The following is a 52,950-nucleotide window of genomic DNA, read 5'->3' on the forward strand; positions in this document are numbered from 1 at the left end:
GGAATAGCACAGATAACTAATAACGTGTGACGATTAACTATAACGGTAGCGTCTACCGCTTTACTCGTCATACTCCGTATCGTACACAAAGCGGAAATACATTTTCTCGAATGCATTTATAGTTGCTATGATCAATACACCAATGATGCTTACACAGAAAAATCCAAAACTCTCACCGAGGTAACTGATATAGGCACAGGCGATCAGCAATCGCGCGATTTCCAGGAAATAGATCCACTCCTGTTGTTCCAGCAAGGCACCGCAGTTTATCAGCGTAATGAGGATCAGAGCGATGATGAATGCACTTTCGATGGCATTCAGTTCGAAGAAATACAATGTAAAGGAGAATAAACCCAATGCACAGGCCAGCAGTTGTAGGTTCAGATATACTTTGAACCTAAATGTAGACCGGAAATTTCGCCTGGCCGGTAGCAGCGAGCGCTCCAGGTCTTCACGAATTGTCTGGTCGAGATCTTCGGGCCTTCCGAAAATAATCTTCAACGATTTTAAAAGGCTTCCACTTCTGCGGCAGGCTTCTGCCAGCTCGAAGTAATAATGAAAATGCTGCCACAGGAAGCTATGACTTTTTAATGGATGGGTAAGACCATATACTGGCTCATCTTCTTCTTTTTGAAAGGTGCCGAACAGTTTATCCCAGAAGATAAAGATATCGCCATAATTTTTGTTCAGGTATTTTTCATTGGAGGCATGGTGTACGCGATGATGGGAGGGCGTGATGAGTATATATTCCAGCCAGCCCAGTTTGCCGATCAGTTGTGTATGGGTAAAGAACGAGTACGTGCCGTGTACTACCAGTATGGCAATGACCATGGCAGGATGAAAGCCCAGGAAAGGCAGTATACACCAGAACAGGTTGCGGATAATGGCCTGCAGCGTGGTGATGCGTGCTGATACTGTATAATTAAATTCCTCGCTGTGATGATGCACAATGTGTGCACCCCACATCACGTTGATCTCATGGCCCAACCGGTGATACCAGTACCATATAAAATCAGTGGCCAGCAACAGCGCTATCCACACCGGCCATCGGTTGGGTATGATGAACAAAGCATAATGCTCATATATATAATAGAACAACCCGTAAAAACTTCCGGTAATGAGCAGGTTCAGCAGTCGCTCTGCTATACCTACAGAAATGTTGGCGATGGAATTTTCGTACGTAAAGAGCTTGCTTTTGCCACGCTTGCGGGCGATGGCATACTCCAGCCCCAGGAAAAGAAAGAATGCGGGAATAATAAACGCTACAAAATTGAGTTTATGGTCCATGATGGTATCAGAAATTATTTTCAGATCAACGAATCATGTCCTCCTGGTGGGTGAGTGATAAATCCGTACAGAGCAAAAATAAAAAACTTTAGTCTATAAAATCTATAGAGTTTGAATTTTTAAAGATTGTTTATACTTTTACAGCAGATTCTTGCGGAGATGGAAGGAAGCAATAAAACAAAACGTACCTGTATAGGCAAGGATGTTACGATAGGCATCCATCGTTGCAAGTGTTAAAGATTTGTTAACGATCTATCGTCCGTATTTTCCACCATGTATATTTGATCGGCCTGAAAGGTCGTCTGTATAATAAACAGGAAGATCGTCCTGTATATTTTGCAGCTGCCTGAAAAACATATTAATATTAACCATTGACCTAAATTTATCCACATGAAAAATGTAAACTTGCTGCGTGCAACACTGCTCGCCCTGTTGGTTGTGACACTGTTGTCGTTCACAAAACCCGCTCCTGTAAAATTCAAAGTTGATCCGAAAGCCAGCACATTGGTATGGACAGGCAAGAAAGTTACTGGCCAGCATACCGGTCATGTAACCGTTTCATCCGGCGAACTTACTGCAGAAGGTAAAGTTGTAAAGCAGGGATCGTTCGAGATCGATCTCACAGCATTGACCGTAACGGATATTAAAGATGCCGGCGGAAATGCCAAACTGGTGGGACACCTGAAGAATGAAGATTTCTTCAATGTAGCGAAATTTCCCAAAGCTACATTTACTATATCTTCAGTAACACCAAAAGCTGGCGATGAATATACCGTGAAAGGTAAACTTACCATTAAAGGTATTACGAACGATATTGAATTTCCTGCAACCATCAAACACGATGGCAAGAAGTTGACAGCGAAGGCAAAGATTGTAGTGGATCGCACGAAATATGATATCCGCTATGGTTCAGCCAGCTTCTTTGACAATCTCGGTGACAAAGCTATCGCTAATGATTTTGAACTGGATCTTGATCTGGTAGCCAATCTCCAGGCAGGCGTATAATTTTTTTTGATTTGGTTTGGTAGACTAAAGAGGGGCGGAGACGTCCCTTTTTTATTTTCAAAATTGTTTCCCACAGAATTCACAGAATTACACAGATAAGTAACTGCAAGTGTAAGGGCAGAGTATTGGTATATATTCTGTGTTATTCTGCGATTTCTGTGGGAAATAATTGTATTTAATCTGTGCGAAATTATACCGGTAAAGTAAAAGAGAAAACGGAGCCTTTTCCTTCATCGCTCTCTACACTGATCTTTCCGCCTTGCGACTCGATAAATTCCCTGGAGATAGACAATCCCAATCCGGTGCCTGACGGGGTGCCCGGCACCTGGAAAAATTTTTCAAATAATCGTCCTACAAACCTGGCATCTATACCCGGCCCGAAGTCTTGCACGGAGAATTGTACGACACCTGCCTGCCGGTGACATTGCAACACAATACGTCCATTCTCCGGGCTATAGCGAATAGCATTGGTTAAGAGATTTACCAATACCCATGTAGTTTTATCAACATCCGCCTGGATGGACGGTATATTTTGCTCAATCAGTATTTCAATGGCTACATGCTTGCGCTCTGCCTGAAATTTTACAGCCTCGCGCGCATATTGGATAATGTCTTTCGGATCGGTAAGCTGTATATTCAATCGTATATTACCGGTTTCCACCTGTGCAAGATCCAACAGCTCATGCGTTATTTTGGAGAGCCGCGTTACTTCATCGTTCATCGTTTTCACGATGCTGTCTTGTTCTGTGTTAAGTTCACCCACGCGCTTGTCGTGTAAAAGTTTGGTGCACATCTGCAGCGAAGCAATGGGTGTTTTCAATTCGTGCGAAACGGTTGCAATGAAATTTGTTTTCGCCAGATCAAGTTCCTTAAACGGCGTAACATTGCGCAGCAGCAATACCTGTCCGATCATCGCTATATTTTTCTCACCGGTAGGTGTATATTGGATGGTGATGTTCTCGCGCGAGAAGTAATTTTCTTTACCTGACAGCACTACCTTTACCAGGTTGCTTTCTTCTTTGGAATTTCCCTCGCGAATCAATGTGCGTAACAGATCATTTTCTACGGCTACATCCGGAGCGTAGCGGCCTACGAGTTGATCTTTGGTAACGTTTAAAAACGTAAGCGCCTGGTCATTGGCGAATACAATCTTCTTGCGTTCGTCAAGGCCAATCACCGGATCGCTCATGCGGTTAATGATGGTTTCAATGCGTTTCTTTTCAAAGATCACCCGCGATAGATTACTGTGTTCATATTCATCCAGCTTTTCGGCCATCTGGTTGAATGCCTGTGCGAGTTCTTCAAACTCATCCTTGCGGTCGAAATGCAGGCGCTCTTCATAATTTTTATTCGCGATCGATTTTATACTTGTGGTAAGCTGGATGATCGGGTTTGCTACATATCCGGGAAAATTTACGATGAATGTAAAAGCCAGTATAGCAAACACGGAGAGAATGATTACCACATACGTGGATGCACGTGAAGCGGTCTCCTGTGCTACATCATTCTTGCGGATAATGGCTTTCAGATTTACTTCTTGTATCGAGAGTGCGGTGGCACGGAGGTCTGCAAGTATAGTACTGTCACGATTACCTTTCTTATAGTTTTCAAATGCGGTGCGCAGTTTAATGGTAAGCTCGCGTTCGCCCGGCTCGGTAATGTTGGCTTCCTGGCGGATGAGGTTCGCCTCTATTGTATCGGCAATGGCGAGTATATCGTGGTTCGATGCTTCGAGGATGCGCTTGGTATATTGCAGCGTTTCATAATTATTCCGGATAATATTCTGCGTATCGCTCGATAGCTCGTGCAAATAATAGAGTCCTATACCACCGATGGCCAGGATCGCTGTAAACAGAAATACTACTCCGAGCGCTACTTTTGTTTTAATTCTCATGACAGAATAATCAGGTCGGCATCCGAATGCGAAAGTTTGTTCAGAAGCTGGTTAAAGGTATTTGTTTTCAGAATCAGTTGCCACAGATGGAAATGTGGCTTACCGATACATACAGTAGTGATCTGTTTTTCTTCCGCTACTTTAACCATCGTGGCCGGTACATTTTTACTTTTCACCTGCAATACTTCAGCACCAAGCTCAGTGGCCAGTTTAAAGTTGTTGATGAGGTGGCGCTGTACCGAGAGCTTGATGCGATTGGCATCTTCACGCGGAGTCTGCACATAAAGAACATACCATTTCGAGTTGTAGTAGCTGGCGAGGCGGGCCGTTTTGCGAATGATCATGCGGGCTACTTCCGGGTTGGTGCTGATGCAAGCCAGAAAGCGTTCGTGCCGAAGTCTTGTATCGATCGTTACCTCCGTATCAACTTTTCGCTCTACCTGTGACGCAACTTCCTTTAATGCCAGTTCGCGAAGCTGAAGAATTTTTTCCGGCTGAAAGAAATTGCGTAGCGCAATTTCCACTTTGTCAGGGTGGTATATTTTACCTTCCTTCAGGCGTGCAATCAGTTCATCGGCGGTGAGGTCTATATTTACTACTTCATCTGCCATCTGCAATACGCGGTCGGGCACACGTTCGCTCACTTCTATACCGGTAATGGTGCGCACATTTTCATTGATGCTTTCGATGTGCTGTATGTTGAGAGCGCTGATCACGTTGATGCCTGCTTCCAGTATATCGATCACGTCCTGCCAGCGCTTTTCATTTTTACCGCCCGGTATATTGGTGTGCGCCAGTTCATCTACCACCACTACTTCCGGATGCAGGTTTAGCACAGCCTGCAAGTCCATCTCTTCCAGTTCCTTTCCTTTGTAAAAAACTTTTTTGCGCTCCACAAACGGAAGCCCTGGCGTGAGAGCTTCGGTTTCTTTGCGATTATGCGTTTCGATATAACCGATGCGTACATCTACGCCATTCTTCAGGAGACTGTGCGCTTCCTGCAGCATGCGATAGGTTTTACCAACACCTGCGCTCATGCCGATGTATACCTTGAACTTACCGCGTTTTGACTTACGGATAAGATTCAGGAAATGCTCAACGGACTTTTCTTTCTCCTGTTCCTGCATGGCATTAAAAGCTAATGGCGAGTGAGGTGCCGACAAACGTATCGGTTTTCACGGCACGGTTATCTTTTACAAAGGTCGCATCTTTACCGGTAAAGTTCCGTATTTCGGTGCGCCACAAAACATTATCGACGATCAGGTAATCCATATTGAATGAAACACCGGTTGTTCTGAATCCGTGAGGCGTTGCCGTGTGGATGATCACGCCCGATTTGTCATTGTAATATTCACCGCGCAGCGCCGCGGTTACTTTCGCTGTGATGGTATACCGGGCGATCAGCACGGGAGAATACCAGCTGTTATAGTGGCTTGCTTCGGGCGCTTTCTGTTCTATACCATAATCGAAGCCAGCAGTGATTGCGAATTTTTCTGTTACTTGAAATATACCGTAGAAGTTGTGAAAGTAACGCATCTGCCGTGCGCTATCGGGTTTATCTGTTCCGATAAAGCTGCTGCTGTTCAGGGTTATTGCTGACGATGGTTTGAACGTTATCTGTGTGCCGAATGATGGCAGCGAATTGCCACGTACACGCTGCATGCGCTGCCAGCCATTCAGTACAAGTGCCGACAAAAACCATTTACCATTATCGGTTGTATAGGAGAGTTTGGCACCGGCTTCATAATACGGTGTGTTATCGGCCAGTATACTTCGGGTAAGGTTCCAGCAATCTTTACCAATGGCACTTTCAAAGCCAATGTGCGCGCTAAATATACCCGCATCGATCCAGAGATTTTTATTGGCTGATAACTTAACGCCTGTGTTGGCTTCATATATATTTTTCAGTACGCCCGGTTCCGATGCCAGGTTAGCGTTCGGGTATGTACCGGCCATCAACCCCAGGTTGGCACGCACCTTTTCAGTAGTGTAGGATGCCCTGATCATGCCGAGGTTGAGGTTTACTTCGTTGTGACGATTGAATGAATATATAAATGATGGACGTGTATTATCGGCAGGTTTATTAAAGTCGTAGATATAGTATGTTTCCAGGTAGCCGCTGATAGTAAGGGGAGAAGGCTTATCGCCTGCTTCCTGCGCAAACAGCGGAAACGACAAAGAAAATATAGCAATCGATAGACTAAAGTATTTCATGTTTTGGGTTATAGAGCAAGCTGTTTATTGCCAATGGAAATTGCTTGGTAAGAAGAAAATTTACTTCTCCACTGGCAAGGTGAATGGTTTATTTGAGCTGGTCAAGTGCGATGTTCAATTTTAGTACATTTATATATGAGGGGCCAAGCAGCGGTGATTCCGTGTGGGTTTCAACCAGTTCGGCCAATACCTTTTCATGTATATGGCGGACCTTTGCAATGCGGGCTATTTGTATGTTGGCCGCTTGTGGCGAAAGGTGCGGATCGAGGCCACTGCCGGAAGCTGTTACCAGTTCAGCCGGGATATGTTCTTTTGAAACAGTTGGATTGTGAACCAGGAATGTATCGATGCGTGCCTGCACTTGCGCCAGGTAGTCCGGGTTGGAAGGACCCTTGTTACTTCCGGCAGAACCAGCGGCATTATAGTTTACTGCCGAAGGTCTTGACCAGAAATATTTATCGTTTGTGAAAGATTGCCCAACGTTGGCAAATCCATAGTGCGATGTACTGTTTTGGTAGGCTATAATTTCTCCTTTGCCATGATTGGGTGCGAGCTGCGCTATGCTCCACACCACTGCGGTATAGATCACGTAGAAAAATACAATGCAGCAAAGCGTTAACAGGAAGGCGGACAAAATGTGATTTTTCATAATTCAATTTTTTTAATCGGCCGGAGGAAATATATATCTTCTTCGGCTGTGATGATTTTAGATAAGCGCTGCTACTACAATATCAATAAGTTTAATGCCGATGAAGGGTACTACAATGCCCCCCAATCCGTATACCAGCAGGTTTCTGCGCAACAACGCGGCAGCACCGATGGGTTTGTAAGCTACACCACGCAAGGCCAATGGTATCAGCAGCGGAATGATGATCGCGTTGAAGATCACTGCCGAAAGTATAGCGCTCTGCGGGCTCGCCAGGTTCATGATGTTGAGGCTTTGCAGTGCAGGTATAGAGGTGATGAACAACGCCGGTACAATAGCGAAATATTTAGCCACATCGTTCGCGATGCTGAAGGTTGTGAGTGTACCGCGCGTCATCAGCAATTGTTTACCGATCTCCACAACTTCAATCAGTTTGGTCGGGTCGTTATCAAGGTCAACCATGTTGCCGGCTTCCTTGGCTGCGGCTGTACCACTGTTCATGGCCACACCAACATCGGCTTGTGCCAGTGCAGGTGCATCGTTGGTACCATCGCCCATCATGGCTACTAATTTACCACTGCCTTGTTCCTTGCGTATATACTCCATCTTATCTTCCGGTTTGGCTTCTGCTATAAAATCATCTACACCGGCTTTCTGTGCTATATATTTTGCAGTAAGCGGATTATCGCCTGTTACCATTACCGTTTTTACACCCATTTTACGCAATCGCTCGAAACGTTCACGTATACCGGGTTTGATAATGTCTTGCAGTTCGATAGCACCGATCACGCAATTGTTTTGTGCTACTACCAGCGGCGTTCCGCCATTGGAAGAAATATGTTCAACTATACTTTTTGTTTCGCCCGGAAACGCGTTGCCTGCTCTTTCCACCAGTTTGCGTATTGCATCGTAGGCACCTTTGCGAATGCTACGGTCTTCGAAATCTATACCGGATGTACGGGTTTCAGCAGAGAAACGTACGATGCGCGATTGTGGCAAGCCCAACGTAAGATCGGCAGCGCTTCCAAGGGTAGCCGGATGTTTATATCCTTTTGTTGCTGCCAGCTCAACGATCGATTTACCTTCCGGAGTTTCATCGGCCAGGGATGCGATGGTTGCGCATTCGATCAGATCATCGTCTGATATACCTGGGGCAGGATAGAAGTTGGTTGCTTTGCGGTTACCGATAGTAATAGTACCAGTTTTGTCCAGCAATATAGTGTCAAGGTCTCCGGCCGTTTCAACTGCTTTACCGGATTTAGTGATCACGTTGGCACGCAGCGCGCGATCCATTCCCGCTATACCTATTGCTGACAGTAAGCCCCCAATGGTAGTGGGTATCAGGCAAACGAACAAAGCAATGAACGCCGCGATTGTGACTGGTGTATTTGCATAAAGCGAGAAGGGCTGCAGCGTAACGCATACAATGATAAAGATCAGCGTAAAGCCAGCGAGTAATATAGTAAGCGCGGTTTCATTTGGTGTTTTCTGGCGCGAAGCATTTTCCACCAGTGCAATCATCTTGTCAAGAAAACTTTCGCCAGGTTTGGAAGTAACCATTACCTTGATGCGATCGGATAATACTTTTGTACCACCCGTAACCGAAGACTTATCGCCACCGGCTTCGCGTATTACCGGAGCCGATTCACCGGTGATGGCACTTTCGTCGATGGTCGCTATACCTTCAATGATCTCGCCATCGGCTGGTATGATGTCGCCAGCCTGGCAAACAAACATATCACCTTTTCTCAACTTGCTCGATGCAACGGTAGTTATCACGCCATTGTCGGCAATAACTTTCGCAGGTGTTTCTTCGCGTGTTTTGCGCAGTGAATCGGCCTGTGCTTTACCACGCGCTTCTGCAATCGCCTCAGCAAAATTAGCGAACAGTACTGTGAGCAACAGCACCAGGAATACGGTAAAATTATAGGCAAAGCTGCCCTGTGTTTTTTCTCCCATCGCTACCCAGATGCATACCAGCAGCATCACCATGGTGCCAAGCTCCACGGTAAACATAACCGGGTTCCTGAACAGTATTCGGGGGTTGAGTTTTATGATCGACTGTTTCAGAGCTTCATGTATCAGCGCCTGTTGAAACAGGGGTGTCTTTCTTTCTCTTGCAGACATAATTGAAAATATTTATAGACTATAGATAGATCAAATTATCCGGGCATGCTGAAGTATTCTGCGATCGGGCCGAGCGCCAGCGCCGTAAAGAACGACAGCGCTACGAGAATCGCGATCACTGCGAAGATCATTACACCGAATGTACCGGTATCTGCTTTCAGTGTACCGGAGCTCTCCGGTATATATTTCTTGTTGGCCAGTATACCGGCAATGGCAATCGGGCCGATAATCGGTATAAAGCGGGCCAGCAGCATAATGATACCGCACGATATATTCCACCACGGTGTGTTGTCACCCAGACCTTCAAAGCCACTGCCGTTGTTGGCTGACGATGATGTATACTCATAGAGCATCTCTGAAAAACCATGATAGCCGGGGTTGTTCAGCCAGCCATAATCGGGATGCAGGTATAGTATATAAGACGACAGTGCTGTTCCGGCGAGTATCAACAGGGGATGCAACAGGAACACAAGCATGGCTATTTTCATTTCGCGCACTTCAATCTTCTTGCCGAGAAATTCAGGTGTACGACCCACCATCAATCCGGAAATGAAAACAGCTATGATTACGAAGATGTAGAAGTTGAGTAACCCCACACCTTTACCGCCATAGAAAGCATTGATCTGCATACCCAGCATGGTAAACATACCGGACATGGGTGTGAGACTATCGTGCATGGCATTTACAGAACCATTGGATGTACAGGTGGTAACAATGGCCCACAAGGCAGAGGCTGCACTACCGAAGCGCACTTCTTTACCTTCCATGCTGCCCAGCGATTGATCAATCCCTAGCCGCGTTATAGCTGTACTGCCGTGCATTTCAAAGTATATCGTTGGGATGAGGAACAGCAGGAAGCCGGCCGTCATAACACCGAAGATCATCCACGCAAGCTTTTTGCGTTTCAGATAATAGCCGAGCGCAAATACCAATGCGATGGAGACAAGCGGTATAGATATAGTCTCTACGATGTTGGTAAAGAAATTCGGATTCTCCAGCGGATGGGCAGAGTTCGCGCCGTAGAAACCACCACCGTTAGTACCTACCTGCTTAATGGCGATCATACCGGCAGCGGGCCCGCGTGACACTTGCACAGTATCACCTTGCAGCGAAGTAATGGTATCTTTCCCTTCGAACGTCATGGGCGTGCCATTGAATACAAGGATAATGGCTACAATAAGAGATATAGGCAACAGAATGCGTGTGCACGACTTTATAAAGTAATCGTAAAAATTACCGAGTTTGTCAGTAGTCCGTTCGCGGAGTGCATTGAACAATACAGCTGCCATAGCCATACCGACACCGGCACTTATAAACTGATAGAGCATCAACGTGAGCTGCCCTAAATAGGAAACGCCTGATTCACCGGAATAATGTTGCAGGTTGGTGTTGGAAACAAAACTGATTACGGTATTAAACGCCAGGTCAGCAGTCATCGAAGGGTTGCCATCCGGGTTCAACGGCAACCAGCCCTGGTTCAGCAGGATCAGCATACCATACATGAACCACACGATGTTGATAACGAGCAAAGCAACCAGGTGTTCCTTCCAGGTCATCTCCTGTGTTGCATCGATGCGGCTGATGCGGTAGAATAGTTTTTCGATCGGGTTGAATACAGGATCGAGCATAGTTTTCTCGCCGGCATATACCCTGGCAATATATTTTCCCAGCGGAATAGCCATGATTATGGTTAGCACGACTATGAAGATGACGCTGATAATTTCAGGATTCATACATTAGAATTTTTCGGGTTTAACGAGTACGTAGCACAGGTATATAAATACCAGCAGGGATAAAATGAACAGTGCGATCATATAGGTTATATTTTCTCGAAGTAATCAATTGCCTTGAAAAACAGACCGAAGCACAGCAGTGTGGAGGCGATTAAAATGAAAGTCATCATAGATATAGTGTTCAAGTTTTGGAAGTTATATCAAGGCGCACTGGCGTTGTGCTGTCGTGTATATTCGAGGCGCAGTTCTGCAGGCATGAAGGACTCGATCCATCGTTCAGGATTGTTGTGGCGCTCGAGGTTATGCGCCAATGTATAGAGGTATACATTGGCGATACCGTTCTTTACGGTGTCGTTACCTTCTTTAAAAAGTTTGTGTGCCACCTGCAGGTAGCGTTGCAGTTTCTGGTAGTGCTTCTGTTCACACAAAAGCAGCGAAGCGTTGGCGAAAGATTGAATGGCGTTGTAGAACCTTTTGGTGTAGTGAGGGTCGCCCTCACCCTCGGATATTTCGCCTTCCAGCATTACCAGGGCAATTCGTTCGTTGATAATCATTTTATTTTATGATTTGCCACGGTGTTGGCAATCGTTGTGCCCTTTATGGAAAGCGGTTATTATCAGGCCATTGGAAAAAGTCATAAACAAAAGACCCTTCGGATTCCGAAGGGTCTTGCAGAAATGGAAAGCGGCAATACCGTATTAAAGGTTGGTCTTGTGCTGTTATGAAAGATGATAGTCTTTAATTTTTTGATACAGCGTAGTGAGTCCGATGCCCAATAATTTTGCTGTCTGTGTTTTATTTCCTTTGGTATAGGCCAGTACTTTCTGAATATGTTTTTTTTCAGCAGAAGCCAGATCAAAGTTACCTTCTGCCAGGCCATCATCATGCAGGTTAAAATCATAGGGAAGTATATCGGCCCCGAGTACAGGCTGGTCGTTGAGAATGATGCAACGCTCAATCACATTCTTCAGCTCACGTATATTTCCTTTCCACGCATGGGCCTGTAATGATTTCAGAAATGCAGGCGACATGGTAGCTACAGGTTTATTCGTCTTTTGTGAGAATTGGCGAATGAAATGATTGGCCAGGGTTTCTATATCATCCTGTCGCTCACGCAACGGTGGAAGTTGTATGGTAAATACAGACAAGCGATAGAAGAGGTCTTTCCGGAAACGACCTTCTTCTGATTCTTTTTCAAGCTGTCGGTTGGTAGCTGCTATAAATCGTACCTGCACGCGTCTGGCTTTACTTTCGCCTACGTGGTAAAATTCTCCCGTCTCTAACACGCGAAGAAGCTTGGCTTGCAGATCAATATTCATTTCCCCGATCTCATCCAGGAACAATGTGCCTTCGTGTGCTTCTTCGAGATAACCTTTTTTTGATTTGGTGGCTCCGGTAAATGCACCTTCTGCATGGCCAAACAATTCACTCTCCAATAAGTCTTTCGGGAAGGCACCGCAGTTAACGGCAACAAATGATTTTGCCTTGCGGTTACTCTCATAATGTATAGCCTGTGCAAACACTTCTTTACCGGTTCCCGTCTCGCCCAGTAAGAGCACCGTTGTATCGGTGGGTGCTACTTTTCGCGCCAGCTCAATACTTTGTTGTAATTGTTTGTTGCGGCCCTGTATATTTACAAACCCGAATCGTTCCTGCAGTTTCGATTCAAGACTATATACCTTATGCTGAAGCAATGCTTTTTCCGATGCCTTGCTTAGCAACGGAAGTATCTTCTCCTGATGTTCGCCCTTGGTAACATAATCGAATGCCCCGTTCTTGATTGCTTTTACGCCATCTTCAATCGTGCCATAGGCGGTGAGTACTATGATTTCCGTAGCAGGAAATAACTGTTTGATTTTCGCGGTAAAGTCTACACCGTTTCCATCGGGTAACTTTACATCCGAGATTACAATGTGAATGGTTTCCCGCGCCAGTACTTTCAATGCTTCCTGAATGGTGGCCGCCTGGTATACCGGGTAGCCCTCCAGTTCTACAACACGCGATAGTAACTTTCGAAGATTCTCTTCATCATCCAGTATAAGAATGTTGACGTTGCTCACATGAACAGGTTTTATGCTGCACAAAGTAAAGCACTTTCCGGCTTACAATACAAAAGATTTAATGATGGCAGCGTGCGCCCTTTACCGGTCAAACGTATATACCCATAAATTAACGATTGCCGAAGGCTTCAAAGAAAGCATCTTCAAACGAAGCGCCGATGGGAATTTCCTGGTTTCGAAGGATAATGATCTTGTTGCGTACACGGGTAATGAGGCTGAACGGAATGATGAAAGACCGGTGCACACGGATAAACTCTTTTGGTGAGAGCTTGGACAGCATCGTTTTCATTGTCATGCGGGTGAGGATGGTTTTGCCGTTCAGCAAATGTATTTTCAGGTAATCGGCCAGTCCTTCAATGTAAAATATATCAGTCAACGCAATCTTTACCAGGCTATATTCTGCCCGTATAAAAAGATGTTTGGGTTCCTTCTCTTCCTTTTGATTCAGAAAATTATAATAGTCGTTTGCCTTGTTAACGGCCGTTTCAAATCGCTCGAATGAATAGGGCTTGAGCAGGTAATCTACTGCACTAAGATTAAATCCATCAATTGCATACTGACTGTGTGCGGTGGTAAAGATCACCATGGTATCCTGCTCTATACCTTTATAAAAATCTATACCCGATATAGCCGGCATGTGTATATCCAGAAACAACAGATTTACCGGGTGCTTCTGCAAATATTTCCTGGCTTCGCTGGTTTGTGTAAATGTTTTCTCCAGCGTAAGAAAGGGAATGTTGCTGCAGTAACTTTCCAGTATCTCCAGCGGAAGCGGTTCATCGTCTATCGCTATAGCAGTGATCATGTCAGGTCTAGGGTTAGCTGAACACGAAAATGATTCTCATCTTCACTTAAAATTAAGAAGTGCTTTCCAGGATACAAAAGTTGCAGGCGTGCTTTTGTGTTTTCTATGCCGTGTCCGCTTTTGGTGTGCGGATCTTGCGCCACTTTTACCTTGTTGTTCTCTACCGTTAGCTTCAGTTTTTTATCGCTGATGGTGATCAGAATATTGATAGACGATTCTTCATCCGGATTTACACCATGCTTGAAGGCATTTTCAATAAAGGGTATCAGCAATAGGGGGGATAGTTGTTGTTCACCAATGATGCCGGTTACAGAATAGGAAAGCTGCACACGTTTATCCAGCCGGATGCGTTGAAGCTCGATGTAGTCGTTGATATAGCTGATCTCTTTTTCGAGTGAAACAAAACCGTTGCTGGTCTCGGTCACTACATACCGCATGAGCCCCGACAGCTTGAGTATTGTGCTGGCTGTGGTCGGAGATTTTTCACGTACCGCGGTAGCATATATATTGTTGAGTGTGTTGAACAGGAAATGCGGGTTGATCTGTGTTTTGAGCGATACAATCTCCGCATAGTTGCGGGCCAGCTCAGTTTTGTATAACCGGTTTCGTACTCTTAACAATACAGAGAAAAGTATAACGGATACATATAGAAATATATGGTGCCTGATCTCTTCGATAAAGGTAAATCCTTCCGGCTTGGGCACATTGTGTTGAACGCCCTGCGTGGGTGGTATAGCAAATGCCAGGGGCTTGACAAACGGATTATGCCCCGTTAGAAAAGATGGAAGCAATGTAATGATCAGAAACCCCGCTACGATACAACCGGCATACAGTATATATTTCTTTTTGAAATATAATCGGGGAATGAATACGAAGAAGTTGAGGTAAAAGAGGAGCAGCATGATTACGTTGCCGATGAAATCGCGCTGCGTAGGAGGTGAGAAAATGAAATCTTTTTCCTCTGGTGGATGCGGGAAGAGAAAAATCGGCAAGGCAAGAAAGAGTATTGCCCCAGCAATATGCCACACCAGGTACTTTTTAGGGCTGGTCATGGCAGAATTGTTTATTACAAGTATTACAATGTAGCTGGATCATGATGGAAGTGATTGAGGATATAAACCGATATCCGCCTCAAACATAGTTGTGGTAAGATAGTATTTCGAAATAATTGCGACAATAGGTGCTTTTGTGTCGAAGTTGGTAGTTGGCGGGAATGGAAGCGTTTGCTTAAATTCTTCCGGTGAAGAAGGATGGCTGGCGCGGTACTGCTGTGAATTAATGCGGTACCCCCACAGCCTGCAATATTTCGAAAACGGATGTGTATTCGCCTTTGCCACGGAGTTTGATTTCGTCCAGATGATGCGTTGTGTAACCGGATGTATCATCGATCCAGACTGCAACCGAAGACGAAAGCAGAAGCTCTTTCTTAAAACGACTGCATAATTCAAGAATACGTGCACAGGTATTCAATACATCACCATGATATACCAGCTCGCGTCTTTGTCCCTGGGTTTCTGCTACAGATACAAATCCTGTGTGGATGGATGCCTTGAATTCAGGGACGATGCCAAACTTATCCATATATAGTTGTTGGTTCTGGATAAGACGTTGCTTAAAAGCGAAGAACAGTTTAATGCACTGCAGATTTCTTCTGCCTTCGCTTGTCTTCCAGGTAAGCACAGCTTCATCGCCTACAAACTGGTAAATTTCTGCCTGATAGAACTTCATAACCTCGGTGAGGTCATTAAAACACGTGTTGAGAAAGCGGCTATACTTTACATGTCCCAGCTGCTCGGCAATGGTGGTAGACGATTTGAGATCAATGAATAGAAATATGCGGTCTTCTTCTTTTGGAATCCTGTATTTGCCGGTAAGATAATTTATGAAAGTATTGGGGCCGATGTGATGGTGCACAACTTTCAGTACGTTCAATACGATGCTGAAGAGCATCAGGTATAGAAACAGCGACCAGAAGATTCCAGTCTTTAGAAAGTCCAGTGTCTCTATATAAGCCCTGCCCAATGACTGATCAAAGTATATAACGAAGAAGAACTGATGCACGAGGGCAATGCCTACAGTAACTACCGTGATAATAATAAAAAATCTAAGCCCTATGAACAAGACGGTGGGCAGATTTACCATTCGCGGAAATATTCTGAACTCGATGAAGGCCATGCCAGCACCTACAACAGTGCCGACAATAGCAATGGCCAGGTTGATAATGGGCGCTGGTAGCTTTTCTACCCAGGCTTCATTGCTTGTGCCGAGCAACATAAGATAGCGGAAAAACACAAGGCCAGCTATATATACCACGATGAGCAGGATGCGCTCGGATGCCTGAGTAGAAATTTTCATACTAAAAATTCTGTAAAGATTACGGGTAAATATAGGGCAAGGAATTTTATGAATAGCGAGAGATTAATGGGAGGAATCGCAGACTTGTAACGCACCCCTGAGCCACGTGGTCCGGACTCCTCTTACATTAATCAATATTGTTATGCCACTGAATTGGATTCAGCTATGTGAAGCCACTCCAGCGCACCGCGCTCGTGCAGGAAGTGTGCGTGCGTTACAGACACATCGAACGGTGCTTCTTTTTGAAGTTTGCCAAGCGATGCCTTTGCAAAAATATCTTCCGCGTCTACGATGGCTATCTTCTGTATACCATTTTGAGCGGTAGCATGCACAATCTTTGTCATTTGCTCCAGTACATCTTTGGACAATACTTTCAACTCGGTTTGATTTACCATCATGGCGGTGATGGAATGTTTCTTTATGAATGTTTCTATGAACCGCGATATATCGAGCAGGTGCTCAGCTTTCAGAAACCCGTTAAGCTTTACGGATATCGTATGATCATTAAGTTGCGCCACCACGCAATGTGCATGTTCAAAAACAAGTTTGGCGTTCATATACATACAGTTTTTGTTTTGGGTATATAGTTAGTTAAGGGCTTCTCTATAGGAGGATGAGTTCTCCAGTACATTTTCAGCTTCCTCGTGCAGCAGCTCAGTAGCGTTCTTTTTCTTCGCCTGGCGGTTGTCCCACTTTGCTTTGAGGCGATCTACCATATAGTATACCATCGGTACTACGAAGATGGTAAGTATGAGGGACGACAACAGACCACCGATCATTACAATGGCAAGACCATTTTTCCATTCGGCACCGGCACCTTTTGCCAATGCAATGGGCAACATACCAATCACCATGGCGATGGTAGTCATCAATATCGGGCGGAGGCGTGCGGCACCGGCAGCAATGAGTGCATTGTAGGTGGTATAGCCTTCTTCCTTCTTATGGTTGGCAAAGTCTACCAGCAGAATACCATTCTTTAACACCAGCCCGAGCAACATAATGATACCAAGCATGGTAAAGATGCTCATACTGCTCATGGCGAGATTCAGTGCGATGAATGCTCCAATCAGCGCAACCGGTATGGAGAACAATACTACGAATGGATACACAAAGCTGTCGTACAGTGCTACCATGACCAGGTATACCAGGAGTATAGCCGCACCGAGTGCCATGCCGAGTGCAGAGAAGGAGTCAGCCTGACGTTCAATATCACCGGTCCATTTCAACTCTACAGAAGAAGGCAGCGGATCTTTCTTCAGTGCTTCGTTAATATTGTTGGCAAGCGTACCAGATGTTATACCCAGCACATTGCTTTTTATAGTAACAGATGTTCTTCTGTTCTTACGCTCCAGCATGGAGGGGCCGCTGCTTTGTTTGATCGTGGCAAATTGTGTAAGCGGTATCAGGCTCCCGGTGTTGTTTACAAACGTGATCTTCTCGACATCGGCAGGATTACTTCTGTCAAATTCATCAAGCTGTACATTGATGTCATATTCATTTGAGCCCGCCTGCAGCTTGGCATCGGTGTTACCGGTATAAGCGTTTTGCAACGTGCCGCCTACAGTGAAGATGTTCAATCCCAATTGCGCCATCTTCTCGCGGTCTATATCTACGGTAAGTTCCGGATTACCATCTTCCACACTTACGCTCACATCGTTGGCACCGGGCATATTGCGAATCAGGTTTTCAACTTTGGCTGCAGATTCCATCAACGCTTTGCGGTCTTCACTGTTCAGGGCAATCTGTATAGGTTCATCCGAACTCGTTATACCAATCACCGATGTATTTACTTCAACGCCCGGATATTTATCTTCAATTACTTTGCGAACGCGCAGCATATACTGTTCAGAAGTAAAGTCGCGTTGCTCCCGGTCTACAAGACCTACAGTAAGGTATGCTTTGTTCTCACTTCCTACATTGGCAACCGAAGCGAAACCTGCAGCGCTCGCACCGCCTACGTTGGCAAATACAGTAGACACTTCAGGCTGTGCAAGCAGGTAATTTTCAATCTCGCGTGTAACAAGATTGTTTTCAGCGAGCGGTGTACTCTTGTCATACTCCAGATCGATGGAGAATTTACCGCGGTCACCGGCAGCAACCATCTCTTGTCCTAATATACCCATGCTCATCACGAAGCCTGTTGCTACAAAGGCTGCTACTACAGCGAGTGTTGTAATGAGCTTGTGGCGCAGCGTCCATTGTAACTGACGTGTATAGGCATTGGTAAGCGATGTAATGAGCGACTCAAACCAGATTAACGGTTTGTGGAACCAGTTGGAAGGATTGAGGTGTGTTACGCGGCCAAAGCGCGATGCGAGCCATGGTGTAAGTGTAAAGCAAACAAACAAGCTCATGAGTGTTGATACCACAATGGTAATGGAGTACTGGCGAAGTATTTCTCCAATCGTTGTGTTGATCAACGCTATAGGAGCGAACACCACGACGTCTACCATGGTGATGGCAATGGCGGAGAAACCGATCTCACTGCGGCCTTCGAGTGCTGCACGTACTTTATCTTTACCCATGTGCAGGTGGCGGTGTATATTTTCCAGCACCACGATCGAATCGTCTACGAGAATACCAATTACGAGCGACATGGCGAGCAGTGTCATCAGGTTCAGCGAATACCCAAAGAGGAACATCGCGATAAATGTAGAGAGTAAAGATGCAGGTATAGCCACCAATACAATGAGTGAATCGCGCATGCTGTGCAGGAAGAGAAGCATTACGGCAGCCACCAATACTACGGCAATCACGAGATCGTGTGTTACGGCATCGGCAGATTCCAGTGTAAAGTCAGAAGTATCGTCAGCAATAATGATCTTCAGATCCTGTGCAGCATATTTCTTTTCGAGTGCTGCTATTTTTTCTTTTACCTGCCTGCTGATCTCAACGGCGTTGGCATCACTTTGTTTTTTAATGGTGATACCGATACCATCCTGACCGTTGAAGCGATTCAATGATTTTTGTTCTTTCACGCCATCTTCAATATCGGCTACATCCTGCACGCGAATCGTGCTGCCATTGGAAGCTGTGGTGATATTCAATGCGCGGATCTGTTCGATAGAAGAAAACTTACCGGCGAGGCGCACCGTCATTTGTTCCGATGCATTCTTTACTTTACCTGTTGGGAAATCAAGGTTTGCATTGTTGATGGCTTGCGTTACCTGCGACAAAGATATACCGTAGTATAAAAGTTTGTCTTTGTTTACACGCACCTGGATCTCACGTTCCTGGCCACCGAGCAGCTGTGTTTCACCTATACCTTGTATCTGCTGAAGTTGCGGAAGAATTTCATCATCTACCAGGTCATAAAATTCTTTGGTGCCCATTTTTCCAACCGTTGTCAACTGCATGATCGGGCGATCGCTGGGCGATACTTTGGAAATGGAAGGTGTTTCCGCATCGTCCGGCAGATCGGAAAGTATATTGTTGATCTTGCGCTGTGCTTCCTGCTGCTTGTCGTCCATATCAGTGCCCACGGCAAATTCTACCGAGATCACCGATACACCTTCGTACGATTGCGACAGTATACTTTTCACACGGTCCATACCGGCTACTACATCTTCAATTTTTTTGGTTACCGATTGTTCTACATCAACGGGAGCTGCACCGGGATACGGTGTGGAGATCACCAGCGTAGGAATATCGAAGTCTGGCATAAGCTCATAGTTGAGCTTCGTATAGCAGAACAGTCCGCCCAGCATCAGCACCGAAAATATTACGATGATGAGCGAAGGTCTTTTAACGGCAATTTCTGTTAATGACATGGTGTTGTTTCTTTTGGGTTATTGAGTAATGCTTACCGGTGAACCGTTAGACAGGTTGATCTGTCCGCTCACCACTACAACTTCTCCTGCTTTCAGTCCGTTGATCACTTCTATTTCCAATCCATTGCTGCTGCCCGTCTGTATATTGCGCAGTGATGCGGTATCGTTCTGCACTACAAACACCTGCGGATTTTTAGCAGAACCCAGCAGTGCCGAGCGTGGTATAATCAGCGTGGCAGCCTGCAAATCTTTATTTATCACAGCCGTGCCATACATACCGGCTTTCAATTCATTCGCTTTGTTGTTTTTGATAAGGATTTTTACAGTGTAGTTATGCGAATCATCTGCGCGATCGGATACATAGTCGATCTTGCCGGTAAAGTTGTGGCCTGGGTACAGGTCGGTTTGTATCGTTGCATTTTCACCTTCTTTAAAGAGGTATATTTCTTTTTCAGGCACCGCGATTTCGAGCTTCAGTTGCGAAAGGTCAGTCAGGCGACCTATCGCATTGCTGGTATTTACTACGGAGCCTACTTCAACATCTTTCTGTGTAATAGTGCCTGCAAACGGAGCGATGATTTTGTTGAGGCGGATATTTTTGTCGAGTTGCTTGAGTTGAGATTCTGCATTTTTATACTGCTGCCAGTAACTGTCGTATTGCATTTTGCTTACGCCTTCACTCTCGCTGGCTTTTTCATAACGCTCAAAGTTTCTCTTGGCGGTTTCATACGAAGCTTCGGCCGATATATACTGGGCGCGCAGCAATTCGTCATCGATCTGTACCAATAATTTACCTTCGGGTATAGCAGCGCCTTCTTCAAAGTATAGCCCGGTTACTTTTCCCTGTGCCTGCGGCATGAGCATAACTTCTTTAAAAGGTCTGAATGTACCTGTATACGTAAAGGTTCTGTCCAGGTCTTTGGGTGTTACCGTCTGTGCTTTTACCAGTACTTTTTTGTTGGCATCAGGCCGGTATACTTTCTCCTGCACGGTTTGCTGGTTGCTGAACAACTTTACGGCTGCCAGCGCAGTAACCAGTAAAGCAACGATGGTGAAAACAATCTTCTTTGTCATATACAGTGATAATGTTAAGTCGGTGATTATTATAGAGTGCGTTGGTTATTTATTCTCTTACGAGGTCGCCGTTGGCTTTCTTTACATCGAGCTCGGCTACTTTCAGGTTGATGAGCGCAGTGCTATAGTTATTGCGTGCATCCGAAAGGTCGTCTTGTGAATCGAGCAGATCGGTAATGGAGATCAGGCCGTTGTTATACTCGATGTTGGCATCTTTGAACAACTGCTCGGCCAGATCGAGACTGCGTTTGCTGTTGCTCAACAGATTTTTATTGCTGATATAGTTATTCATAGCATCCTGTATCTGGCGTTCGGCATCAAGCCTTTTGGATGCCAGTGTGTTGATGTCTTTCTGAATGGCTACTGATTTTTGCTTTGCCTGGTACTTGCGTGTAAACCCATCGAACACCGGTATCTTCAGCGATACAGAGAAGTATGTGCTGTTGATCCACTGGTTGTTGATGCGATCGAGCGGAGAGAATTTGTTATAGTAGCCGGTATATCCGTGAAAGAAATTGGCAGAGAGCGTAGGGTAGTAACCTGCCAGCGTACTTTTGCGATCGAGCTCCGAAAGTTTTATTTGTTCTTCCTGCAGGCGTATATCGGCGCGTTTGCCTATATCGCCAGCTTTCAAGTCTTCCAGTGCAGCATTAAAATCAAAAGGCATTACTTCAATGTTCTCTGTTAGCGGAACATTCATCAGGTACTTCAACATGTTATAGTACTTGGTCTGGTTCAGCTTTTCATTATCATATTGGTTGCGGAGATTTTCCAGGTTAATAAGCAGGCGCTTATACGTACTGCCGGACACGATCTCATTTTTGCGCAGCGCCTCGTTGGTCTTTACAGTTTTCTCCAGGCTTGTCATGTTCGATTGCAGCAGGGCGAGGTTGTCAGAAATTACCTGGATGTTGTAGTAAGTTGAGGTAACGTTATATACTACATCTTCTTTTGTCATGATAAGCTGCAGACTTGACGTAGTGCGCGCAGCACGTGCCGCCTTGAGTCCCACCATTACGCGTTGGTCATATAGCTTTTGCGTGAGCTGCACATTGGCAGCGGTGGTCTGTGGTACACTGAGTGTTGCCGAAACGTATTCTCCGGGTGTGCCGCCAAAAGTAGCTGCCGGTATAAACTGCGAAGGCACGTTCAGGTAGTATTGATATTGCCCGTTCACATCCACAGTAGGAAGCAGGCCACTGCGGGCTTCGCTTACTTTATGATCTGTTGATTCAATGTCAAGCTTGCTGTTTTTAACGCTGAGGTTATTCTCCAGCGAAATACGAATGCATTCATCCAGAGAGAGTTGCTGACCTTTGCCAAGGGTGCTGACCGTTAGCAGCGCTAGAACGATCAAACAGAGTTTTCTTGTCATTTTAGTTTAATTATATTGTTTAACATTTTAGTTAATACATGGGCAAAAAAATATCACTCCGGCAGATCTTCGTTAAAAATCGCACGGTAAACTACTTTCTTACGTTCTTTCAGGAAATTCCGGTAGGTAGCTTCATCCATACCAAAAATGGTTTGCATGATAGGCTTTGCTAACAGGGGGTAATTGCAAAGTGACATCAGGTTAAGCATAAAATGCTCGATCGTAATGGGAGCAATTAATCCTCTTGCTACTTCCTCTTGTATTTGACGATTTATTATTTCTTTTATTTTGACCTTTCTCTCTTCAGCCAGATGAAAATTTTTCATCGGATCTTGAGATTTTGTCATTTCCGTTATCAGGAAGTTCTCCAGGTAAGGCAAATCGATATGATCGTCAATAAACACATCAATGAAGCGGGCTATCTTAATACGAAGCGAATCATTGGTGCTGAATATAGAATCGATCTTGTCGGTTCGGGATTTCATGGTTTCCTGTAAAACCTTTTCGAAAAGAAGATCGCGGCTTCTGAAATAGTAGTGAATCAATGCCCGGTTAACCCCTGCTTCATCGGCAATTTCCTGCGTTGTAGCATGGATATGGCCTTTTTGAAAAAAGAGCCGTCTGGCAGTCTCTTTTATCAATTCCTCGGTTTGAAGTTGTTCAGTGGCCATTTATCAAAAATGATTAACAATTTTGTTAACGCAAAAGAACAAGATTAGGTTGTCATTTCCAACATGTCGTGTTGAGAAATTTCCTCAACCTCGCTTTCCAGGCTGCGGCAACGATAATTCTAATTAAAAAAATTACCATGATCTTGATCGTCTCATGCTATCGGGACGAACCTTGAAAAAACTATTCCGGAACGGCAAATGGGAAAAGCCAGCATTTTATCGGCGAATCAATGAAAATGCATACGACAGTTCGCGGCCGATCTGGCGTGCGCGTTCGGCGTACTTTTTACTTTCAAAGGGTGTTCCGTCAAAGTTTTTAGGATCATCGTAAGGAAGCGATATACGTGAAGCCGCACCTTCCACAACAGGGCAATGCTGGTCTGCATCGGAGCAGGTCATCACGGCACAAAAGTCTTTTTCCGGATTGCCGGGTGCATAGAACGTTTTGGAATAAATGCGCATTGGCTCGGCATCGTCAGCATAACGCACTTCATATACCGGGTTGTCACCTTCGGTAACAGCATTAATATCAAAACCCATGCTCTTCATGGCAAGCACTGCACGCAGGTTGAAAGCGGTGGCTTCGGTTCCACCGGAGTAACTTATTACGCCCGGTATAGTATAGTAATCTGCCAGAGCCTGTGCCCACAACTGCGCAATATGACTTCTGCGTGAATTATGTGTACAGATAAAAACGAGCTCGGCTCTTTTTGCTTCTGCTGTTTTACTTTCAATGAAGGCTGTCAGTTTTTTAAGCACATCTTTTCTGGCTTCGGAGATCGCCGTGTGTTCTTCCTGCAAATCTTCGATGTATTGAGCGAGTGCCGGATATAGTATAATTTTCTTTTCAGGAGCAAGTGCCATAGGTATAACTAAAAGGTAAATGTATAGGTCAACATCAGCAGGTTTCTTTTGGAATAAAGCGTGAGAATATATCTGCAAAGTTCTCTTTCGCTTCTGTCCACACCTTTTCATCAATGCAGTAATTCAGTTTAGGTCCTTCCACTTCACCTTTAATGATTCCTACATCTTTCAACGCTTTCAGGTGTTGCGAGATGGTAGATTGCGAGAGCGGAAGCTCGTGTACCAGATCGTTTGTAATACAGGTCTGGTTATTCAACAGGTATTCAATAATGGCTACGCGTGCCGGATGATCAAAAGCGGTTGCCAGGGTAGCCAGCCTGTTCTGACGTTTTTTGAAAAGCTCTGACTTTGTAAGTCCCATAGTATCGTTATAACGCAATATAGCGATAGCAGATTTACCGGGCTAATTAACTTTTTGTAAATAAAAAAAGTCCCGCGTGCTGGCGGGACTTTGCGCTTTTGTGCGGTTCTATTTTTTAGGAGAGATCTTGGTATTATCCGGAAAAAGTTGCGGTTGTTTAAAATCATCTTTGCTAACAGCGCTTTCCTTTCCGAGGTACGTCCAGTTAATGGAACCAGAGTATTTTTTGAATACCGCGTTGAGATCCTGCACCGTTAGTTTTTCTACTTCACTCATAAAACTCTCCGCTTTTCTCCAGTCACCAGCTACTTCCCGTGTACCAAGCGTCATGCTTTGCGTATCGTTAGTCTCCTGTCCCATAAAGAAGGAAGTAATATAGCCTTCTTTCATATCTTTCAATTCTTTTTCAGAGAAGCCCTGGTTCTTTACTTTGTTCACTTCATCGATCATTACCTGCAAGGATTGCTTCGGATCGGTAGTAGATATATAGAACGTTGCATACGGATTGGTGATGGCTGCCGATGCATATCCTACCGAAGGGGCATACGATAAACTTCTCTTCGTGCGAAGCTCTATAAAGAAGCGATCGTAGAGAATGGTGGTAGCCAGCATCATGGCAGTGCCTTCTTTTTCATTTACAGCCGGAGCATTCATCAGGCCGCGGATATAGTTTGTGGCTATATCACGATTTTCAATGGTAGCCTGTGGTTTTAATTCAACCTTCTTCTCTGGTTGAAAAGCTTTACCTGCCGGAATACCTTTAAATGCTGCGGATACCTTTTGTTTCAGGTCGGCTTCTGTTACATTACCAACCACTACAATAAAGCAATTTTGTTTACCAAGAACAGAGCGATAGTGTGCTGCAACCTGCTCTACCGTTAGTTTCTCCAGACTGGTCACCGTGCCGTTGTATATTTTGCTATAATTGCGCCCCGCAAAAGCGTTCTGCAAACTTTGGTTTCGCAGATGTGCATCAGGGTTAGCTTCTTCTTCTTTTGCTGCAGATACTGCGCGGCCTTTCAACAAGTCGAATTCCTTCGGATCAAAGGCCGGGTTTACAATAGCATCGGAGTACAATTTCCACGATGTGTCCCAAAACTCTTTTATACACGACATACTGATCTCGCTATAGTCTAATGATGTGCTGGAGCCAATGGTAGTGCCTACCTTTTCGAGCGCAGTGGCAAAGGCAGTTTTATTCAGACTCTTCGTTCCGCCTTCGGTTGCTACCCAGAGTGCAAGGGCTTCTATACCTTCCTGCTCTTTGCTATAGTTTGCTGTGCCACCTTTAATAAAGAAGCGAACGCTGATAATTTCTTTTACCGAGGGTTTGAAAATTACTTTGACGCCATCGACCATAAATTCGCGAGGCTTTTCTTCCGGTGGTGCAGTAAACCCTTGTGTGATGCACGCCACCATTAACAGTATATAGCAGATATATTTCTTCATAGACTTATTTCTTTAAAGTTTTGAGACTTGCCTCCAGCGATGATTTGTTTTGTGGTGTAGAGAGCACACCGATAACATGTGGTTTTCCCTTTATATAAGTACGCACATAGCGCTGTATATCCTGACGGGTAACTTTTTTCAGATTGTTTACATAGCCGGTATAGTAATCGATGGTTGCCGAAGCCCACCAGAATGTAACCGTGTGAATGAAATTCGATGTCTTTTCACGACCGTGGGCATCATCAATTGCCAACATGTTTTTGGCCGTTTCGAGTTGCTCATCGGTAAAGTATGTATCGCTGTCCCACTGGTTCACGTGCTCTTCAACCTTTTCAATCACTTCTTTGATCTTGTCGGGGCGAGGCACTACAAAGGCAGTGATGGGGCCGGTATATTTACAAGTCTGGTAACTTAAATTAGCGTTAAAAGCCAGCCCGCTTTCTACCAGTTCCTGCTGAAATTTAGACGACTGTTGTTGTAATATATAGGAGAACACATCGGCAGCATACGTAGCGGGCAAATCGTGGCGCGTATCGGGTCCGTGCCATCCCATTACTATAAAAGGATTGCGTGCGTTGGCGTTTTCGGTGATAAACACCTTGGTTTCTGTAAGCGGCTTGAACTCCGGTATCGGGAACTTCACAAACGGGTCGAAATCTGAAGGCTGCCAGCTCTCAAACAGTTCGGTTGCTTTTTTGAAAGCTTCATCGTGATTTACATCGCCCGCAATCACCAGGATGGAGTTGTTGGGGTAATAATATTTTTTCTGGATGGTTTGCATCTTCTGTGTTGTGGCGGTGAGAATGATATGGTGATCGCCAATAGCATTCTTGCGGCTATACAGATCGCCCCACATGTTTCTTGCAAAATCACTGAAAAGCCAGAATGCGGGGTTCGATTCATTACGCTGAAACTCGCCATCTACAACAGGGTTCTCGTTCTTCATTTCCTTCTCATCGAAGAGCGGATAGCGGATTGCAGAATTCATGAACGAGAGTCCTTCTGACAGGAATTTTTTATTCAGCGTAAAGAAGTAGTTCACGCGTTCATTGGATGTGGTGCCGTTAAATGCAATGCCGAGCTCGTTCACACGGTTCAGAAATGCCTCCTGCGAGGGCAGGTCTTTGTTGGCTTTAAAGAACATGTGCTCGTACAAATGCGACAGGCCGTTGTATTCAGGATCTTCGGTATAAGCACCGTTCTTCACACATACCTCAATGGTAATAAGCGGAACGGTGCGATCTTCAATGACCAGAACCTCCAATCCATTCTTGAGTTTGGTAAGGTGAAAATTAGCAGGTAGCTGCTGTGCCGTGACAGTCTTTAACAAGAGCATCAGGCAAAGGGCGGGAAACAATCTTTTCATGCGCAATAGTGCTTTTTGGTTTTGGTTAATGAGTGCGTTTGCAATAGCCTTGCCAGTATACGCATATACTGACACTTTTTAACATACACAATTTAGAGGGCCAAAATGATGAGAAAAGCCGAATCTTACAATGGCGGGACTATAAATTCCGTCAAATGGCGATGCGCTATAGCTTTATGTATATACTGTGTGTACAAAAAATGATCGCTTGCGGACGGTTATAGAAACAGAAGAAGCCGCATCACCCTCTGTGGGTGGTGCGGCTTCTGCAGGGATATAGTATAGCAAATACTTACTGCCTGGCGTACATCACAATGGATGCTTTGGCAATAACAGCCTGGTTGATGTAAAAACCTACGAGCGCAGGGCCGGTGTTTTTATCGAGATCTATTTTATTCTTCAATGCATACACTGTGATCAGGTACTCGTGTATGGGACCGGCCGGAGGGCATGGACCACCATAGCCCTGCTTGCCGAAATCAGTAAGACTTTGCACCGCTCCGGCCGGTGCTATGGCTTTTGTAATGTCGCCTGCGTTGGCTTTAAGCTCCGTTACATTTGCTGGTATATTAAAGATCAGCCAGTGCCAGAACCCGCTGCCGGTGGGTGCATCTTTGTCATAAATCGTTACAGCAAAGTATTGTGTTTCTTTAGGAGCATGTTCCCAATACAGTTGAGGCGAGATATTTTCACCGGAACATCCAAAGCCATTAAAGAATTGTTTGTTGGTAGCTTGTCCACCAATGTCATTGCTTTTCAGCGTAAACGTCTGTGCTGAAGCAAACGCAACGATGCACAATGCCAGCGCAGAGAAAAATAATTTTTTCATAGCGAATAATTTAAAGTTGTTTGATGCAAAATTAATTCCTGCCTCCGGCAGGCGATATAGCGGAAAGATCAAAAACTGTTTCAAACAGCTCAAACATTTTGCTGGTAGGCTTTGGGCGTTTTACCAAATTCTTTCTTGAAGGCTTGTACAAAACTCGAGAGATTTTCATACCCCAGGTCAAGGTGTATTTCACTCGCTTTTGCTTTTTCATACTTTAATAGAAAAGCTGCCTGCTGCATCTTTCGTAAATGAAACCACCGCGAAGGTGCCATGCCGTATACTTCTTCAAACTTTCGTTTAAATGTAGAAACACTCATGTTGCAGAGAAACGATAATTCCTCCAACGAAAGGTTCAATGAAGTTTTGCTCTCCACCACTTTACGCAACGGGAGATCAGATGCATTAACGTTGAATATAAACCGGAGAAATTGCTGCGGATACCGGTCACACAGATATAGCATTACCTCATCGAACTTGATCTGTAACAATGAAGCCGACAGCGTGGTGGGATGGCAGTGAAGATGCTGCAAGGAGTGTACAAAATTGCGAATGAAGTCGTCTTGTGCAAACAGGAAATGCGAGAGCCGCTCGCTGCTGTTCCGTGGTGCGTGTGTGAATAGCGATACGTATTTATCACGAAACGCTACCAAATGACTGTCGGAGAAAATGAATATGAAACTGCGGTATTGCCTGTCTTGCGAATAGCGCTCCGTCATAATGCAATTACCAGCCGGTATCAGCATGGCTTTGCTTGGATTGAATCGCACAGACTCATCATAAAAATGTACTTCCTTCTCACCCTCTTGCAGAAAACTGAATACGTGCTTGCTGGCTATAATCTTGGTCTTTACAGGTTGCTGGTTCGTAGTCTGGTAGTCGAACAAAATCAGGTCACCAACCGGCAGATTGTTGGCCGCCATCAGGTCTTCCGGAAGTGCATAAGCAGTAGTCATACAGCAAAAATACATAATCTGTTTGTAGTCGTAAGCAGCACCTGAAAGGAGTGGTTTATGTAAAAATTAAAGAACAAACCATTGCATATAGATTATCGTATGACGAACCTTTAAGTTTGCGGCCCGTAAAATATCTCCGTGTAATTTTTCGACACTTAAAAAGACAAATGCCTGTAGCTGTTAATGATTACCGTATGGAGGAGAGGGTGGTGGCAGCAGGATATATTTTTCAGATACGATTAAACGTTATAGACATACAATAATCTTATAACGGTTGAATTCGTAACAAAATAAAAACATAGGAGTCATAGGGGATTACTGGCCTTTAGCTGTCATGAATAAATTGAAACCAATAACGCATGATTATACGAGTACCTGTTTTTTTTGCAGTGCTTCTGGCACTCATGTCACACACAGCGTGCGCTCAGCAGCGCCATACACTGAGCGGCTATATCAAAGACGCAGCCAACGGTGAAGTGCTGGTAGGCGCTACGATCTACATCAAAGAGATCGGCAAAGGTGCCGTAACGAATGTATACGGATTCTATTCCATTACCATACCACCCTCGGCCTATACGGTAGAGTATAGTTTTGTAGGATATCAGCGAACGGAGAAGCAGCTCACGCTGGATAAAGATGTACGCATCGATGTAGAACTGAGCTCCGACAGCAAACAACTTCAGGAAGTAGTGGTAACGGCTGAGGAAGAACAACAAACGGCCAACGTACAGAGCGTGGAGATGAGCACAGCCAAGCTCGATATTAAAACCATTCGCAAGATACCGGCCTTTCTGGGTGAAGTAGATGTTATCAAAAGTCTGCAGCTTCTGCCGGGTGTTACAACGGTAGGGGAAGGCGCCTCCGGCTTCAATGTGCGCGGAGGAAGTGTAGGGCAGAACCTCATTCTGCAAGACGAAGCTCCGGTATATAATTCATCACACATGCTCGGCTTCTTCTCAGCCTTCAACCCCGATGCCGTGAAAGATACCAAGCTGTATAAAGGCGCAATCCCTTCGCGTTATGGCGGCAGGCTTGCTTCCATCCTCGATGTACGCATGAAAGATGGTAACAGCAAGGAATATGAAACAACCGGAGGTATCGGTACGATCTTCAGCCGGTTGTCATTCGAAGGACCGATCGTGAAAGACAAAGGTTCTTTTATAGTATCGGGCCGCCGATCATATATCGATGTGCTTGCAAGGCCTTTTGTAGATATCCTGAAGGATGGCGGTGCTCTTAACTTTTATGACCTTACTGCGAAAGCCAACTATAGCCTGAACGATCGCAATCGTGTATACCTCTCCGGGTATTTTGGCCGCGATAATTTTTACTTCGACAAGAACCAGGGCTTTAACTGGGGAAACGCTACGGCTACCATTCGCTGGAACCACCTGTTCAATGAAAAACTATTCTCGAACATAACCGGTGTATACAGCAGCTATGAATACGAGCTGCAATTTGGTGATGACGACCGAAACCGCTTCAAGTGGAATTCATCTATTTCTAACTTTATACTCAAGCCGGAGTTCAGTTACTTCATCAGCAGTAACAATGAACTGAACTTTGGTGCTGAGGCAATCTATTATTTCTTTGAGCCAGCCAAGGCCAGAGGCATATCCAACGGTCAGCCTACCGATGTGAGTCTCGATCGCAAGTATAATTTGGAATCATCGCTCTATGTCAATGATAACCTTAAGGTAAACGAAATACTTTCGGTTGAATATGGCTTGCGTTTCTCCAACTTCAAGTACTTTGGTCCGGGCACAGTATATACCTACAACGATACTATACCGGGCAAACGCAAGAGTGTAGCATCAGAAACTACCTATAGCCGTGGTAAAACAATTGCCAACTTCAACAACCTGCAGCCGCGATTCTCCTTCAAAGCTTCGCTTTCTGAAACAAGCTCCGTGAAGGGAAGTTACAACCGCATGGTGCAATACCTGCACCTCATATCCAACACCACAGCTTCTAATCCGCTGGATGTATGGACGCCAACATCCAACAATATAAAACCGGAGATAGGCGATCAGTTTACACTTGGTTACTTCCGGTCGTTGAATATGGGCCATGCCAAATGGGAAGCATCGGTGGAAGGATACTATCGGAAAACGCAAAACCAGATCGACTATATTGATGGTGCAGATTTACTGATCAACAAATACCTGGAAGGCGATCTGCTCAGTGGCAAAGGGCGCGCGTATGGTGTGGAGTTTTACCTGCAAAAGAAAACCGGGCGCCTGAACGGATGGGTAAGCTATACATTGGGCCGCACCGAATTGAAAGTAGATGGCATTAACAACGGCTCATGGTACCCTACACGCTATGACCAGACGCACAATGTAAAGGTTGCCGCTTTCTATGACATCAACAAGCGCTGGTCGGTATCGGCTGACTTTATTTTTATTTCGGGTACGCCTACTACATTCCCTACTTCACGCTACGTGATACAAGGTATATTAATCCCCGAGAATGCAAACGGCTCGCGTAACAATGTACGATTGCCGAACTACAACCGGCTGGATATTTCATTTCGCTTAGAAGGCAGGGAATATAGCCGGAAAGGGAAGGAGCGGAAGAATCGCGACTACTGGGTGTTTTCGGTATACAATGTATACGCCCGGAAGAATGCCTTCTCGATATACTTTGCTCAATCCAACGAGCGCGTGCCCGCTGGCCAGCCTATCAAATCGGAAGCAACACAAATGTCACTCATTGGTAGTTTTGTACCGGCTATATCTTACAACTTTAAATTCTAACAGAGCAGCATCATGAAATTTCATAAACAACTCATTGGTATACTGTTGGGAGCTTCGCTGTTTTACTCTTGCGAAAAGACTATAAATCCCCAACTGGAAAGTGCAGCGCCCATGCTCGTAGTAGATGCATGGTTGAATAATAAAGTAGAAGACCAGCTTGTAAAGCTCAGCTGGTCGCAATCTTATTTAGACAACGAAGTGCCGCCCGGTGTATCCGGAGCTACCGTAACCGTACGCTACGATGGCGGTGAGATTGCTTTCACGGAAGATGCAGACACCCCCGGCACTTATCGCTGGGTAGCAACCGATGCCACTTCAAAGGATGTGTTCGGTACAATTGGCCGCCGGTATACCTTAACCGTGAAAGTTGGCGAAGAAACATACCAGGCTACATCACGCATCAACCGCACCGTGCCGATCGATAGCATTACCTTTACATACGATGAAAATGATCCGCAATATCCGGATAACTCCTATACCGCAGAGTTCTGGGCTACCGATGCTGTAGGAAAAGGCGATACCTATTGGATACGTGGCTATAAGAATAAAGTAGCATTGCTAAAGCCTAGCGAGATCACCGTAGCATACGATGCAGGGTTCTCTGGCGGTGGTAATTTTGATGGTGTTACATTCCTGCCTCCGTTGCGCAGCGTAAACCCCGATGAACAGGATGCTGACGACAAGCAGTTGTCGCCCTATGAGCCAGGCGACTCTGTATATGTAGAGATTCATTCAATAACCCTGGAGGCTTATAACTTTTTGAACGAAGTAATTGTGCAGACCGACCGGCCGGGTGGATTTGGCGAGCTCTTTTCAACACCGCTTTCGAATGTATCGACCAATATTGTTAATACAGATTCGAATGGAAGAAAGGCGTTGGGCTTCTTTAATGTATCGGCTGTATCCGGTATGGGTAAGAAGTTGAAAGAGTAGCGTCTCTTTTGCATAAGTTATTCCAAAGAGGCCGCGCGAAGCGGCCTCTTTTGTTGTAACAACCTCTAAAACACTTGAGAATGTGGATGGGCTTCTTTTCTAAAGAGAAGTTACGAAGAAAAAATGAGTGTAAACAGAAATATCATAAATAGTATAAAGTACATTTTTACACTTATTCCTGATCGTTACTATTTCATGTCTGCTTATGCAGTTGTGGAAATGAAAGTATTTTTTTGTATCTATGATAACTGATTGTTGTGAAGCGATTACTATCTATACTATTCCTGCTGGTATTCCTGTTCAATGTAATAGGGTACTATGGATTGTATTGGCTTACCCGCGAGCACCTGCGTGCCAACATGCAACAGCAACTGGATGCCGGCCAGTATACCGAAAGTGAGGCGGTAACGCTGAAGATTCCGCTGTCGTTACCCTACCCATTATTAAATGATAATCAGTATGAACGTATAAACGGTTCCTTCGAGCATCAGGGCGCTTTTTATAAACTGGTAAAACAGAAGCTTGTAAACGATACGCTATATGTAGTATGTATACCCGATCATCGTGAAAAGATGCTGCACACGGCAATGACCGATTTTATCAAAAGCATCAACGATCTTCCGGCTACTTCCAAAACCCTGAAGTTACTGGGAAGCTTCATTAAAGATTTTGAACTACACGATGCTGTGACAATACCAAAAGAAACAGCGTGTTTACTGTATACCCTGTATGCTGTAAAAGAATATATACTTCTGTCCGGTATACATACCATTTCTACGCCGCCACCGCAGGTGCCGGGCTAATCTTCCGGATATCTGTACGCTATTCTGAGTATATACCGCAAGGGGTAATCTCCTTTGTGTAGATATCCGCTTTCCCGATTCATTCTTTATTCAGTATTAACGTCTGTGCATTGGCATACTCCATTTCGTATGGATTGTGCCAATACACAATAACCCATTTTTATGCCCTATATTCCAGTAGAGGAGCATCTGCCCGGTATTATGGGGTTGCTCGAATATTGTAAGGACTCTGCCGAGCCTATCCGTGAGCTTACGCAGTATTTACTTCGCGGCCCATCTTCATTAACCGGAGGCGAACTCATTGCTACCATTGTATCGTACAATAACCAGTGCCAATTCTGTACCGCAGCACATACGGCTGCTGCCGATTTACGCTGTGGCGATGAAAGTATAGCGGAACAGGTAAAGCAGGATATAGAGACAGCACCCGTAACCCGGTTGCCACAAGGGTACGACCACCTCAGACAAAAAAACAAGGATAAACCGGCAACTGACATTAAACCTTGAACCCCTGAACCTTGAACCCCTGAACTTCTGAACTTTGAACCTCAAACTATACATAACCATGAATTACCCTAACTTCACACACCTCTGCATGAAATATATACACTACGTTACTGTAGGCTTTCCGTTGTTAGCTATTGTGCTGGTTGCATGCACACGTACCAATACCTGCCATGAAGAAATGATTGCCATTCTGGCCAGTGCAAAAGAGGAAGGAAAGAACCCGAAGAATCAATATGTACCAGAGGTGAAAATGAAATATATGGATTCACTGCTCAGCCTGCCGCACAGCACACCCAGCGAAATAGCGTACTGCAAATATCTGAAGGCAAATATACTGCTGGAGCTGGGCCGCGAGGAGGAAGCTATAGAACTGTTTGAATACCTGGTGAACAACACGAATACATACCAGGCGGAAAAGATATGGAAAGACCTGGCGCTGACATACCTGCGCGTAGGAGAACGTAGCAATTGCATCTCCAATCACGCAGCTGAATCATGTTTGCTGCCAATCAAGGGACTTGGTGTGCACCGCGATGGATCAGGATCGCGCAAAGCAATCGCTATCTATGAAAAAGTACTGACCAGAGACCCACGTGATCTTGAGTCGCGCTGGTTGCTGAATATAGCCTATATGACGCTCGGTGAATATCCGGACAAAGTGCCTGCTCAATTTTTACTGCCCGATATGCAGGGTGATACTACAAACAAAGTAAACTCCTTTATTGATATAGCGGCTGACCTGAAGCTGGATTTGAAAAACATGGCCGGTGCCAGCATTGCAGATGACTTCGACAATGATGGTTACATGGACATTGTAACCTGTGGTTGGTCGCTGGAGGATGAGATAAATTTCTTCCGCAATAAAACCGATGGAACCTTTGAAGATAGATCTGCCATGTCAGGATTGAAAGGAATTTCCGGAGGCCTTAATATGGTGCAGACGGACTATAACAACGATGGCTATAAAGATATATTTGTACTGCGCGGTGCGTGGAAGGGCGAGTACGGCGAAGACCCCAATTCGCTGCTTCGTAATAATGGAGATGGTACATTTACCGATGTAACGACACAAAGCGGATTATTATCATTCCACCCTACACAGACTGCGACCTGGAATGATTTCAACAACGATGGATGGGTTGATGTATTTATCGGGAACGAAGCCTCATTGAAAGGCATACAACAACCTCATCCGTGCGAGCTATATATCAATAACCAGGATGGAACGTTCACGGAAGTAGCCGCAAAAACAAATTCAAACTTTGAAGGCTTTGTAAAGTCAGTCACTTCCGGTGATTATGATAACGATGGCTGGAAGGATATTTTTATTTCTACTATGAACCGGGGAAGACATCTCTTCCGGAATAAGGGTATGCAGAATGGACAACTGGTATTTGAAGATGTATCGCGCTATGCCGGCATTGACACGACCCCGGAAAAGAGAACTTTCCCATCGTGGTTCTGGGATTTCGACAACGATGGATGGCTGGATATATTTGTTTGCGACTATACCTTCGATAACTCATTGGCGTATTATGCCGCTTCCGAAAAGCTGCATGTACCAGCCGGTAGTCCTGACAAGATGTTTCTCTATCACAACAATCATGACGGTACGTTTACCAATGTGGCGAAAGAGTGTGGCCTTGATAAAATGGTGTTTGCCATGGGTTCCAACTTTGGCGACATTGATAACGATGGCTACCTCGATATGTATCTCGGCACGGGCAATCCTAATTATCAATCGCTCGTGCCTAACAAGATGTTTCGTAATGTAGCGGGCAAAAAATTTGTAGACGTAACGGCCTCTGCGCGGGTAGGTCATTTACAGAAAGGCCATGGTGTTTCATTTGCCGATATGGATAACGATGGCGATCAGGATATATACATTGATATGGGCGGGGCGTTTCCCGGTGATGCTTATCAGAATTCTTTCTTTATGAATCCCGGCCAGGGCGATAATCATTGGATCAGCATTCAACTGGAAGGAACAAAAGCAAACCGGTTAGCGATCGGCTCACGGATAAAGATAACGTGCACCGAGAATGGCAGGCAACGCACTATATACCGCGATGTAAATTCCGGTGGCAGTTTTGGTTCATCGCCACTGCGGCGAGAGATTGGTTTGGGGAGAGCAACGCAGATCGATGCGTTGGAAATACGTTGGCATGGCAGCAATACAACAGAAGTGTTCAGAAATATAAAAGCGGATCAGTTTATTAAGATTACCGAAGGCACAAAAACCATAGTGCCTGTTAAGCTGCAGAAGATCAATTGGGTGCTACCAGAGAAACTCTGCGGCCCGTTAGCGGTTAATAATTAAATAAAGGTTATCGAGGAGTTACAGGTGCATGACTGTAACTCCCGTAACCGACTAAGGAATGTTAATAGTACGCTTGTATACCTATAGTTACTGCGTTTTTACAGATGGCCAGTTTTCATCCGCTTTTTTAATCAGTTGTTGTTGATCTTTTGTCCATGTTGCCTGCACACTTTTGTTGTAGTTGAAATATAGCTTGCCGTTTACAACGGTCCATGCATCGGGTTGTGTTGGTGCCTTGTGTCCTTGCGAAGTTCCGTAAGCACAATAACCACCATATTGAGGGGCATATTTTTCCGGCGATGCCTTGAATGCTTCCAGGTTTTCTTTTGAGGCAAACGACCATTTCGCGCTATTCCAGACCCAGGTATATTCCTTTTTGCCTTTTATAGGTTTGCCCTGCTGGAAGTAGGCAACAGGATCGTAACCACGAATAGCACCTTCATCTGTGGTGAATACTTCTCCCGTCTGCGCCAGCAACGGTGTTACCATCAGGAAGAATAGCGAAACAATAATCATATTTTTCATAAGCGTTAAGTATTATAATGTATTGAATTGAATACGTAGCTTTTGGCCGGATGTTTAAAGTATGCACCGATTTGTACAGCCGGCGACAATTCTATAGGAGAAAGTAAGTATCGACAGTAACCTTTCTTTGCTCGATACATCAGTCGGCTCTTCTTTCAATTTGATTTTGGCCGGGGCATTCCCGCGGCAGTAATAATTATCTATCTTTCCGGAAAAGTGCCGTGCAGCGGATCAATGTGTGCGAAGCCTGCAGGCCAGCTGGTATATATGGAATCACCTTTTGAATATGTAACGGTTCTCATCTCCATTGTGCTGGGAATGGGAATAACACAACTCGTTTCAGGATTTGCTGCGATCGTCATCAAATGGGAGCGGGTAAAGATCTATTGGCCGCACATGATCCTGATTCTGCTGGTGTTTATTATTCATATACAGGACTGGTGGGCAACGTATGAGCTTCATACGTATGCTTACTGGCGATTGCCAACGTTTCTTTTCATTATCCTATACCCGGTGAACCTGTATATACTTACCCGCATACTGTTTCCACCGCGTTGGAATGTGAAAGAAATCGACTTGAAGAAATTCTATTTTGAGAATTACCGGAAGATATACCTCTTCATGATCTTTCTGCCAGCGCATTCTATTCTGGAAAATGTATTTCTGGCAGGCTACAGAATTCGCGATCAATTTGTACAAATGTTCCTGCTGGCGATTTTGATACCCGTGGCATGGCTGAATCGTAAAGACGAGTGGATACACAAAGCCATTGCCGTTATATTTCTGGTAATCATGATCGTTACGTTTGCCGTGGCCTGGAATATATTCCTGATCACCAATAATTGACAGTGTATCCGATGGCAGGCATTAATTACTTCGTTCTGTCATCACTTTTATTTCAGCCGAATCAGGACTTGACACTGTGGAAATTCATGTAGTATAGCTTCGTATAATGCCCTTCGTTTCGCCCGCAAAGCAATGTTCGATGGTGTGATAATCGGGAGTGCTGAAATGCAAGCTGCCCTTTATAAACCCCAGCACAAATTGGCGGCTAAAGTGTATATCAGGAATAATACAACGGCTTCGTTTCACGCATTTGTCGTTGCATCTGTTCTTGCGTGGCCTGAAGCTCTTCCATGTTCTGACGCATCTCTTCTTCCTGTGCCCGCAGCTCTTCAGCCTGTTCCTGTGAACGTTGAAGCAGATAACGCGTTTGTGCATTTACCTTTTCATTCGAAATTTCAGAAGCCAGTAAATCACCAAACTGACGGAAGAAATCAAGTTCATGCGGACTCAGTTTACGGAACGATGCTATTTCGATTACGCCTTGTATAATTTCATTATGAATCAGAGGAAGAATAACAACATTGTTGGGTGTAGCGTTGCCAAGCCCGGAAGTAATTTTGATATAATCCTGCGGAACATCGGTGATATAGATCATCTCCTTCTCCAGGCACGCCTGCCCTATAAGGCCACTGCCGAAATATATAGTCTTCTGCATAAACTTTTTCCGGTCGTATGCATAGCACGCTGCGAGCTCAAGTTGTTCCGCTTCATCATCCGATATTGTAAAAAGAGAACCTTGTGAAGCTTTTAACGATCGCACCACAAACTGGATGGCAGCATCATATAAACTATCGCGGTCGCCATGCTTCTGCCGCATAATCTTGCCAGCCTCTGTCAATCGCTGCGATACCCATGCAGCCAGTTGTTCTTTTATGGCAGACTGCTTGAGATTATCGCGCATAAGCAACAGCGATTCAGCAATGGCACCCTTGTTGTTAAAGATCATTACTTCCGATTCAAAATTTCCCTTTCCAACATCGCTCGTGAAGGAACGCAGATTGTTAAGATTATACACCAGCGTCTTCAGCGAGTTAAGCATGTTGCCAATCTCGTCTTTCCCTGTTTTTACATCTACCGATGGCAGTTCACCTTCTGAAATTTTAAGCAGGGTATCTTTTGTCTGCAGTATAGGGCGGGAAATCATGTTGCCGAGAAATTGTGAAAACGTGAACACAAAGATTATCGTTCCGACAAAGAACACGATCAATAGTGTATTGGCGGTCATTATAGTTTTCTGATACTCGGCATTAGTCGTGTCGCGCATGGTGTTCGCTACATCAGCTGCATGCGATATAGCCCTCTTGAAAGATTCAAACATAGAGGAATAGTCAGTGAGTATTCTGCTGCGTACAGCCAGAAATAAACTATCCTGACGTGAACCATCGGCTTTGGCAGCGAGTGCCATGTTCTGGTCTGTAAACTCAATAAGCGGATTAACGATCTCAAAAAGGGCAACAGTAGCTTGGGTTAGTTGCTCGTGGTTGAGATGCTCTTGTGACGCCAGAATAGCTTCTTTCAAGTCGTCTACACGCTTGCGATGCAGGCTATAGTTCCGCTCGTTCAGATCAATCTGTTGGCTCATGGTCTGGGTGTCAGCCAGAAGTGCTGTTAGTATTTCACCGCGCAGCGCATTCAGGCTTACGCGCAGATCAGAAAGATCGATCTTGAATTTATCCATAACTTCAAGCTGATCGGCTTTTTGAGAAAGTATATTTTGCGATGAAAAGACAATCGCCAATACAAGCACAAAAGACGTAAGGAACGTAAGGCTGAGAATGAGAAATTTCTTTTTCAGGTTAAGGTTATACAGTAAGGCAGTCATGAATATATATGTTTTTGGATACAGTATCTGTGGTGCGTTAAGCCTTATTTTTTTGGTGAAGACAATTGTACGGCCTGGTTATCATTTTGAGAATATACCATAGACAATCGTCTTGATAAAAAGTTGTCTGTTTTACATCGAAGGAAATGATAAAGCATTACCGCTACCGGATAGATAACAACTTGCTTTATTCAAAGGGGGGAACTTCTTGCGTTTGAAACATATACGGCGTACATGTTTCTTTATAATCAAACTTAAAGAACTGAGAGGATAGATACAAAACGCGTTGCGCTTTTTTTTCTTTCAGGTGCCAATTATATATACTTTTGGCTTAAAAAAAGATTAAGAATCGATTACTATCCTCGTTTATAGTTAATGAATTAACCGACCCCTATCCATGAATAGATATATTTAGATACAATAATTATGAAATTAAAAGTAAACATACATTAACGCTATGCTGTATCCAATATGGAAAGATCTGTGCTGGAACCAACCGGATTTATACATTTGCCTTGAAATCGCTTCATCATTGCCCCGTTGCAGGGATATGAGGGGGAGTGAAATTTTAAGGTAATATTAAGTTCTCGGTATTTGTGTAATTCGACCTGTATACTATATCTTTATGGAAAGCCCAATTTAATTCATGCCTACCCGTTTATGGCCGGTACTTTTCCGGTTTGTTTTGTTGATTGCCCTGTCGGGCACTATATCTTTTGCCGGTACATATCGCGTTGCCCGTAAGAATTTTAAAGACCATTTTATAGAATATGTGGAGGGTGATACGGCCAGGATCAATCAATTGCTGCGTGCAGGCATTGCACTTGAAACAAAAAATCCGCCAGGTGCACGGGCATTGTATCGCCAGGCCGAGCAGTTGCTGACGCACGGTAATAAAATACTGTCAGCAAAAGTATATAATACGCTTGGCTGGTTCTATATACGGCAAAGCCAGTATGATTCTGCATCTGTCTTCTTTCATCGTGCCTTGCGGGTGCATACAACGCAGCCGGAGAAGATTGAAGGATACCGCGGACTGGCACAGATACAATTGCGAAAATCAGCATTCGATTCAGCCGTATATTTTCTTTCCACGGCTTTAGACATCGGTACTGCACAGAAAGATTACAAAAGTCTCGCACACATTCATAACGACTGGGGAAATGTAGCCATTGAAGAAAATGATTTTGTGAAAGCGCTGAATGAATACCTTCAAACGGCACAGCTATACGATAGCGTGCTGCACGATGGTATCGGTTCAGCCACCGCCCTGTTAAACATTGGCAACGTACAGTATGTACTTGGAAACCTGGATAAAGCAATATCCTATACCAACCGTGGCAAGCAACTTGCCATGGCCAATCACCACGCACGCGGTATTACATTTGCCTATAAATTATTAGGACGGATATATCGGAAGCAGCAAAAGCCCGACAGTGCCCTGCACCAGTATCAACAGGCCTTGCAACAATACGAGCGGGAAGGCGACAAGCAGAACGCTGCGGAGATCATGCAAAGTGTTGCCAATATTTATTACGATAAAGAAGAGTATACCCGCGCGCTCGAAGCCCTGAATAAAGCAATGGAATATGCCCGCGCCATCGAAGGTCCTTCTATTATGCCCTATATATATTCTTCAAAAGGCTTCGCATACTATGCTTTGAAGCAACTGGACCAGGCCCGCATATATTTTGACTCTTCGCGTATACTGGCGCAACGTACACAACGTCCGTATCTGGTGATGGATGCATACGAGATGTTGAGCCAGGTTGAAAAGGATAAGCACCACTACCCGGAAGCGTTAACACACTATGAGCGATTCACGGCTATAAAAGATAGCCTGACACAGGTGGAGAACCGGCAAGTGGTAGAAGAGATGAGCGCTAAATATGAAAGTGCCCAGAAGGAATCGGAGATATCACTGCTGCAAAAGGATAAACGCATCAACCGGATATGGACCTATACACTAACTACCATTCTTATCCTGGTGGTGCTGATGGCGTGGCTGCTGTTGAGCCGCAGTAAACTCAAAACCAAAATAGCAAGTGAACTTGCTGCGAAAGAAAGGCAGTTGGGTGTACAACAGAAAGAACTGCTCGAAGCCGAACTGCGCGCGCGCCATCTGGAAGAAGAGCGTTTAAAACAAGAGATCGACTTCAAAAATAAAGAGCTCACCACGTATACACTCAACTTGATTCAAAAGAACGAAGTAATGGAAGAGCTGCGCGCAGCCCTTGAGAACCTGAGCAAAGACGGAGGAAATCCGGTGGGCAACCTCATCCAAAAATTGAATTATAGCGCTCACCTCGATCGCGAGTGGGAAGGATTTAAACGATACTTCGAGCAGGTACATACCGGATTTCTCGAAAAACTGTTGGAACAGTATCCCGAGCTTACCACTACCGAAATGAAACTGTGTGCCCTGTTGAAATTGAACCTGGAAACAAAAGAGATTGCTTCACTGCTCGGCATCTCACCCGAGAGCGCCAAAGTATCACGCTCCAGGCTACGTAAAAAGCTGAACCTGGAAGGAGATCAGAACCTCTCCAAATTCCTCGCGACATTCAGATAGTTATAGGGTGCTGGCTATAAAAAACCGTTGTCAGAAATATAATTCTGTCCCTTTGATATCACATCTTTCAGTGAGAACGGGGATAGCAAAAGGTTAACAAACTATAAATAAACCTCGAAATCAGCCTGAAAACAAAGCGTGCCGGGATAACAACAGGTTTAGCCCGTTTCGCGGCATAGTGTTGCACTTTTACTTTGCAGCCAAATAAATCCAAAACCTGTTAAAGCTTTAATCTTATTTATGGTTGCAAAATCTGTAATCCGGCTTACCATGCTGTTCAGTTTTCTGGTATCGGTAAGTCAGGCTCAAGTTGTGAGTAATTTCAATTCAAGTGCCGATGGCTGGACATGCGTGGAGCAAGGCGGCACATCTGTTACGCCCTCGTATAGCGCTACCGGGGGAAACCCCGGTGGGTACCTTTCCGAAGATTTCTTTACTACGTCACTACCAAATTCGAACCAGTGGTACTGGCAGGCACCGGTTAAGTTTCTGGGAAACCAAAGCCTGTCGTATAACCAGACGCTGTCGTTCGATCTGCAACAATCGCAGAACGGAACAGACACAAGTGTTGGCGATATAATATTAACCAACACCGTTGATGGAATATACCTGTTCTATCCGTTGCCCACCCGGCCGGCAACCGGTTCATGGTCTTCCTATACCGTATCGTTACATGAAACTGCAGGCTGGAAGAAGGGAAGTCTGTTCGGTCCCGCACCTACCAAAGACGAATTGAAACGGGTGCTGGTAAATCTTACCGCTTTGAAGATTCGTGCCAAGTATATGGGGGTTGTTACCGGCAGCTATATTGCCCGCATTGACAATGTTGTGATGCAGGTTGCTGCCGTTGGTGTGCCTCCGGCCATTACTTCCTTTACACCTAAAAATGGCTTGCCGGGCTCAACGGTTACCGTTACTGGTACAAATTTTAATACCACCCCTTCGCAGAACAATGTATACTTTGCCGGTGTCAAGGCCACCGTTACTGCTGCTTCGGCAACGCAGCTTACGGTGAAAGTTCCTTCGGGCGCACCACAGGGACCTATCACGGTAGTAAATCTTGGTACAGGGCTGCAGGCTATATCTTCGCTGCATTTTTATTCACGGTTTGACAATAATGCAGATTACGGAGGACGTATCATTCCATCTTCCATGTCCATCGCAAACCAAACCGTATTGCCCATGAGCAACAGCTATAATAACTTTGGCGGATTAACGATGGGCGATTTCGATCTGGATGGCCGTGAAGATATAGTCACCACCGAAACCGGAACCAAGAAAGTATATATATACCGGTCGTTGGGTACACCGGTTCCAGTATCGTCTTCTTCTTTTGCTGCGGCGATTACCTTGCCAGGGCAGGTAGATGGGGCGGTTGTTACAGCCGATTTTGATGGTGATGGTTTGCTTGATATAGCAGGGCTTTATCAGGGTGCATCGTATGAATACTTCAACGTATTCCGAAACACCAGCACCACGGGAAATATATCTTTCGCAGCACCGGTGGCTGTGCAGCTTCCCAACTATGCAGCCGTTACGATACACGCTGACGATCTCGATAATGACGGTCGCGTTGACCTGATGGCTACCAACGGAAGTTCGGGAAGCTATATATGGGTGAACCAGAACCTGAGCTCCCCCGGAAATATAGACTTTGCAGGTTCAGTATCATACGGTGCGGCAAGTGCCTACAGCGACATTGCCACAGGCGATATTGACAATGATGGTAAAAAGGAAATGATCGTTTCCTACTATTCATCAAACCTGTTTCTGGTATTTCCCAACGCGTCCGTGCCCGGCACTATATCGATGGGGCCATCGTTTACCGTAACGCCTTCCGCAGCTACCATTAGCGATGGAAGAATTGTGCTCGCAGATCTGGATAGCGATTCTAAAATTGATATAGCATGGGCTGGCTATGGATCTACTTCGCTATATGTTAAAAAGAATCTATATAGCAGTGGCCCGTTGGACGCCACGGCATTTGGCGCTGATCTCACATTTACGTCAACCATTGCGCATCCAACGCACCTGGCTGCAGCCGATATGAACAGTGATGGACTGAATGATATAGTAGTTGTAGGCTTTTCGGATATGGCTATTTATCAGAATAATGGTGGCGGAAACTTAAATGCCAGCTCTTTTACAACCGGTGTTCTCTTTGAGGGTGCGGCCAATGGCGATGCGATTTATGCCACCGGTCCATGCATTGCCGATTTCGATGGCGATAACAAACCAGAAGTAGTGATGGGCTATACCAACAATGTAGCAGCCGCGTCAAAAGCAGTATTTATATTCCGGAACGAATGCTTTCCGGCTCCGCAAATTACATCGTTGAGCACTACGGCGGGCAATGCTGCCACAACGCTCAGCATCAGTGGTAAATATTTAAATACGCACAGCGATACGCCGCAGGCGCGGGTAGGAGGTATCGTAACAGTTACTTCAGGTGTAAGCAATACCTCGGTTACTACAACGACACCCGCAGGCAACGGCGATAGACGGGTGGGCATTACCTTACACGGACTTTCAGCTTTTGCTCCACAATTGTTCACGACTACGTTTGGCAGTTCGCGCATACTGGATACCAATACATTTCCGGCCAGTATAGATTTTCCATTGTCTACCACTACGGCAGGTGATGCACTCGCTGTTGCCGATTATGACAATGACGGTAAGCCTGATGTTATGATTGATGATAACCTGGCGGGAAGGGTATTCCGGAATACACAAGCTACAGCAGGCGCCGCAGTGAGTGCCACTACACTTACATCGTTAGGCAATGCGATTCCCTATGTATATCACGGCAAAGCTGGCGACCTCGATGGCGATGGAATGATAGACGTGGTAGTGAACGGATCGATATACCAGAACAATTCCGGCTCGCAGGCGCAGCCTATATCATTTACAACCTCCTCGGTATATTTTGCAGGCAACAGTGTAAACCGCCTTTTCCCGAATCATGACCTGAACCTCGATGGAAAGCAGGAAGTGGTATATTCTACCAGTACCAAAATTGGTATAGCAGAGAACTTCACGCGTAAAGCTGCGTTTTCCTATACACCATTTCCTTCGTTCTCACCTTCCCCTGTCTTGATTGATGTGGGGGGCACAGTAACCGATGTTGCTGTAACCGATCTGGACGGCGATGGCTTTGAAGATATAGCAGCTGGTGTTGCTGGCGGGTCACCCAACCTCACCGTGATACGCAATACAGGACTGAAGCAAATTATAGCAACGACACAATTTGCTGCACCCGTAACTTTTACCGCGGGTAACAATCCGCAATACATGGCTGTCGCTGATTTTGATGGTGATGGTAAAAATGACCTGGCAGTAGGTAACAACACCAGTACATTTGTATCGGTATACCGTAATACCAGCACCGTTGGCAATATTAACTTTCAGCGCACGGACATAACTTCTCCTACAGGCACAGTTGGTATAGTAGCCGATGACCTGGATGGTGACGGCAAAGCCGAGATCATCGTGATTAATCAGATTTCACTGGCGGGTTCGTTTAGTTTATTTCAGAATAAGAGTACTGCTGGTACAATTACGTTCGGAGCGGCCGTTACGTATAGCTTGCCCAATTTTCCATACGCATTGGCTACTGCCGATATGAACCTTGATGGCAAAGCTGATATATTGATCGCACGCAACGGAACGCCCAAAGCAGTGCTGTCTGTTTTTGAAAATAAGATCGCCAACGCTTCGGTTATTACCATTACCTCACAACCTGCTTCGGCCACCGTTTGTGAAGGTACAGACGCATCGTTTACTACCGCTGCATCGGGCACTACTAACCTGGTATATCAATGGCAGGTTTTTGATACCAGTACAGGCGCCTATACCAATGTTGCCAATGGAAGTATCTATAGCGGCTCGACTACGACCAAGCTTACGGTAAACACAACGGGTATTAATGGTGTTACTACGTATCGTTGCAAGGTTGATGGTGATCTCGCACCTACGGTATATACCAACGCTGTAACCCTTACCGTGAACACGATACCAGCCGCGCCCACCACAACCGGTGCGCAGACGTGTAAGGCTGCATCAGTAATTTTACAGGCGAGTGGTGGCACCAATGGGCAGTATCGATGGTATACTGCCTCAACCGGTGGAACTGCCATTGCCGGGCAAACACAAAGCACTTATAGCACACCGGTTATAAGTGCGACGACTACCTACTTTGTTGCCATTAATAACGGGTCATGCGAAAGCACTCGTACCGGGGTGGATGCCGTTGTTGATCCGTTTACACTGGCAAAACCGGTTATTAGCACACAGCCGGCATCTGTAAATAATATCGTTACTGTATGCCAGGGTACTTCGGCAATCTTAACAGCACCCGCAGGTTTCCAATACCAGTGGTCGGATGATGAAACAAGCCAATCGGTATACGTTGATGTAGCCGGCATATATAGTGTAGTGGTGAGTAATGCACAGGGATGCAAGAGCCCTGCTTCAGATGCAGTCAGCATAGTGATCAATCCGTGCGATAATCCCCCGTCTATTTTAGCAAGCACAGTAACGGTGAATCTTGAAGGAAAAATTACCATTGACCTGACGCCTTTGCTGAGCGATCCCGATAACAACCTGGACTTATCATCTTTGCGAATTGTTCAAGATCCCGCCAGTGGTGCACATGCCGCGATCAATGACGATCGCCAGCTTATTATTGACTATACCGGTATAGCATTTTCAGGTGAAGAAACAATTACGGTAGAAGTCTGCGATCTTACAGAACGTTGTGCGCAACAACAGATCCGCATTGATGTTGCAGGAGATATAGTAGTATATGGCGGTGTTTCACCGAATGATGATGACAAGAACCCGATCTTCTTTATCCAGTTTATCGATGTACTTGCGGATACAAAAGAAAATCATGTTACCATCTATAACCGCTGGGGCGATGCTGTATTCGATATTTATAACTATGATAATGCAGAACGTGTTTTCCGCGGACAGAATAATAATGGCGCTGATCTCACCGCCGGAACGTACTTCTATAAAATAGAATTTGCTTCCGGTAAAAAAACGCAGACTGGCTACCTTTCACTGAAACGCTAACCCTAAAGACTTTCTATCATGAAAAATATAAAACTTTTATTTGTATTGATGATGATGTTGCCATATACCCCATCATTTGCACAACAAGACCCGCTCTATAGTTTATATCTGAGTAATCCTATCGCAATAAACCCCGCGTATAGCGGCTTATATCATAACCTGGAAGTAAATGTAGATTATCGTGATCAGTGGGCAGGTTTTGACGGTCAACCGAAAACAGCAACAGCAAACGCCAGTATGTCGTTACGTAACAATACGATGGGCACAGGACTTGTTGTTGTTCAGGATAAGATTGGCGAAAATACCAATACAAGTATAAATGCTGCGTATGCTTACCAGATCAAACTGAATGCAGGGGAGGTCTTCTCATTTGGCATGCAGGCCGGTTTTACCAATTTCAAATCCGACCCTTCGCAGGTAAAAATATACAATGCTGATGACCCTGCTTTTGCCGCTTATAGCCAGATGAAAGTAAACATTGGTGCGGGTGCTATACTAAAAGGCGATCGATACCTGGTAGGCCTCTCTGTGCCCCGATTGTTGCCCAGCACGCTGGATGCAGGTAATGAAAAGCTGCAAGTATATCAGCAACATTATTATTTACAAGGTTATTACCTGATACATTTGAATGATAAAGTGGTTTTCAGACCGGCCGTTCTCTTCAAGGATGTGAAGCATGCTCCGCTTTCTACAGATTTTAGCGCCAGCGTAATTCTTGATAGAAAATTTACGGCCGGTATATTTACCCGTAATCTGAAATCGTACGGTATAGTAACGCAGTTGAATTTCCTGGAACATTTCAAACTGGCGTATGCATTTGAAATGCCGACCAGCAGTTCGGTAGGCACTCGTTATACTACGCATGAGATTACGCTGGGGATACGTGCCGCTGTATTCCGCTTTCACGACAACATTGCGTGGTAGAGCTGCATTTGTGAAGAGCCCGTTAATGGTGGTATGCAAACTATGTTCCTGTGGTGTAAAATTTGCGGGATAGTTTTTTACTGAATGAATATTTATAATTACCCTTCTAAAACTACCCCTTATGAAAAAAGTATTTGGTTTTATTACCATGTTTGCATGCCTGTTGTCATGCCAGAAAGATGATGTCAGTTTAAAAGATATCGCCAGTGTTGAGTCGCTTCCGTACCTGCATGTAGCCTATGGAACTGAATTTAGTTCGATCAGTTTACCTGCCACTGTTACGGTTAAATATTCAGATAACACTACAGAGGATATACCGGTTACTTTTTCAGCTGGAAGTTACAGCGGCACAGTGGCAGGCGATTATGCGCTTGTGGGTTCGTTGACTCCTGCTGCCGGAACTTCCAATACTTCCGGAGTAACAGCAACACTCCATGTTATTGTTTCACCTTTGAAATTGAAAACTGTGAGCCAGGATGGAACGTTGCTCTATGAGTATTTTTATGATACACTCGACCGGCTTGATCACTTTCATGTACAGGCAAACAACACAGACTATTACTACACCTATACTTCCGCAACTGACAATACCGTAACACAACGTGTGAGAAAGTATGCAGGAAATGATTATCCGGAGAAGTATTACTATAGTGGAGCACAGTTAAACAAAATTGAATTTTACTACGGCGACAACGTATTGAGTGAGACACACACCTACACGTATACCAACGGAAAAATTTCTCGCTACGACAATTCCAATCAGAGCATCAATGGTCTTAAATACCGCACATTCGAATATGATGCCGATAACAACGTAACGAAAGTGAGCTTCGATTTTGGAAACCCCTGGAATTATACTTATGTAGCTGATAAAAAGGTGGCTACGCCTTTGGCTTTAGATTTAGCGGATCCACAGAATCAGGAATCAAAGCCTGTTGCTACGTTCACCTACGTAACCCTGAGCAGCTATACATCATCCTATACCTACAACGCCTGGGGCTACCCCACACAAGAAGTTCGCACTTATCCCGGAGATGGAAATAAAACTTCTACGTTTACGTATACTTATCAATGAGATATAAAAAAGGAAGGCTTCAGTTTGCTGAAGCCTTTTCCTGGTATTATTTCTTTGCTGCTGATGGTGGTCCATTTTTCTTCAGGAACGCGATAGCTTCCTTTGCTTTTTTAGCGAAGAAAGGATGCTTACTTAAATCTTTTAAGTTACCTACTTTGTCTTTTGGCCGTTTTTTACTAATTGAAATACTTGTCATAATGGCCTCCGTCTTGAATTAAACAAATTTAAACATTTTTGCGCTTAACAGAAAATGCCTGATAATTACACCCTTTTTTGAAGGGTTGCCATTTGTTTATAAATCCTTCGATTTCAAAGGTGTCCGATATTTCATCGAGATATTTTGTTATTCCCATTCTGTATAGACGCGTTCGTGAAGCTGTGCTGCCAATGGCTATGATCGTTGCTAATGGATGTTTTTGTGAAAAATCAAGGACTGCAGCACCCACTGTTGCAAGGATTTTATCTCTGTCTTGATTATTGCTGATAGATAAATCATCTATTTGATCTGTTTCTTCGTTATAATCGCCAAAGGCCAAGTTGTAAATTTTTCCTTTAGGATCGATAAGGATAAAAACTATAGCTTTTCTGATCTTTCCATTTTGCCCTTCGCTGGTGAATACATAGTTAATATGATTTCTCTCAGTTATAAAACTATATCGGTCCAAATGCATTTTGTTGAATTATAGTAGCTAATGGTAAAACTTCAGTAAGGTGAAGCTTCATAAAACGCTATATTAATTAATCAAATACTTAAATCCATGTGACGATATGATTGATGCTATAAATATTGTCTATGACGTACGCTTTGCAAGATGATTCTTCCGGGAGAACAAGTCTGTTGCCGATTAATAGTCGTACGTGTTCTACCATTTTTGTTGTGCCAACAGAGCTTTCAGGTACTCTTTTCCAACTCCAGATTTTAAATACTTTTCCCGGATACGGGCTTCCGCTCGAGCATTAAACTGCTCAGTGAGCAATGTTTTAAAAGGACGATAAGGCCTGGTTGTTTTGTTGTGGCCACTGTTATGTGCACCAATTCTTTGCTGTAGGTTGCCGGTCAAGCCCACGTAGATATAGTTTCTGGATTGACTTACGATTACATATACATAAAACATAACGATAAAATTTATATACCTGCTAACAAAAAAGGATGGCTTTCACCATCCTTTTTTTATGTACCTGAGGCCGGAATCGAATCTACCTGTCGGTAGACAGGCCGGCACGCTTGCGCCACAGAGTCTGCCTGCCCGGCAAAGGTTTTACTTGTCCTTTATGAGTCTACCATTTCTGTTGTGCCAACAGAGCTTTCAGGTACTCTTTTCCAACTCCAGATTTTAAATACTTTTCCCGGATACGGGCTTCCGCTCGAGCATTAAACTGCTCAGTGAGCAATGTTTTAAAAGGACGATAAGGCCTGGTTGTTTTGTTGTGGCCACTGTTATGTGCACCAATTCTTTGCTGTAGGTTGCCGGTCAAGCCCACGTAGATATAGTTTCTGGATTGACTTACGATTACATATACATAAAACATAACGATAAAATTTATATACCTGCTAACAAAAAAGGATGGCTTTCACCATCCTTTTTTTATGTACCTGAGGCCGGAATCGAACCGGCACGCCTTGCGGCACACGATTTTGAGTCGTGCGCGTCTACCAGTTCCGCCACTCAGGCATGTTCGTGCGAAATGGGGTGCAAATATGTTTAAAGTTTTACAACTCTCCCAATCATAGCTCTATAAATTTCTCCAGCGAAAATGCCTGCGTCCGTTCGGCGAAGAGTGTTTTCACCCGTCCCCACACCGAGTCAAATAGCTCCGACTTGCGGTATTGCTCCAGATTTTCGGGCCGGTTCCAGTGGCTGAGGGTAGTAAAAATGGTCGGGTCTTCGGTGTCTTTTAGCAATTCCAGGTGTGTGCAGCCTTCAAAATTCCGGATGGCCTGCTTGTTTTGGTTAAAGATTACGAGAAATTCCTCTACGCCCGCTTCCGTAAAGTGCATGCGTACGATTCGAATGATCATAGCTTTCAGAAAATTATTATTCCTCGAAGAAAATACTTACCGTGCTATCGTAGCCTAGCCCGAGCAACTCGGTGGCGTTGCCTTTATAGATACCAATCTCCAGCAGTCCCAGGCTGTTAAATACAATGAAGCACTCACCTTGCTCGGCCTGGTTATACTGCGTGTGTATCCGTCTGAATTTTTCTCCGCCAAACTGAATGGTGTACTGCTTATTGGCGCTTAGAATATCGAACGCTTCGCGCGGAATATTGGTGATGAGATTGCCCATATCATCTACACGAATGATACTGCCTGTGATCTGTTTTTTAGTGGCTTTCACCTGGCGGTCGATCATCTTTTTGAACGTAGGCATCGGCCTGCCCAGGTTGGTGATGGAAACTCCGCTGGCAAGCTTCACGGCAGCCGGAGCAAATACATCGCGCTCCGGAAATGTAGTGCTGATCGTGTTGATAGCATTTAACTCCACCAATTGCTGGTGCGATTTATCACTGATCAATCCGAAGAGACCATTATCGCATCCAACAAAAAAATGATCTTCCAGTTGCAGCGCGATAAACGCATCACCGCGGTTACCGGTCGAGTCTACGCCCACCAGGTGTACCGTGCCCTTGGGGAAATCACGAAACACGGCACGCAGCACAAAAGCGGCGTGTGCTATATCGGAAGGTTTTATCTTGTGGCTGATATCTTCCACCCGTATACCCGGATTGATACTGATGATGCGGGCCTTGATGGCTGCCACATAATGGTCACTTTCACCGGAGTCTGTAAGAAGGGTAACAATGGCCATGGTTGATGCTGCGGCAGATATTCATTAATTTTGATATGGCAAAATAAACATTTTTAAACCACATAGCGTATCTGAACTTTGTGAAGTAATGCAGGGTTCAGTTTAATACCATGCCATTACACCACCACACGCATTGCCCGCACCGAATATGTATAAAACCAAACAGTTAAATAGTTGATCGAAAAAACAGTAACACTGGAGAATATTTCCCTGATCGATTTCCTCGGGGTAGAAAATAAAACAATTGATACACTGGCAGCAGCCTTTCCCAAGAGCCGTATAATATCACGCGGTAACCAGATCCACATCAAGGGGTCTACTTCAGAAATTGTACAGATCGATGATATCCTTGCTTCGCTGATTGACCATTACCATAAATACGGAAAAGTGACGGAAGAGAATGTACAAAACTACATTTCGCATGAGCAGGAGATCATGCTACCGGAAAATCAACCTTCCGCAGATGATATCATTGTCTACGGTACCAAAGGTAATCCGATAAAGCCTAAAACTGTGAACCAGCAAAAACTGGTGGACACCGTAAAGGAAAACGACCTTGTGTTTGCACTCGGCCCTGCCGGAACGGGTAAGACCTATATTTCAGTGGCCCTCGCAGTGCGTGCGCTTAAGAATAAACAGGTAAAGAAAATTATCATCACACGACCCGCGGTAGAGGCAGGGGAGAACCTCGGCTTTCTTCCGGGTGATCTGAAAGAGAAAATTGATCCGTATCTGCGGCCTATATATGATGCGCTAAACGATATGATACCCTTCGAAAAACTGCGGTATTATATGGAGCGCGAGATCATCGAAATTGCGCCGTTAGCATATATGCGCGGACGCACGTTGAACAATGCCTTTATTCTGCTGGATGAAGCGCAGAACACTACACCCATGCAGATGAAGATGTTCCTGACGCGCATGGGCCCTGATTCGAAGATGATTGTGACCGGCGATGCCTCGCAAATCGATTTGCCTTCCAAGCAAAGCTCGGGGTTGAAAGAAGCTATCCGTATACTTCGTGATGTGCGTGGTATAGGCATTATGGAGTTGAATGAAAAAGATGTGGTACGTCACCGCCTGGTGCGCGACATTATTGAAGCGTATCATCGCGAGGCGAATGATATACGATAAAGTATA

General features: G+C 44.9%; 44 protein-coding genes and 1 tRNA gene. 12 read left to right on the forward strand and 33 right to left on the reverse strand.

Annotated elements, in window-relative coordinates:
* Window positions 1-60: 60 nt before the first annotated feature.
* Complete coding sequence (locus tag V7Q33_RS03850) at window positions 61-1,287, reverse strand: sterol desaturase family protein (RefSeq protein ID WP_333818957.1); 1,227 nt, start codon at window positions 1,285-1,287, stop codon at window positions 61-63.
* A 390-nt stretch (window positions 1,288-1,677) separates the two neighbouring features.
* Between V7Q33_RS03850 and V7Q33_RS03855 the strand changes: the two genes are divergently transcribed.
* Window positions 1,678-2,292 carry a YceI family protein gene (locus V7Q33_RS03855; protein ID WP_331976099.1) on the forward strand — a complete coding sequence of 205 codons (615 nt, stop codon included), beginning with the start codon at window positions 1,678-1,680 and terminating at the stop codon, window positions 2,290-2,292.
* Between the two features lie 190 nt (window positions 2,293-2,482).
* Here the strand turns inward: V7Q33_RS03855 and V7Q33_RS03860 are convergent, their stop codons facing one another.
* The 23 genes from V7Q33_RS03860 to V7Q33_RS03970 all read right to left on the reverse strand — a co-directional run bounded on the left by V7Q33_RS03860 (window position 2,483) and on the right by V7Q33_RS03970 (window position 28,838).
* Window positions 2,483-4,186, reverse strand: coding sequence for a sensor histidine kinase (locus V7Q33_RS03860; protein ID WP_333818958.1), 1,704 nt, complete (start codon window positions 4,184-4,186; stop codon window positions 2,483-2,485).
* On the reverse strand, window positions 4,183-5,313 hold the full coding sequence (locus V7Q33_RS03865; protein ID WP_333819036.1) for a sensor protein KdpD: 1,131 nt from the start codon (window positions 5,311-5,313) through the stop codon (window positions 4,183-4,185). The genes V7Q33_RS03860 and V7Q33_RS03865 overlap by 4 nt, the downstream gene beginning before the upstream one ends.
* Before the next feature lie 4 nt (window positions 5,314-5,317).
* A complete protein-coding gene (locus V7Q33_RS03870; protein WP_333818959.1) occupies window positions 5,318-6,400 on the reverse strand; it encodes a porin in 1,083 nt (360 codons plus the stop codon).
* A gap of 88 nt (window positions 6,401-6,488) precedes the next feature.
* Entirely contained in the window at window positions 6,489-7,049 is a 561-nt protein-coding gene (locus V7Q33_RS03875; protein ID WP_333818960.1) for a K(+)-transporting ATPase subunit C, read from the reverse strand.
* 57 nt (window positions 7,050-7,106) lie between these two features.
* Window positions 7,107-9,173, reverse strand: a complete 2,067-nt coding sequence (gene kdpB, locus V7Q33_RS03880) for a potassium-transporting ATPase subunit KdpB (protein WP_333818961.1) — start codon at window positions 9,171-9,173, stop codon at window positions 7,107-7,109.
* Between the two features lie 35 nt (window positions 9,174-9,208).
* A complete protein-coding gene (gene kdpA / locus V7Q33_RS03885; protein ID WP_333818962.1) occupies window positions 9,209-10,906 on the reverse strand; it encodes a potassium-transporting ATPase subunit KdpA in 1,698 nt (565 codons plus the stop codon).
* A gap of 3 nt (window positions 10,907-10,909) precedes the next feature.
* Window positions 10,910-10,987: a K(+)-transporting ATPase subunit F gene (gene kdpF / locus V7Q33_RS03890; protein WP_331976120.1), complete on the reverse strand. Its 78-nt coding sequence runs from the start codon at window positions 10,985-10,987 to the stop codon at window positions 10,910-10,912.
* A 119-nt stretch (window positions 10,988-11,106) separates the two neighbouring features.
* Window positions 11,107-11,460: a DUF7674 family protein gene (locus V7Q33_RS03895; RefSeq protein WP_331976087.1), complete on the reverse strand. Its 354-nt coding sequence runs from the start codon at window positions 11,458-11,460 to the stop codon at window positions 11,107-11,109.
* A 165-nt stretch (window positions 11,461-11,625) separates the two neighbouring features.
* Complete coding sequence (locus V7Q33_RS03900) at window positions 11,626-12,966, reverse strand: sigma-54-dependent transcriptional regulator (RefSeq protein WP_333818963.1); 1,341 nt, start codon at window positions 12,964-12,966, stop codon at window positions 11,626-11,628.
* A 109-nt stretch (window positions 12,967-13,075) separates the two neighbouring features.
* Window positions 13,076-13,771 (reverse strand): LytR/AlgR family response regulator transcription factor, encoded by a 696-nt coding sequence (locus V7Q33_RS03905; RefSeq protein WP_333818964.1) that lies wholly within the window; start codon window positions 13,769-13,771, stop codon window positions 13,076-13,078.
* Window positions 13,768-14,823 carry a sensor histidine kinase gene (locus tag V7Q33_RS03910; RefSeq protein WP_333818965.1) on the reverse strand — a complete coding sequence of 352 codons (1,056 nt, stop codon included), beginning with the start codon at window positions 14,821-14,823 and terminating at the stop codon, window positions 13,768-13,770. Before V7Q33_RS03910 ends, V7Q33_RS03905 begins: the two co-directional genes overlap by 4 nt.
* 223 nt (window positions 14,824-15,046) lie before the next feature.
* Window positions 15,047-16,126: an adenylate/guanylate cyclase domain-containing protein gene (locus tag V7Q33_RS03915; RefSeq protein WP_331976079.1), complete on the reverse strand. Its 1,080-nt coding sequence runs from the start codon at window positions 16,124-16,126 to the stop codon at window positions 15,047-15,049.
* Window positions 16,127-16,266: 140 nt separating this feature from the next.
* A complete protein-coding gene (locus V7Q33_RS03920; RefSeq protein WP_331976077.1) occupies window positions 16,267-16,683 on the reverse strand; it encodes a hypothetical protein in 417 nt (138 codons plus the stop codon).
* A 30-nt stretch (window positions 16,684-16,713) separates the two neighbouring features.
* Entirely contained in the window at window positions 16,714-19,896 is a 3,183-nt protein-coding gene (locus tag V7Q33_RS03925) for an efflux RND transporter permease subunit (protein WP_333818966.1), read from the reverse strand.
* An 18-nt stretch (window positions 19,897-19,914) separates the two neighbouring features.
* Entirely contained in the window at window positions 19,915-20,970 is a 1,056-nt protein-coding gene (locus V7Q33_RS03930; RefSeq protein ID WP_331976073.1) for an efflux RND transporter periplasmic adaptor subunit, read from the reverse strand.
* Window positions 20,971-21,019: 49 nt separating this feature from the next.
* Entirely contained in the window at window positions 21,020-22,345 is a 1,326-nt protein-coding gene (locus V7Q33_RS03935; protein ID WP_331976071.1) for a TolC family protein, read from the reverse strand.
* Window positions 22,346-22,398: 53 nt separating this feature from the next.
* A complete protein-coding gene (locus V7Q33_RS03940; RefSeq protein WP_331976069.1) occupies window positions 22,399-23,016 on the reverse strand; it encodes a TetR/AcrR family transcriptional regulator in 618 nt (205 codons plus the stop codon).
* Between the two features lie 216 nt (window positions 23,017-23,232).
* Window positions 23,233-23,880 (reverse strand): protein-tyrosine-phosphatase, encoded by a 648-nt coding sequence (locus V7Q33_RS03945; RefSeq protein WP_331976067.1) that lies wholly within the window; start codon window positions 23,878-23,880, stop codon window positions 23,233-23,235.
* 34 nt (window positions 23,881-23,914) lie between these two features.
* Window positions 23,915-24,241 (reverse strand): ArsR/SmtB family transcription factor, encoded by a 327-nt coding sequence (locus V7Q33_RS03950; RefSeq protein WP_331976066.1) that lies wholly within the window; start codon window positions 24,239-24,241, stop codon window positions 23,915-23,917.
* A 108-nt stretch (window positions 24,242-24,349) separates the two neighbouring features.
* Window positions 24,350-25,690, reverse strand: a complete 1,341-nt coding sequence (locus V7Q33_RS03955; RefSeq protein WP_331976064.1) for a M16 family metallopeptidase — start codon at window positions 25,688-25,690, stop codon at window positions 24,350-24,352.
* 4 nt (window positions 25,691-25,694) lie between these two features.
* Window positions 25,695-27,056 (reverse strand): M16 family metallopeptidase, encoded by a 1,362-nt coding sequence (locus V7Q33_RS03960; protein WP_333818967.1) that lies wholly within the window; start codon window positions 27,054-27,056, stop codon window positions 25,695-25,697.
* 292 nt (window positions 27,057-27,348) lie between these two features.
* Window positions 27,349-27,885, reverse strand: coding sequence for a YbhB/YbcL family Raf kinase inhibitor-like protein (locus V7Q33_RS03965; RefSeq protein WP_331976060.1), 537 nt, complete (start codon window positions 27,883-27,885; stop codon window positions 27,349-27,351).
* 89 nt (window positions 27,886-27,974) lie between these two features.
* Entirely contained in the window at window positions 27,975-28,838 is an 864-nt protein-coding gene (locus V7Q33_RS03970; protein ID WP_333818968.1) for a helix-turn-helix domain-containing protein, read from the reverse strand.
* Between the two features lie 359 nt (window positions 28,839-29,197).
* Here V7Q33_RS03970 and V7Q33_RS03975 point away from each other — a divergent pair, with 359 nt between their 5' ends.
* The 5 genes from V7Q33_RS03975 to V7Q33_RS03995 all read left to right on the forward strand — a co-directional run bounded on the left by V7Q33_RS03975 (window position 29,198) and on the right by V7Q33_RS03995 (window position 36,160).
* A complete protein-coding gene (locus V7Q33_RS03975) occupies window positions 29,198-31,597 on the forward strand; it encodes a TonB-dependent receptor (RefSeq protein ID WP_333818969.1) in 2,400 nt (799 codons plus the stop codon).
* A 12-nt stretch (window positions 31,598-31,609) separates the two neighbouring features.
* Entirely contained in the window at window positions 31,610-32,530 is a 921-nt protein-coding gene (locus V7Q33_RS03980) for a DUF4249 domain-containing protein (RefSeq protein ID WP_333818970.1), read from the forward strand.
* Window positions 32,531-32,787: 257 nt separating this feature from the next.
* The gene (locus V7Q33_RS03985) at window positions 32,788-33,333 is read left to right on the forward strand and encodes a hypothetical protein (RefSeq protein ID WP_333818971.1); all 546 of its coding nucleotides are present in this window, start codon (window positions 32,788-32,790) and stop codon (window positions 33,331-33,333) included.
* Between the two features lie 162 nt (window positions 33,334-33,495).
* Window positions 33,496-33,840 carry a hypothetical protein gene (locus V7Q33_RS03990; RefSeq protein ID WP_333818972.1) on the forward strand — a complete coding sequence of 115 codons (345 nt, stop codon included), beginning with the start codon at window positions 33,496-33,498 and terminating at the stop codon, window positions 33,838-33,840.
* Between the two features lie 58 nt (window positions 33,841-33,898).
* Window positions 33,899-36,160, forward strand: coding sequence for an FG-GAP-like repeat-containing protein (locus tag V7Q33_RS03995; RefSeq protein WP_333818973.1), 2,262 nt, complete (start codon window positions 33,899-33,901; stop codon window positions 36,158-36,160).
* Window positions 36,161-36,247: 87 nt separating this feature from the next.
* Here V7Q33_RS03995 and V7Q33_RS04000 read toward each other — a convergent pair whose 3' ends face one another.
* The gene (locus tag V7Q33_RS04000) at window positions 36,248-36,685 is read right to left on the reverse strand and encodes a YHS domain-containing (seleno)protein (protein WP_331976046.1); all 438 of its coding nucleotides are present in this window, start codon (window positions 36,683-36,685) and stop codon (window positions 36,248-36,250) included.
* 267 nt (window positions 36,686-36,952) lie between these two features.
* On the opposite strand from V7Q33_RS04000, the gene V7Q33_RS04005 reads away from it, so the two are divergent.
* Window positions 36,953-37,531: a hypothetical protein gene (locus tag V7Q33_RS04005; protein ID WP_331976044.1), complete on the forward strand. Its 579-nt coding sequence runs from the start codon at window positions 36,953-36,955 to the stop codon at window positions 37,529-37,531.
* 217 nt (window positions 37,532-37,748) lie between these two features.
* Here V7Q33_RS04005 and V7Q33_RS04010 read toward each other — a convergent pair whose 3' ends face one another.
* Complete coding sequence (locus tag V7Q33_RS04010; RefSeq protein WP_331976042.1) at window positions 37,749-39,353, reverse strand: GAF domain-containing protein; 1,605 nt, start codon at window positions 39,351-39,353, stop codon at window positions 37,749-37,751.
* Between the two features lie 646 nt (window positions 39,354-39,999).
* Here V7Q33_RS04010 and V7Q33_RS04015 point away from each other — a divergent pair.
* From V7Q33_RS04015 to V7Q33_RS04030, 4 genes are all read left to right on the forward strand, one after another.
* On the forward strand, window positions 40,000-41,925 hold the full coding sequence (locus tag V7Q33_RS04015) for a tetratricopeptide repeat protein (protein WP_331976040.1): 1,926 nt from the start codon (window positions 40,000-40,002) through the stop codon (window positions 41,923-41,925).
* A 240-nt stretch (window positions 41,926-42,165) separates the two neighbouring features.
* Window positions 42,166-47,001: an FG-GAP-like repeat-containing protein gene (locus tag V7Q33_RS04020; protein ID WP_333818974.1), complete on the forward strand. Its 4,836-nt coding sequence runs from the start codon at window positions 42,166-42,168 to the stop codon at window positions 46,999-47,001.
* Window positions 47,002-47,019: 18 nt separating this feature from the next.
* Window positions 47,020-47,925 carry a PorP/SprF family type IX secretion system membrane protein gene (locus tag V7Q33_RS04025; protein WP_331976036.1) on the forward strand — a complete coding sequence of 302 codons (906 nt, stop codon included), beginning with the start codon at window positions 47,020-47,022 and terminating at the stop codon, window positions 47,923-47,925.
* 121 nt (window positions 47,926-48,046) lie between these two features.
* Window positions 48,047-49,000 (forward strand): Ig-like domain-containing protein, encoded by a 954-nt coding sequence (locus V7Q33_RS04030; protein WP_333818975.1) that lies wholly within the window; start codon window positions 48,047-48,049, stop codon window positions 48,998-49,000.
* 46 nt (window positions 49,001-49,046) lie between these two features.
* Here the strand turns inward: V7Q33_RS04030 and V7Q33_RS04035 are convergent, their stop codons facing one another.
* From V7Q33_RS04035 to V7Q33_RS04065, 7 genes are all read right to left on the reverse strand, one after another.
* Window positions 49,047-49,196 (reverse strand): hypothetical protein, encoded by a 150-nt coding sequence (locus V7Q33_RS04035; protein ID WP_331977006.1) that lies wholly within the window; start codon window positions 49,194-49,196, stop codon window positions 49,047-49,049.
* 28 nt (window positions 49,197-49,224) lie between these two features.
* Window positions 49,225-49,671 carry a DUF6934 family protein gene (locus V7Q33_RS04040; RefSeq protein WP_331977004.1) on the reverse strand — a complete coding sequence of 149 codons (447 nt, stop codon included), beginning with the start codon at window positions 49,669-49,671 and terminating at the stop codon, window positions 49,225-49,227.
* A 192-nt stretch (window positions 49,672-49,863) separates the two neighbouring features.
* Window positions 49,864-50,115, reverse strand: a complete 252-nt coding sequence (locus V7Q33_RS04045; protein WP_331977000.1) for a GIY-YIG nuclease family protein — start codon at window positions 50,113-50,115, stop codon at window positions 49,864-49,866.
* A gap of 163 nt (window positions 50,116-50,278) precedes the next feature.
* Window positions 50,279-50,530: a GIY-YIG nuclease family protein gene (locus tag V7Q33_RS04050; protein WP_331977000.1), complete on the reverse strand. Its 252-nt coding sequence runs from the start codon at window positions 50,528-50,530 to the stop codon at window positions 50,279-50,281.
* Window positions 50,531-50,591: 61 nt separating this feature from the next.
* A tRNA-Leu gene (locus V7Q33_RS04055) sits at window positions 50,592-50,673 on the reverse strand.
* Window positions 50,674-50,726: 53 nt separating this feature from the next.
* Entirely contained in the window at window positions 50,727-51,020 is a 294-nt protein-coding gene (locus V7Q33_RS04060; protein WP_333818976.1) for a putative quinol monooxygenase, read from the reverse strand.
* A 16-nt stretch (window positions 51,021-51,036) separates the two neighbouring features.
* On the reverse strand, window positions 51,037-51,810 hold the full coding sequence (locus V7Q33_RS04065; RefSeq protein ID WP_331976996.1) for an SAM hydrolase/SAM-dependent halogenase family protein: 774 nt from the start codon (window positions 51,808-51,810) through the stop codon (window positions 51,037-51,039).
* A gap of 174 nt (window positions 51,811-51,984) precedes the next feature.
* Between V7Q33_RS04065 and V7Q33_RS04070 the strand changes: the two genes are divergently transcribed.
* Window positions 51,985-52,944: a PhoH family protein gene (locus V7Q33_RS04070; protein ID WP_331976994.1), complete on the forward strand. Its 960-nt coding sequence runs from the start codon at window positions 51,985-51,987 to the stop codon at window positions 52,942-52,944.
* The last annotated feature ends 6 nt before the right edge of the window (window positions 52,945-52,950 follow it).

The organism is Ohtaekwangia sp. (assembly GCF_036786105.1).
GTDB lineage: Bacteria > Bacteroidota > Bacteroidia > Cytophagales > Cyclobacteriaceae > Ohtaekwangia.

Bases quoted from the DNA above. Each gene is read 5' to 3' on its own strand.
- V7Q33_RS03850 (WP_333818957.1), bottom strand. From the start codon at position 1,287: ATGGACCATAAACTCAATTTTGTAGCGTTTATTATTCCCGCATTCTTT.
- V7Q33_RS03855 (WP_331976099.1), top strand. From the start codon at position 1,678: ATGAAAAATGTAAACTTGCTGCGTGCAACACTGCTCGCCCTGTTGGTT.
- V7Q33_RS03860 (WP_333818958.1), bottom strand. From the start codon at position 4,186: ATGAGAATTAAAACAAAAGTAGCGCTCGGAGTAGTATTTCTGTTTACA.
- V7Q33_RS03865 (WP_333819036.1), bottom strand. From the start codon at position 5,313: ATGCAGGAACAGGAGAAAGAAAAGTCCGTTGAGCATTTCCTGAATCTT.
- V7Q33_RS03870 (WP_333818959.1), bottom strand. From the start codon at position 6,400: ATGAAATACTTTAGTCTATCGATTGCTATATTTTCTTTGTCGTTTCCG.
- V7Q33_RS03875 (WP_333818960.1), bottom strand. From the start codon at position 7,049: ATGAAAAATCACATTTTGTCCGCCTTCCTGTTAACGCTTTGCTGCATT.
- kdpB (WP_333818961.1), bottom strand. From the start codon at position 9,173: ATGTCTGCAAGAGAAAGAAAGACACCCCTGTTTCAACAGGCGCTGATA.
- kdpA (WP_333818962.1), bottom strand. From the start codon at position 10,906: ATGAATCCTGAAATTATCAGCGTCATCTTCATAGTCGTGCTAACCATA.
- kdpF (WP_331976120.1), bottom strand. From the start codon at position 10,987: ATGATCGCACTGTTCATTTTATCCCTGCTGGTATTTATATACCTGTGC.
- V7Q33_RS03895 (WP_331976087.1), bottom strand. From the start codon at position 11,460: ATGATTATCAACGAACGAATTGCCCTGGTAATGCTGGAAGGCGAAATA.
- V7Q33_RS03905 (WP_333818964.1), bottom strand. From the start codon at position 13,771: ATGATCACTGCTATAGCGATAGACGATGAACCGCTTCCGCTGGAGATA.
- V7Q33_RS03910 (WP_333818965.1), bottom strand. From the start codon at position 14,823: ATGACCAGCCCTAAAAAGTACCTGGTGTGGCATATTGCTGGGGCAATA.
- V7Q33_RS03915 (WP_331976079.1), bottom strand. From the start codon at position 16,126: ATGAAAATTTCTACTCAGGCATCCGAGCGCATCCTGCTCATCGTGGTA.
- V7Q33_RS03920 (WP_331976077.1), bottom strand. From the start codon at position 16,683: ATGAACGCCAAACTTGTTTTTGAACATGCACATTGCGTGGTGGCGCAA.
- V7Q33_RS03925 (WP_333818966.1), bottom strand. From the start codon at position 19,896: ATGTCATTAACAGAAATTGCCGTTAAAAGACCTTCGCTCATCATCGTA.
- V7Q33_RS03930 (WP_331976073.1), bottom strand. From the start codon at position 20,970: ATGACAAAGAAGATTGTTTTCACCATCGTTGCTTTACTGGTTACTGCG.
- V7Q33_RS03935 (WP_331976071.1), bottom strand. From the start codon at position 22,345: ATGACAAGAAAACTCTGTTTGATCGTTCTAGCGCTGCTAACGGTCAGC.
- V7Q33_RS03940 (WP_331976069.1), bottom strand. From the start codon at position 23,016: ATGGCCACTGAACAACTTCAAACCGAGGAATTGATAAAAGAGACTGCC.
- V7Q33_RS03945 (WP_331976067.1), bottom strand. From the start codon at position 23,880: ATGGCACTTGCTCCTGAAAAGAAAATTATACTATATCCGGCACTCGCT.
- V7Q33_RS03950 (WP_331976066.1), bottom strand. From the start codon at position 24,241: ATGGGACTTACAAAGTCAGAGCTTTTCAAAAAACGTCAGAACAGGCTG.
- V7Q33_RS03955 (WP_331976064.1), bottom strand. From the start codon at position 25,690: ATGAAGAAATATATCTGCTATATACTGTTAATGGTGGCGTGCATCACA.
- V7Q33_RS03960 (WP_333818967.1), bottom strand. From the start codon at position 27,056: ATGAAAAGATTGTTTCCCGCCCTTTGCCTGATGCTCTTGTTAAAGACT.
- V7Q33_RS03965 (WP_331976060.1), bottom strand. From the start codon at position 27,885: ATGAAAAAATTATTTTTCTCTGCGCTGGCATTGTGCATCGTTGCGTTT.
- V7Q33_RS03970 (WP_333818968.1), bottom strand. From the start codon at position 28,838: ATGACTACTGCTTATGCACTTCCGGAAGACCTGATGGCGGCCAACAAT.
- V7Q33_RS03975 (WP_333818969.1), top strand. From the start codon at position 29,198: ATGATTATACGAGTACCTGTTTTTTTTGCAGTGCTTCTGGCACTCATG.
- V7Q33_RS03980 (WP_333818970.1), top strand. From the start codon at position 31,610: ATGAAATTTCATAAACAACTCATTGGTATACTGTTGGGAGCTTCGCTG.
- V7Q33_RS03990 (WP_333818972.1), top strand. From the start codon at position 33,496: ATGCCCTATATTCCAGTAGAGGAGCATCTGCCCGGTATTATGGGGTTG.
- V7Q33_RS03995 (WP_333818973.1), top strand. From the start codon at position 33,899: ATGAATTACCCTAACTTCACACACCTCTGCATGAAATATATACACTAC.
- V7Q33_RS04000 (WP_331976046.1), bottom strand. From the start codon at position 36,685: ATGAAAAATATGATTATTGTTTCGCTATTCTTCCTGATGGTAACACCG.
- V7Q33_RS04005 (WP_331976044.1), top strand. From the start codon at position 36,953: ATGGAATCACCTTTTGAATATGTAACGGTTCTCATCTCCATTGTGCTG.
- V7Q33_RS04010 (WP_331976042.1), bottom strand. From the start codon at position 39,353: ATGACTGCCTTACTGTATAACCTTAACCTGAAAAAGAAATTTCTCATT.
- V7Q33_RS04015 (WP_331976040.1), top strand. From the start codon at position 40,000: ATGCCTACCCGTTTATGGCCGGTACTTTTCCGGTTTGTTTTGTTGATT.
- V7Q33_RS04020 (WP_333818974.1), top strand. From the start codon at position 42,166: ATGGTTGCAAAATCTGTAATCCGGCTTACCATGCTGTTCAGTTTTCTG.
- V7Q33_RS04025 (WP_331976036.1), top strand. From the start codon at position 47,020: ATGAAAAATATAAAACTTTTATTTGTATTGATGATGATGTTGCCATAT.
- V7Q33_RS04030 (WP_333818975.1), top strand. From the start codon at position 48,047: ATGAAAAAAGTATTTGGTTTTATTACCATGTTTGCATGCCTGTTGTCA.
- V7Q33_RS04035 (WP_331977006.1), bottom strand. From the start codon at position 49,196: ATGACAAGTATTTCAATTAGTAAAAAACGGCCAAAAGACAAAGTAGGT.
- V7Q33_RS04040 (WP_331977004.1), bottom strand. From the start codon at position 49,671: ATGCATTTGGACCGATATAGTTTTATAACTGAGAGAAATCATATTAAC.
- V7Q33_RS04045 (WP_331977000.1), bottom strand. From the start codon at position 50,115: ATGTTTTATGTATATGTAATCGTAAGTCAATCCAGAAACTATATCTAC.
- V7Q33_RS04050 (WP_331977000.1), bottom strand. From the start codon at position 50,530: ATGTTTTATGTATATGTAATCGTAAGTCAATCCAGAAACTATATCTAC.
- V7Q33_RS04060 (WP_333818976.1), bottom strand. From the start codon at position 51,020: ATGATCATTCGAATCGTACGCATGCACTTTACGGAAGCGGGCGTAGAG.
- V7Q33_RS04065 (WP_331976996.1), bottom strand. From the start codon at position 51,810: ATGGCCATTGTTACCCTTCTTACAGACTCCGGTGAAAGTGACCATTAT.